The organism is Paenibacillus sp. NPDC101420 (genome assembly GCF_050277435.1).
Classification (GTDB): Bacteria; Bacillota; Bacilli; order Paenibacillales; family Paenibacillaceae; genus Paenibacillus_AQ.
Window position 1 is genome coordinate 980,414 of sequence record NZ_JBNNSE010000001.1, and the last position, 57,671, is coordinate 1,038,084.

The 57,671-nt window shown below is 45.3% G+C and carries 52 protein-coding genes and 1 tRNA gene (2 of these 53 running past the window's edge); 9 read left to right on the forward strand and 44 right to left on the reverse strand.

The features are described from left to right. Positions 1-304 carry the 3' portion of an MBL fold metallo-hydrolase gene (locus ACQKMP_RS04585; RefSeq protein ID WP_042186783.1) on the forward strand. It extends 500 nt beyond the left edge of the window, so only the last 304 of its 804 coding nucleotides appear in the window; its start codon lies off the left edge, out of view; it ends in the stop codon at positions 302-304. A 58-nt stretch (positions 305-362) separates the two neighbouring features. Here ACQKMP_RS04585 and ACQKMP_RS04590 read toward each other — a convergent pair whose 3' ends face one another. The 4 genes from ACQKMP_RS04590 to rpmG form a co-directional block, all read right to left on the reverse strand. Beyond that, positions 363-1,103, reverse strand: coding sequence for a GNAT family N-acetyltransferase (locus tag ACQKMP_RS04590; protein ID WP_427468892.1), 741 nt, complete (start codon positions 1,101-1,103; stop codon positions 363-365). A 15-nt stretch (positions 1,104-1,118) separates the two neighbouring features. Next, the gene (locus tag ACQKMP_RS04595; protein ID WP_081382746.1) at positions 1,119-1,544 is read right to left on the reverse strand and encodes a DUF6157 family protein; all 426 of its coding nucleotides are present in this window, start codon (positions 1,542-1,544) and stop codon (positions 1,119-1,121) included. Positions 1,545-1,664: 120 nt separating this feature from the next. After that, positions 1,665-2,876, reverse strand: coding sequence for a GTP-binding protein (locus ACQKMP_RS04600; RefSeq protein ID WP_427468893.1), 1,212 nt, complete (start codon positions 2,874-2,876; stop codon positions 1,665-1,667). Positions 2,877-2,926: 50 nt separating this feature from the next. Beyond that, complete coding sequence (rpmG, locus tag ACQKMP_RS04605) at positions 2,927-3,076, reverse strand: 50S ribosomal protein L33 (protein ID WP_076283195.1); 150 nt, start codon at positions 3,074-3,076, stop codon at positions 2,927-2,929. Positions 3,077-3,275: 199 nt separating this feature from the next. Between rpmG and ACQKMP_RS04610 the strand changes: the two genes are divergently transcribed. The 3 genes from ACQKMP_RS04610 to ACQKMP_RS04620 all read left to right on the forward strand — a co-directional run bounded on the left by ACQKMP_RS04610 (position 3,276) and on the right by ACQKMP_RS04620 (position 6,214). After that, positions 3,276-4,304, forward strand: a complete 1,029-nt coding sequence (locus ACQKMP_RS04610; RefSeq protein ID WP_042186776.1) for a CobW family GTP-binding protein — start codon at positions 3,276-3,278, stop codon at positions 4,302-4,304. Between the two features lie 74 nt (positions 4,305-4,378). After that, on the forward strand, positions 4,379-5,290 hold the full coding sequence (locus ACQKMP_RS04615; RefSeq protein ID WP_331281428.1) for a permease: 912 nt from the start codon (positions 4,379-4,381) through the stop codon (positions 5,288-5,290). Positions 5,291-5,338: 48 nt separating this feature from the next. After that, positions 5,339-6,214, forward strand: a complete 876-nt coding sequence (locus tag ACQKMP_RS04620) for a TIGR03943 family putative permease subunit (protein ID WP_427468894.1) — start codon at positions 5,339-5,341, stop codon at positions 6,212-6,214. On the opposite strand, the gene ACQKMP_RS04625 is transcribed toward ACQKMP_RS04620, so the two are convergent. From ACQKMP_RS04625 to ACQKMP_RS04645, 5 genes are all read right to left on the reverse strand, one after another. Then, on the reverse strand, positions 6,207-6,602 hold the full coding sequence (locus tag ACQKMP_RS04625; RefSeq protein ID WP_042193599.1) for a NusG domain II-containing protein: 396 nt from the start codon (positions 6,600-6,602) through the stop codon (positions 6,207-6,209). The two genes, ACQKMP_RS04620 and ACQKMP_RS04625, sit on opposite strands and share 8 nt — an antisense overlap. 101 nt (positions 6,603-6,703) lie before the next feature. Then, a complete protein-coding gene (locus tag ACQKMP_RS04630; RefSeq protein ID WP_052404232.1) occupies positions 6,704-9,793 on the reverse strand; it encodes a PAS domain S-box protein in 3,090 nt (1,029 codons plus the stop codon). 221 nt (positions 9,794-10,014) lie between these two features. Continuing rightward, complete coding sequence (locus ACQKMP_RS04635; RefSeq protein WP_042186767.1) at positions 10,015-10,572, reverse strand: DUF2812 domain-containing protein; 558 nt, start codon at positions 10,570-10,572, stop codon at positions 10,015-10,017. Continuing rightward, on the reverse strand, positions 10,569-10,898 hold the full coding sequence (locus tag ACQKMP_RS04640; RefSeq protein ID WP_042186765.1) for a PadR family transcriptional regulator: 330 nt from the start codon (positions 10,896-10,898) through the stop codon (positions 10,569-10,571). Before ACQKMP_RS04640 ends, ACQKMP_RS04635 begins: the two co-directional genes overlap by 4 nt. Before the next feature lie 338 nt (positions 10,899-11,236). Continuing rightward, positions 11,237-11,320: transfer RNA gene (locus ACQKMP_RS04645), tRNA-Leu, on the reverse strand. 271 nt (positions 11,321-11,591) lie between these two features. Between ACQKMP_RS04645 and ACQKMP_RS04650 the strand changes: the two genes are divergently transcribed. Next, on the forward strand, positions 11,592-12,353 hold the full coding sequence (locus ACQKMP_RS04650) for a class I SAM-dependent methyltransferase (protein WP_042186763.1): 762 nt from the start codon (positions 11,592-11,594) through the stop codon (positions 12,351-12,353). Positions 12,354-12,440: 87 nt separating this feature from the next. Here the strand turns inward: ACQKMP_RS04650 and ACQKMP_RS04655 are convergent, their stop codons facing one another. Then, complete coding sequence (locus tag ACQKMP_RS04655; protein ID WP_081951083.1) at positions 12,441-13,664, reverse strand: CynX/NimT family MFS transporter; 1,224 nt, start codon at positions 13,662-13,664, stop codon at positions 12,441-12,443. 268 nt (positions 13,665-13,932) lie between these two features. Here ACQKMP_RS04655 and ACQKMP_RS04660 point away from each other — a divergent pair, with 268 nt between their 5' ends. Then, the gene (locus ACQKMP_RS04660; RefSeq protein ID WP_042186761.1) at positions 13,933-15,648 is read left to right on the forward strand and encodes an ABC transporter ATP-binding protein; all 1,716 of its coding nucleotides are present in this window, start codon (positions 13,933-13,935) and stop codon (positions 15,646-15,648) included. A gap of 461 nt (positions 15,649-16,109) precedes the next feature. Here ACQKMP_RS04660 and ACQKMP_RS04665 read toward each other — a convergent pair whose 3' ends face one another. The 3 genes from ACQKMP_RS04665 to ACQKMP_RS04675 all read right to left on the reverse strand — a co-directional run bounded on the left by ACQKMP_RS04665 (position 16,110) and on the right by ACQKMP_RS04675 (position 18,435). Then, the gene (locus ACQKMP_RS04665; RefSeq protein ID WP_427468895.1) at positions 16,110-16,232 is read right to left on the reverse strand and encodes a hypothetical protein; all 123 of its coding nucleotides are present in this window, start codon (positions 16,230-16,232) and stop codon (positions 16,110-16,112) included. 18 nt (positions 16,233-16,250) lie between these two features. Next, on the reverse strand, positions 16,251-17,696 hold the full coding sequence (locus tag ACQKMP_RS04670; protein ID WP_427468896.1) for a DEAD/DEAH box helicase: 1,446 nt from the start codon (positions 17,694-17,696) through the stop codon (positions 16,251-16,253). Between the two features lie 85 nt (positions 17,697-17,781). Next, on the reverse strand, positions 17,782-18,435 hold the full coding sequence (locus ACQKMP_RS04675; RefSeq protein WP_427468897.1) for an HD domain-containing protein: 654 nt from the start codon (positions 18,433-18,435) through the stop codon (positions 17,782-17,784). Between the two features lie 353 nt (positions 18,436-18,788). On the opposite strand from ACQKMP_RS04675, the gene ACQKMP_RS04680 reads away from it, so the two are divergent. Continuing rightward, a complete protein-coding gene (locus ACQKMP_RS04680; protein ID WP_331281427.1) occupies positions 18,789-20,069 on the forward strand; it encodes a histidine--tRNA ligase in 1,281 nt (426 codons plus the stop codon). A 150-nt stretch (positions 20,070-20,219) separates the two neighbouring features. Here the strand turns inward: ACQKMP_RS04680 and ACQKMP_RS04685 are convergent, their stop codons facing one another. From ACQKMP_RS04685 to ACQKMP_RS04700, 4 genes are all read right to left on the reverse strand, one after another. Next, positions 20,220-22,253, reverse strand: a complete 2,034-nt coding sequence (locus ACQKMP_RS04685; protein ID WP_427468898.1) for a methyl-accepting chemotaxis protein — start codon at positions 22,251-22,253, stop codon at positions 20,220-20,222. A gap of 209 nt (positions 22,254-22,462) precedes the next feature. Then, positions 22,463-23,494 carry a bile acid:sodium symporter family protein gene (locus ACQKMP_RS04690; protein ID WP_427468899.1) on the reverse strand — a complete coding sequence of 344 codons (1,032 nt, stop codon included), beginning with the start codon at positions 23,492-23,494 and terminating at the stop codon, positions 22,463-22,465. A 175-nt stretch (positions 23,495-23,669) separates the two neighbouring features. Then, on the reverse strand, positions 23,670-24,617 hold the full coding sequence (locus tag ACQKMP_RS04695; RefSeq protein WP_341061706.1) for a radical SAM protein: 948 nt from the start codon (positions 24,615-24,617) through the stop codon (positions 23,670-23,672). 164 nt (positions 24,618-24,781) lie between these two features. Continuing rightward, positions 24,782-25,201, reverse strand: coding sequence for a hypothetical protein (locus tag ACQKMP_RS04700; RefSeq protein ID WP_427468900.1), 420 nt, complete (start codon positions 25,199-25,201; stop codon positions 24,782-24,784). Between the two features lie 129 nt (positions 25,202-25,330). On the opposite strand from ACQKMP_RS04700, the gene ACQKMP_RS04705 reads away from it, so the two are divergent. Further along, positions 25,331-25,879, forward strand: coding sequence for a hypothetical protein (locus tag ACQKMP_RS04705; protein WP_379422211.1), 549 nt, complete (start codon positions 25,331-25,333; stop codon positions 25,877-25,879). A 466-nt stretch (positions 25,880-26,345) separates the two neighbouring features. Here the strand turns inward: ACQKMP_RS04705 and ACQKMP_RS04710 are convergent, their stop codons facing one another. The 27 genes from ACQKMP_RS04710 to ACQKMP_RS04840 form a co-directional block, all read right to left on the reverse strand. After that, a complete protein-coding gene (locus ACQKMP_RS04710; protein ID WP_427468901.1) occupies positions 26,346-27,599 on the reverse strand; it encodes a stalk domain-containing protein in 1,254 nt (417 codons plus the stop codon). 158 nt (positions 27,600-27,757) lie between these two features. Beyond that, positions 27,758-28,708, reverse strand: a complete 951-nt coding sequence (locus ACQKMP_RS04715) for a nucleoside hydrolase (protein ID WP_042186741.1) — start codon at positions 28,706-28,708, stop codon at positions 27,758-27,760. 42 nt (positions 28,709-28,750) lie between these two features. Then, on the reverse strand, positions 28,751-29,059 hold the full coding sequence (locus tag ACQKMP_RS04720) for a hypothetical protein (RefSeq protein WP_042186739.1): 309 nt from the start codon (positions 29,057-29,059) through the stop codon (positions 28,751-28,753). A 118-nt stretch (positions 29,060-29,177) separates the two neighbouring features. After that, complete coding sequence (locus ACQKMP_RS04725) at positions 29,178-30,359, reverse strand: MalY/PatB family protein (RefSeq protein ID WP_427468902.1); 1,182 nt, start codon at positions 30,357-30,359, stop codon at positions 29,178-29,180. A gap of 126 nt (positions 30,360-30,485) precedes the next feature. Continuing rightward, a complete protein-coding gene (locus ACQKMP_RS04730) occupies positions 30,486-31,556 on the reverse strand; it encodes a dihydrodipicolinate synthase family protein (RefSeq protein WP_379422217.1) in 1,071 nt (356 codons plus the stop codon). Then, a complete protein-coding gene (locus ACQKMP_RS04735; RefSeq protein ID WP_427469212.1) occupies positions 31,556-32,572 on the reverse strand; it encodes an NAD-dependent epimerase/dehydratase family protein in 1,017 nt (338 codons plus the stop codon). Before ACQKMP_RS04735 ends, ACQKMP_RS04730 begins: the two co-directional genes overlap by 1 nt. Positions 32,573-33,070: 498 nt before the next feature. Beyond that, complete coding sequence (locus tag ACQKMP_RS04740) at positions 33,071-33,199, reverse strand: hypothetical protein (RefSeq protein WP_427468903.1); 129 nt, start codon at positions 33,197-33,199, stop codon at positions 33,071-33,073. A gap of 322 nt (positions 33,200-33,521) precedes the next feature. Further along, entirely contained in the window at positions 33,522-35,291 is a 1,770-nt protein-coding gene (locus tag ACQKMP_RS04745) for an IlvD/Edd family dehydratase (protein ID WP_427468904.1), read from the reverse strand. Between the two features lie 49 nt (positions 35,292-35,340). Next, a complete protein-coding gene (locus ACQKMP_RS04750) occupies positions 35,341-36,180 on the reverse strand; it encodes an amidohydrolase family protein (RefSeq protein WP_427468905.1) in 840 nt (279 codons plus the stop codon). A gap of 12 nt (positions 36,181-36,192) precedes the next feature. Further along, the gene (locus ACQKMP_RS04755) at positions 36,193-37,092 is read right to left on the reverse strand and encodes a fumarylacetoacetate hydrolase family protein (protein ID WP_341061700.1); all 900 of its coding nucleotides are present in this window, start codon (positions 37,090-37,092) and stop codon (positions 36,193-36,195) included. Between the two features lie 20 nt (positions 37,093-37,112). Beyond that, a complete protein-coding gene (locus ACQKMP_RS04760) occupies positions 37,113-37,883 on the reverse strand; it encodes an SDR family NAD(P)-dependent oxidoreductase (protein ID WP_427468906.1) in 771 nt (256 codons plus the stop codon). A 17-nt stretch (positions 37,884-37,900) separates the two neighbouring features. Further along, the gene (locus ACQKMP_RS04765; RefSeq protein ID WP_427468907.1) at positions 37,901-38,791 is read right to left on the reverse strand and encodes an SMP-30/gluconolactonase/LRE family protein; all 891 of its coding nucleotides are present in this window, start codon (positions 38,789-38,791) and stop codon (positions 37,901-37,903) included. 21 nt (positions 38,792-38,812) lie between these two features. Next, positions 38,813-39,574 (reverse strand): SDR family NAD(P)-dependent oxidoreductase, encoded by a 762-nt coding sequence (locus ACQKMP_RS04770; protein ID WP_427468908.1) that lies wholly within the window; start codon positions 39,572-39,574, stop codon positions 38,813-38,815. A 24-nt stretch (positions 39,575-39,598) separates the two neighbouring features. Continuing rightward, positions 39,599-40,255, reverse strand: coding sequence for an RraA family protein (locus tag ACQKMP_RS04775; RefSeq protein WP_052404229.1), 657 nt, complete (start codon positions 40,253-40,255; stop codon positions 39,599-39,601). Between the two features lie 42 nt (positions 40,256-40,297). Further along, on the reverse strand, positions 40,298-41,302 hold the full coding sequence (locus ACQKMP_RS04780) for a Gfo/Idh/MocA family protein (RefSeq protein WP_042186718.1): 1,005 nt from the start codon (positions 41,300-41,302) through the stop codon (positions 40,298-40,300). Beyond that, positions 41,302-42,300: a Gfo/Idh/MocA family protein gene (locus ACQKMP_RS04785; protein WP_231573416.1), complete on the reverse strand. Its 999-nt coding sequence runs from the start codon at positions 42,298-42,300 to the stop codon at positions 41,302-41,304. Before ACQKMP_RS04785 ends, ACQKMP_RS04780 begins: the two co-directional genes overlap by 1 nt. Before the next feature lie 32 nt (positions 42,301-42,332). Beyond that, complete coding sequence (locus ACQKMP_RS04790; RefSeq protein WP_042186716.1) at positions 42,333-43,238, reverse strand: Gfo/Idh/MocA family protein; 906 nt, start codon at positions 43,236-43,238, stop codon at positions 42,333-42,335. Positions 43,239-43,285: 47 nt separating this feature from the next. Continuing rightward, the gene (locus ACQKMP_RS04795) at positions 43,286-44,353 is read right to left on the reverse strand and encodes a glycosyltransferase family 4 protein (protein WP_427468909.1); all 1,068 of its coding nucleotides are present in this window, start codon (positions 44,351-44,353) and stop codon (positions 43,286-43,288) included. 31 nt (positions 44,354-44,384) lie between these two features. Next, a complete protein-coding gene (locus ACQKMP_RS04800; protein ID WP_427468910.1) occupies positions 44,385-46,253 on the reverse strand; it encodes a WD40 repeat domain-containing protein in 1,869 nt (622 codons plus the stop codon). Then, positions 46,250-47,314, reverse strand: coding sequence for a zinc-dependent alcohol dehydrogenase (locus ACQKMP_RS04805; RefSeq protein ID WP_427468911.1), 1,065 nt, complete (start codon positions 47,312-47,314; stop codon positions 46,250-46,252). The genes ACQKMP_RS04800 and ACQKMP_RS04805 overlap by 4 nt, the downstream gene beginning before the upstream one ends. A gap of 64 nt (positions 47,315-47,378) precedes the next feature. Then, positions 47,379-48,257, reverse strand: coding sequence for a carbohydrate ABC transporter permease (locus ACQKMP_RS04810; protein WP_042126182.1), 879 nt, complete (start codon positions 48,255-48,257; stop codon positions 47,379-47,381). Between the two features lie 48 nt (positions 48,258-48,305). Beyond that, positions 48,306-49,271 (reverse strand): ABC transporter permease, encoded by a 966-nt coding sequence (locus tag ACQKMP_RS04815; RefSeq protein ID WP_081951079.1) that lies wholly within the window; start codon positions 49,269-49,271, stop codon positions 48,306-48,308. A 109-nt stretch (positions 49,272-49,380) separates the two neighbouring features. Continuing rightward, positions 49,381-51,039 carry an extracellular solute-binding protein gene (locus tag ACQKMP_RS04820; protein ID WP_379422245.1) on the reverse strand — a complete coding sequence of 553 codons (1,659 nt, stop codon included), beginning with the start codon at positions 51,037-51,039 and terminating at the stop codon, positions 49,381-49,383. Between the two features lie 568 nt (positions 51,040-51,607). Next, positions 51,608-53,017 carry an extracellular solute-binding protein gene (locus ACQKMP_RS04825; protein ID WP_339246772.1) on the reverse strand — a complete coding sequence of 470 codons (1,410 nt, stop codon included), beginning with the start codon at positions 53,015-53,017 and terminating at the stop codon, positions 51,608-51,610. Positions 53,018-53,175: 158 nt separating this feature from the next. Beyond that, positions 53,176-54,477: a collagen-like protein gene (locus ACQKMP_RS04830; protein WP_427468912.1), complete on the reverse strand. Its 1,302-nt coding sequence runs from the start codon at positions 54,475-54,477 to the stop codon at positions 53,176-53,178. Positions 54,478-54,819: 342 nt separating this feature from the next. Next, a complete protein-coding gene (locus ACQKMP_RS04835; protein WP_042186705.1) occupies positions 54,820-55,473 on the reverse strand; it encodes a deoxynucleoside kinase in 654 nt (217 codons plus the stop codon). After that, positions 55,470-56,093: a deoxynucleoside kinase gene (locus ACQKMP_RS04840; RefSeq protein WP_042186703.1), complete on the reverse strand. Its 624-nt coding sequence runs from the start codon at positions 56,091-56,093 to the stop codon at positions 55,470-55,472. Before ACQKMP_RS04840 ends, ACQKMP_RS04835 begins: the two co-directional genes overlap by 4 nt. Before the next feature lie 296 nt (positions 56,094-56,389). Here ACQKMP_RS04840 and ACQKMP_RS04845 point away from each other — a divergent pair, with 296 nt between their 5' ends. After that, positions 56,390-57,671: the 5' portion of a stalk domain-containing protein gene (locus ACQKMP_RS04845; protein WP_427468913.1), read on the forward strand. It continues 242 nt past the right edge of the window; the window shows 1,282 of its 1,524 coding nt (coding positions 1-1,282); it begins with the start codon at positions 56,390-56,392; the stop codon falls past the right edge of the window.

Genomic DNA, 57,671 nt, shown 5'->3' on the forward strand with positions numbered 1-57,671 from the left:
TATTTCACTATTCAGACCAGAAGATAAGGTACTGATTGCTGGTGACACCTTTCTTACAGTCAAACAAGAGTCCGTATTCGCAGTAGCTACCCAGCATCAGGTGGTGCACGGCCCACCCTCTTATTTCACGACGGACTGGGAAGACGCGGAAAAGTCGGTCCGCACACTTGCGTTGCTAGATCCTCATATCGTTCTCTCTGGACATGGGGTGCCTATGGAGGGTGAAAAATTATCTACTCAGCTTGCTCATTTATGCAAGAATTTCAAGGAAATGGCGTTGCCGGGTCAAGGGAAGTTCGTGTGATTTCCTTGCGGGGTCCCATTTTGCTAAAATAGCCAATGCGCCCCCGCATCATTCAAGACTACACTCTATACCAATATTGATATATCTCCTTAAATCCGAGCTTGTCGTACAAAGCTGAAGCTCCAGTATTAGCTTGTACAACCTGCAAAAAAGCGGTTGTTGCACACTGCGTCTTGCCCCAATGTAGTAATGCAAGCAGCAGTTGTTCCGCCATACCTTGTCTACGCTGATCGGAAGCAGTGATAATATCAAAGAGACCTATGTAGCCGTTCTGAATAACACCCAGACCACAAGCGGTAGGAACGCCATTGTTAAACAACAGAATATAGCCCTGCTGCAAAAGACAAGCGGATAACATTCTAGTTAAGGTGCTCCGATTGTCTTTTGAGAGCGCAGAGAGCTTTGTAAATGCATTTAACCACTCTTCAGTTAAGCTCTCCTGAACTTGTATCTCATATCGAAGATCAGGAGTAGCTAATCTCTCCAGTTCTAATAGCCTAACAGATGATGGCTCGACAACTGTGTAACCACGCTCCGCTAGCGCCTCATCCAGGTTCGCAGGCTGGATATACGGCGTTATTTTAAATACTGGCTTTAATCCAGCATCCTTATAGTACTGCTCAGCAAGCTTAATTTGGTTTGTAAGATCCACAAGAGAGCTTTTTTCTCCGTATAACGGATTGACCGAATTAGCTCTTTTCGTATATCCAGCTGCTGTGCGCAGAACCCAGCCATTCAGGAGAACACTCTGCTCCGCTGGCCAAGTATTAAGTGTGATTTCTTCAATTGCTTTATACAAGTTATCTCCTCCTTATTAGCCATGTTCCCGCTTGTTACGCATCGCTGGCAGCAGCTTCACTGCTTCATCAGCATACGAAATATAATAGTCATATTCGGGAGACTCCTTACCATAAATGGCTATTTTCCCCTCATGGTTGTAATGTACACCCCAGCCGAATCGCTTCGGAAGTAGAGAGGCTCGCAGGCATGGATGGTTTCTAGAGAATAGCTCCTTCCATATTTCTTCCCTACGGGTCACACGATCTTCTAGCGGAATTTGTTTATGGCGTACATGAACCTCAAACAGAAGCTCTTCATGATTGTATTTGTAAGGCTCATTAATAAGCAGCTCATATTGAATCACATGCGCAGGCGGGAGTGTACGGCAAGACATCGGCGGTATTCCCGTTTCCTCAGGACAATCCTCTGCTACACGTATGAAAGTGTTTGTATAACTCATGGGCATCACCTCTATTTTTAATTGAAATATATTCCTTCTATGATAATTCATAGTCACTATAATTGCACAGCAAAAATCCGGAACCTCAACCTCCTGGATTCCGGATTTTCATCTGAATTTCTATTCCTCAGCCACTGCCGCAAGGAGTTCTTCAACAGGCCACGGAAGTGGATTATTAAACGTTGTCCAATCCTGCTTCAACTCATCTTTCGTCAACAAACATCGATCCAATCTCGCTTCGATTTGTGCTGAGTCCATACTAACACCGATAAACACGATTTCATTCATTCGATCGCCCCACCGCTCGTCCCACTTGGCTTTCATTTCAGGTTCGCTTTCCAATACCTCCTGCTGCTGATCCTCAGGCATTGTAGCTAGCCAGTAGCCGGCAGGTCCGAACTGAATCGAGGGTCCAGCCTGGCTGATACTTGCTGCAAGATCACCCTCTGCGGCAACCCATACAATCCCTTTCGCTCTGACAACTTCCTCCGGCCAATGACTAAAGAAAAAGCTTAACCTTTCCGGATGAAAGGGTGTTTTCCTGCGATAGACAAAAGAAGATATTCCGTATTCCTCCGTCTCAGGCGTATGTGTCTCCTTGTTAAGCTCCGTAATCCAACCGGAGGACAAGCTTGTTTTTTCAAAATCAAACAATCCAGTATTAAGAATCTCCTTCGGATCTACCACTCCGTTAACCGTACAGATCAGCTTGGCTGTCGGCTGAAGTTTGCGAAGCACAGCTTCAAGCTTGTTAAGCTCTTCTTCTTCTAGCAGATCACACTTATTAAGCAATAACACATCACAAGTCTCGATCTGATCAATGAGCAAATCCACAATATCGCGATAATCGTCTTCACCAGCCGTTTGATTACGATCGATCAGACTATCACCAGAAGAGAAGTCATACCAGAATCGGCCAGCATCCACAACGGTCACCATCGTGTCCAATTGAGCGAGTGAAGTCAAATCAATATCCAGTTCTGGGTTCGCATAAGTAAAAGTCTGTGCCACCGGAACAGGCTCGCTAATGCCAGATGATTCAATGAGGATATAATCAAAACGGCCTTCAGCTGCCAGCTTTTGTACTTCGACAATCAAATCGTCGCGGAGTGTACAGCAGATACATCCGTTAGACATTTCCACTAATTTCTCTTCCGTTCTAGAAAGCACATTACCTGACTTCACCAGGTTGGCGTCCACATTCACTTCACTCATATCGTTAACGATAACAGCAACCTTCAAGCCTTCACGGTTGTGCAAGACATGATTTAGCAGTGTTGTTTTTCCAGAGCCCAAGTAGCCACTTAGCACCGTAACGGGGATTTTTTTCATTCCGATCACTCCTATCATTGATTAGCATTTATGTTTGGCATTTATAGCTCTTACCGGGTTTCGCGGTGTAATGTAACTCTTTTCAGACGTGGACAATATTTCTTCATTTCCATACGTTCTGGGTGATTTCGCTTATTCTTGGTAGTTGTATAGTTACGATCTCCTGTCTCCGTGCATGCCAAAGTAATGATTACTCTCATTGTTCCATCTCCTTTTTTAAATCGTAATAATTACGATTAACATATCGTACACGTTTTATTCACAATCTGTCAACTATGATCTTGTAAAAATCCCAACTCTCTTAATTTTGTGGTCTTTCTTGCGAACAAATCACGTATAGATGGAAATATAAAAATATGATTCTTGTATTTCCAAGAGAATCAGGCAGGAGTGGAGATCATGAAGATACCAGTAATTATTTTGAGCGGGTTTCTGGGGAGCGGGAAGACAACTCTGCTGTTGTCCCTGCTGAAAGAGAGCAAGGTAAGGGGTCTGAACCCTGGCGTAGTTATGAATGAGCTGGGAAAGAGAGATGTAGATGGGTATATTCTGCAGGAGCATACGGGTGCAACCGTGACTAAGCTACTGGACGGATGTGTATGCTGTAGCCGTAAAGAGGATTTGGCAGACAGCCTACTGGTACTGCTAAGAGGACGCCCCGATGCTATTTATATCGAGCTTACTGGCGTCGCGAATCCGGAAGAAATCGCCAAAACATTACAAGAATCCGCTCTTCAAGAAAGGGTCGAATTGCATTTTACGATCACCTTATTGGATGCAGAAAACGCCTTGGAATATAACAGCAGACTCTCCTCTGACAAACAGCTGGTTCGTACGCTTCGCAAGCAGCTGTCCACCGCTGATCTCATTGTCGTTAATAAGAGCGATCTTGTAGAGCCTGAAACCTTATGGCGAATTGAAAAAGGTGTCCGAAAACAAAATACAGAGGCTGAAATCGTATATACCCATTACAGCGAAATCAACCTTTCACCGATATTATCAGGAATCACCCCACGTAAAATCATCGCTCCCGCGCCACAACGAGCACCTCAAACCTTTAAAGGCGCAACTCTTAAACAAATGAATTCAGAACAGGGAGCTACAGCAGTAAAAGAACGGCAAGAAGAGCCCCACGCTTCTTTTTCCCAAGTGACCGCCATCACGTTAACCATTCCGCAAGCAGGGACTATAATGCCTTCCAAAGAACGGCTAGAGGCTTTCTTTCAAGAATGGGGTGACAACCTGCTCCGTGCCAAAGGCCATATCCTTTTGTCCGAACAGGAACCGGTTCAACTTGTCCAATATGCCGGAATGCGTACAAGCTGGGAGGCATCACGTTACCCTGGAATGCCTTATGTGGTATTCATCGGGATAAATTTAGATGAGGAACTGCTGGCAGATCGGTGGTCCACCTTATTCGAACCTTGACTACCCTTTCCCCTTTAAAACTACTGCCGCTGCTTCTGCCGATCTCATTCCTGATTATCATTGGTTTTATATGGGTGCCAAATCACCTGGAGCTACTAGACAACGCGTACATCGACACGTTCAAAACCGGCTTTATCGGGATTTTGCTAGAAGCCTTGCCGTTTGTGTTAGCAGGAGCTTTATTATCCTCGCTGCTTCGGGTCTTTATCCCAGATGAAATGATCTCCCGCTGGATTCCACGGCAGGCGCTTCCGGCCATTTTATTCGCTTGCCTGCTCGGAATTATTTTTCCAGTATGCGAATGTGGAATGATCCCTCTCGTCCGCCGACTAATCCATAAGGGGATGCCTGTCTACGTGGCGATCGTGTTTATTTTATCCGGGCCCATCCTAAATCCAGTCGTCTATGGAGCAACACTGACGGCATTTCGCAACCACTCAGAACTGGCCTATGCCCGGATGGGTCTAGCTTTTGCAGTCGCCTGTATTATAGGCTTGATTATCTATGCAACGGTGAAAAAGTCCCCGATACGCCTTAGCGTTCAGTGGGAAACCGATAACACTCATCATAATAATTCTCGTGGAGGAAAGTTAGCCGCCGTCTTCGTGCATACCTCGGATGAATTTTTTGAGATGGGAAAATACTTAATCATTGGCTGCCTATTGACCGCTGGCATTCAGACGTTTATGGTTCAGGACAGTTTGGCTGCGATCGGAGATAAGCCGCTCGGGTCTTATTTTTTCATGATGGGCCTGGCATTTGTGCTTTCGCTCTGTTCCACCTCAGATGCCTTTGTAGCTTCCACCTTTGTACATTCTTTTCCAGCAGGAGCACTGCTCGCTTTTATGGTATTTGGGCCGATGTTAGATTTCAAAAATTCATTGATGTTACTCTCGCTGTTTAAGACCAAATTCGCTCTTTATTTGTTCTTTCTTATCTTTTCGAGCGTATTTATCGGAGCCGTACTCATGTCCTTATGGCTGTAATCATAGAGGTGGCAAGCAGATGCTTACCCCATTGTTAGGAGGAAGCGCATGAATGACTCTCGAAGCATCCGATTTCACTATTTGTTAAGGGCGGTCATTCTGCTCGCCTTTGCTCTCTATATTGGGCATTTAGTGCAGCAGGACGCTTTGCATTATTATGTAGCGCCTAAGCTAGCACGCTGGGTTCAGTTATGTCCGATTCCTCTGACACTAATGGCGCTCAGCTTGGCCATTCAAGCCTTATTTGGTAAGGGAAATGTGCTATGTGACTGCGAGCATCGCCTCCCACATTCCATATTTAAAAGTACAGCGCTTTATGGATTATTCCTGTTTCCACTGCTGCTTGGATTTGCACTTCCTGATCGTGCCTTGGGAAGTATGGCCGCTAGTAAAAAGGGGATTTCGTTCTCCTCTTTACCATCAGAGACTACCAACGCTGTTAGATTCGAATCGATTGATCCTTATCATGAGGAGCTCACCGAGCTAGCTAAGATCTTATATGGGCAGCCTACTATCCCTGTGTATTCTGATATTTTTTCTGAAACACTAGGCGCTATTGACATGTATAAACAACAATTTGAAGGCAAAGAAATTTCCGTTTCCGGTTTTCTATACCGCGATGACAGTGAAACGCCAGAGAATGCTTTTGCCATTGGCAGATTTCTGGTTCAGTGCTGTACCGCCGATGCTACTCCGTTTGGGATGTTGGTTGATTCCGGCAAATTAAAAAGCTTGCCCACTGATACCTGGATAGAGGTTCGGGGCAAGCTTCAAATTGTGCAATACAAAGGCCGAGAAATGATGCAAATACGCGCAGAAGCAATTACACCTATCGCGCAACCAACAACACCCTACATTTACACGAGTGCTGACTCCATAACCGCATGGAAAGCTTTGACGAATACGGCCAACCCTACTAAATAATTGCGTCCAGCTCATCCTCATCATCCACAGATCCGTTAGGGTTAAATACTTCAACCATAATACGGGCGGGTATACAGATGATTTGCTGCTTTGGCCTAGAAATAAAACCCATTTCCAAAGCGATTCGCAAAGGTGCGTCAGAATATGTCATTTGGATCCCGTAATCAAATACCTTTAAGGTATTGTGACCAAACTTCGATTGAATATCTATAATTTGCTCTTCTTTAGTCAAAGAAACGGTCTTGTATTCCTTACCATCAACCGTAATTACAGCTTTCAAATCGCCTTGTTGATACTGTTCATTATGGGTATCCCACCACTTGATTCCGTAAATCAAACCCGCTGCGAATAGAGCTAAAAAAATGATTACAAAATCACCACGCTTCATCTTTAACAAGGTATGGGTCCTTTCATTGACAATATATTCGTAATAATTACGATTACAAATATATTAATCTTACGCCCTTTTGTCAATGACACTCCTCATCCTTAACGAATCCGAGTAGACCAATCTTTTAAAACCCTGTCAAGCTCCTTTATGGAGATAGGCTTGGAGATGAAATCCTGCATTCCTGCACTCAGACACATGTCTTTATCTTCATTTCTGGCAAAAGCTGTGGCCGCAATAATAATGGGAGACAGCCCGAGCTTCTCACGTATGATTCCTGTTGCTTCTATCCCATCCATAATAGGCATCTGAATATCCATAAAGACGAGATCATAATCCTTGGACAGCACAGCTCGAACTGCTTCCTCGCCATTTGATGCAACGTCAGGGAAGTATCCCCTCTTCTTCATATAAGCCAGCATCAGTTGCTGATTCACAGGATGATCTTCAGCGATGAGAATAGACATCGGTCCATATTCTCCCGTATCAGATGCTCTGGCGTTAGGTTTATTGCTTTTGTCTGTATCCACTGAAGGGTGGAGCGTAACCTTCTGAATCCATTCCTCTTTTGGCAAAGAGACCTCCACGGTGAAAAAGAACTCTGAGCCATGTTCCTCACAGCTCCTCACACCAATCGCTCCTCCGAGCAGCTCCACCAGCTTTTTGCTAATCGCCAGTCCAAGTCCTGTTCCGCCATATTTTCGATTAATGGAAGGATGCAATTGCGAGAACGATTGAAACAATAACCCTTGACTGGCAACCGGGATCCCCAAGCCCGTATCTTTAACCATGAATTTAACGATAATATTTCCTGACTTTTGAGAAGCTTCCAGGCTGGCAGAAATACTAATTTCACCTGTCTCCGTAAATTTCACCGCATTTCCCACTAGGTTTACGAGAATTTGGCGCAATCTTGCCTCATCCGTCACAATGACAAATGGAAGATCAGGTGCAATATTGATAGTTAATAACAACCCTTTTTCTTTGACCTTCGGATAGAATAGCTCACTAACGTTCTGTATCACTTCACGCAAATCCACCATTTGCAGTTCAAGTGTCATCATGCCTGCTTCAATTTTGCTGAAATCCAGCACTTCATTCAAAATATGAAGCAATGCTTCTCCGCTACTTGTAATGATTTGTGTGTAGTAGCTCTGCTCTTCATTTAACTCTGTCCCTGAGAGCAAGTCTGCCATTCCTATAATACCGTTCATAGGCGTACGCAGCTCATGGCTCATGATCGCTAGAAACTCCGATTTCGCCCGATCCGCTTCCTCTGCAGACTCCTTCGCTCGCACAATCTCCTTCTCTTCTGTGATATCTCGGAAAACCACTACAGCCCCGATCCGCTCTTCTCCATCAAAAAGAGGAGTCATGTGATATCTGACCAAAAAGCTGGAACCATCTTGCCTCCAAAACACACCCTCTTTCTCATCAAAAGAGCGATTATTGAAGTGCGAGGGAATCAGCGTCTTCTGAATGCCCAAGAATGGCTCATTATCCAGCCAAGTCTGATGAATCGTATGGAATTTGCTGTTCAACCATTCCGTTGGATCGTATCCTAGCATAGTAATCGCCGCTGGATTGATGAACATCGTATCCCCTTCAAGATTCATACCAAATATGCCTTCAGATACCGAATTCAATATTAGAGCATGCTCGTTACTTAACTTCTCTATTTCTTCAAAATGCCGCGCCCGTTCCGCAATGTCCCGGGTTACACACACAAGCTCCCGTCCTCCAAAGGTCTCCGAGTAAATATAGCGAAGTGTTGTTTCCGTCCAAATGTACGTTCCATCTTTGCATAGAAACCGAAAGGTCACAGGGTCGAGCTTCTTCCCTTCCATACAGTTGCTAAGATAGGACACCACTTTCTCCTTGTCTTCAGGATGTATGTAATCAATACCTCTCGTTTCGTACATTTCTTCCGGTGTATAGCCGAACATCGTCTGGCAAATGGGTGATGCATATAGATAGATGAGGTCTCCGTCCGCTGTATTACGTGAAATGAAATCCATTGAATTTTCCGACAGGAGTCGGTAATTCTGCTCACTATCACGCATCTGTTCCTCCATTTGATGACGTTCAGTCACATCCTGGGCAATCCCGCTGATCTGTAGCACTCTTCCTTCCTCATCTTTAGTCACTTCCCAGTGTGCATCCAGAAACTTCAATTTTCCATCCGCACTTTTAATTCTAACCATAACTTCGCCATTCGTCCCATTCGCTAAAGACTGGTGAACCAGCTTTTGAAGTCTAGTAAAATCATCTGGATCAATACAGGAAAGCACTCGTTTGTAATCAAAATAGGAATGATTGCTGTCGTCCAACGAAAAGCCAAAAATGTTACGCATCTCTCTAGAAACCGTCAACCGCGTTTTCGTCGCATCCCATTCCCACGATCCCATTTTCGCAAGATATTGGGCTTGCGCCAGCATATCCTCATATTTCTTACGCTGCGTAATATCGCGGCCGATCGTTAATATCTGCTTGATTTCCCCCTGATCATCGCGTACCACCTGTGAGCTGCTCTCAATCCACAAATAATGTCCGTCTTTATGCCGGGCCCTGCGTGTATACACATCCGTATCAGAATAGAGCTTTCCGTGTTTTGTCATTTCAAGGGCATCTTCTGCGTGATAATACTCAGGTCTTTTCGTACCGATCATTTCATCTGGAGGATATCCTAGCAACAACTCCACTGAAGGAGAAACGTAGTGCAGTGTACCGTCTGGTCCGCCAAAAGAAATCATATCCGGCGTATTTTGTGTGATCAAATTATATAAATGCTGATCTTCCTGAATCTTATCTTCCGCAAGCTTTCGGTCTGTGATATCCGTAAGTTCTGAGATCAAGACAAGGGGTTCACTAGAGTTCTCCTGAAGAATCAGAAATATATGTTGAGCTACCCAGATTATCTCGCCACCCTTACATAAGAACCGTCTTTCTAACTCTATTGCGGTCCCAGGATCTGCTAAGAGATTGTTCAGGATAACGTAATGATCATCATCAGCTACATCGTCTGGATAAATAAGATCTAGATAGTGCATATTTAAAAGCTCTTCTTCAGAGTAACCAAGCATATGGCAAAGTGCTGGATTGGATTGAATCAAGGTCCCTTCCTTGGGAGAGACTACAGCAACCCCTATAGAAGACCGTAAGTATAGTTGCTTAAAAAGAAATTCAGACACCTGTGCAGCCTCCTCTTTTGGTATGGGGACAAACTTTATTACAATTTCGTAATCTATTCCAGTATACCTTTTTTTCGGTAATTAAGCTTGATAGTTGAGTCCTAAATGATAGGCCGGTGAAAAGCAATGAGATTGCGCGTTATCGTCATAGACAAAAAAATAAACAACAAGTCCCGAGTAATCAGGAAAACTGCTGTTTATACATATCACAAGAATAAGGACTATTCTCTTATTAAATTCTCTTGCTGAAGCTTTTTAATTTTCTTACGGATAGGTGCGCCAGCTCTAAAAAAAACAAGTCCTAAAAGAATTAAAAACCCGCCTAGAATAACATTTACCAAACTAATGCTGTTGGATGAAGTGAAATAATTCGTTAGCCCAATGAGAATGTTGGCTAAACCAACAATGAACTCTAACCACATGACAGAATTCCATAGTGTGTTGATTCGCTTAAAGTGTTTTATTTTGGATTCCAGATCTGTGTAAATATCAAACGCACCTTCGGATGACTTCTTTCTAAGATAAATCCAGCGAACATAGCTGCTAACACACTCTACTCCATTTTCTTCTAGAAACTTGAGGTATGCCATGCTTTCCGGATGAGTAGGCACATTATCTAAAAGCTCAATTCTATACGTATACTCATTCTTAGACGAGTCAGTAAACACATATTTACACCAGGAGTAGCTTGAAAGGGCTAACCCTTTGGCAGACATTTCATTAAGCCACTGTTCTTCCTTCTCAAAATCCCAAAACAGCTTGCGAACCACATGTTTCATTTGGACTCACCTCCAGCTATTCTCTTCCCATTGGCAATCAGTTCTTCCAACCGGATAAGCTCCCCCTGAATCACTGTCTTCCCTAATTCAGTAATTTCGTATTCCTTTCTTCGGGAGCCTTCTTCCCCTTCTATAGCTCTTATCCAGTTTTTCTCAAGCAAGGTGTTGATAGCTCCATATAAAGTGCCCGCTCCAAGTTCCACTCGACCATGACTTAAATCCTTCACATTCTGCATAATCGCGTATCCGTGCATTGCGGTGTATAAAGACAATAAAATGTAAAATACAGCTTCCGTTAAGGCTCCTCTTTCTGAGCTTTCAGGCATGATTCCATCTCCATTCTATTACTGTTAGCGATATATCGGTTACCGTAATAATATTATTACGGAAGCCGATATAATTGTCAATACAAAAATACCTATTTTTAGTAAACGCAACCGATCATAACCACGAAAAAAAGCCTATAGCACATGGATATAGACGGTTCATGATCGCAATTCCCTCAACTTGGATCTACCCCATCTAATTAAATCTATTCCTTCCACTACGCATGGGGTGCATCGGACTTAGAAGCCACTAGAATTGGACCACCATCACTTTCTTCAGACATAAAAAATAGGCTTACACAACTGCCCAAGAGCAATTGTATAAGCCTATTTGATGATGCGGTCGAGAGGACTCGAACCTCCACGATATTGCTACCACACGGACCTGAACCGTGCGCGTCTGCCAATTCCGCCACGACCGCACATTATGTACACCAATGAAATAATCACTGTACATAAGACTATACTCTTTTTTCGGATAAATAGCAACATATTTTTAAATCGATGTACAGATAAATCTAACAACAGCGATATAAGCGAAAAAATATATTCAAATCTCCATAGGCATAACCAATCACAGTTATTCAGTTTATATATTTCACTTATAAGAGGCTGATATGATACAACATAATTAAAAGAATGTGCTGCATCAGAAATATCACTGTAATTCCAAACCAGAAAGGACGAATACGTATGAACCAACAGTGGAATACCGGAACCTATGATACTGATATGGCCTTTGTGTCTCAGTTTGGAGAGTCTTTGATTGAGCTTCTTCGCCCCCAGCCTGGCGAACAAATTGTTGATTGGGGCTGCGGAACTGGTGATTTGGCAGCAGCCATCGCCGCTAGTGGTGCCACTGTAACAGGTATTGATGCTTCAGCCGAAATGATTCAGACTGCCCGTGACAAGCATCCCCAGCTAAACTTCATCTTAGCAGATGGGCAAAACTATGTCGCGGAACAGCCAGTCGATGCCGTGTTCAGCAACGCTGCTCTACACTGGTTGACCGACTCGAACGGAGCAGCTGCTTCTATCACAGCTAGCCTACGAACAGGCGGACGTTTTGTTGCCGAGTTCGGTGGGCTGGGCAATATCGCTTCTATCGTTACTGAGCTTCCAAATGCTTTTACCGCTATAGGGTGTAGTGATAAGCTTCAATTACCTTGGTACTTCCCAAGCATCGGACAATATACAACACTACTAGAACAACATGGACTGACTGTTGACCTCGCCCTTTGTTTCGACCGTCCAACCCCACTAGAGGCTGGAGAGCAAGGGTTCCAGTCCTGGCTGAACACTTTTGCTAATGGAATCTTAAGTGTCCTAACACCATCTGAACGAGAAGAAGTCCTCTCTTATATGGAACAGAAACTTAGACCGACATTATTTCAGGATGGCCGCTGGGTGATGGATTATCGAAGAATCCGGGTCGTCGCTTACAAACGCGTCTAACAATGAAGGGCGTGGCTTCTTCCTATGCAACAAAAAAAAAGAGTGTACTGGCGCGTGTCCGCACCAATACACTCTTTTTATGACCATCTATCTTCTATCTCCCACATATCGATCGCTACCAGCACCAAGTCCGACAACCAGCAGCAATACGCTTGCACCCAGCAATAAAACAAGCGGCATCGTCCAGCTATTCGTTACATCATGAAGCCATCCGAATAATGCCGGGCCCATTGCTGCAAGCACGTAACCTACGGATTGGGCCATTCCCGACAGTTCCGCTGCTTCTTGAGTGCTTCTGGTCCGTAGACTGAAGAACATCATCACAAGTCCGAAGGCAAATCCTCCGGCAATCCCAAAACAGATCGCCCAGACAGCCATTAAAGCACTGCTTCCCAACCAAATGCCACCGATTCCGATGAAATACAAAATAGCCGTGATGATTACTAGAATACGTTGGTTCTTCATCCGACCTGCCCACAACGGCACGAAGAAAGTAAACGGCAGCTGGGCCATTTGCATTAGTGATAGTAACCAACCTGCATGGCTTGATGACATCCCTCGCTCACCAAGGAGAACAGAGAACCAAGCTATGAAGACATAATAGAGCAACGACTGTAAGCCCATAAAAATCGTTACCTTCCAAGCAAGCGAAGAACGCCACATATTTCCACTAGAGATCGACCCCTTGGCCCCAGTCCCTTGATCGAGCTTGCGCATTTGCGGAATCCAGAACAGGGTTGCTAGCGCAGCGATCATAAACCAAATCGCCAAAGTCCCTCTCCAGCCAAATCCAGCTTGACTAGCTAGCGGTACACTAATACCTGAAGCGACGGCAGCGCATAAATTCATTGAGACAGTATAAACACCTGTCATTAATCCAATTTTGTGGGGAAACTTTCCTTTAATCAGACCCGGAAGCAGTACATTACATACCGCAATAGAAAGCCCGAGTATCGCCGTACCTGTGAACAACAGTCCCGTTCCAGATCCCGACCGGATTAGAATCCCCATAGCAAGCATAACCATAGCAATTAATAACACATTAGCCAAGCCGAAACGGCGAGCTAGCTTTGGAGCAAACGGGGACAAAATGGCAAAAGCCAACAATGGTAGAGTAGTAATAGCTCCTGCTAAAGTGTTCGATAAGCCTAGATCATCCTGAATCATTTGTACCAGTGGACCGACGGAAGTGAAAGGCGCTCTAAGTGCCGCTGCGATAAACACAATCCCCAACACTAGCAGCCAGCGATCATATTTGGTATCCGTTAAACCTCTATTCTGAATGTTTCCTTCTCGTTGCGATGCTTTCATCATGTATCCTCCTAAATTGCAACAAGCATAAACGCCTTTGACATTCCTGTAAGGACGGTGAGCGATTACGCCAGAAATATAAAAATGTTTATTACATGGCATTAAGACCTATCATCCACTATTATTATAAAAGTTACAAGCCTTAAGTAATTTTATAACCCTATTATTGACAAAATCGAATGACATCTTTAGTATCCATATAATCAAGACAATTGAGAATCAATTTCATTCGATCTCCTACATATTCCTATAGAAAAGAGTGAACAGAATGCTTCGAAGGTTTTTTTCCTACTATCGTCCGTATAAAAAACTATTTATCTTGGACTTCTCCTGCGCTGTTTTTGCAGGTCTGCTAGAACTAGCTTTTCCGGTAGCTGTCAATAAATTTATTGATGATTTGCTCCCGGGTCAAGATTGGCCGCTAATTCTTATTGCGTGTGTCGCGCTCCTAGCTATTTACGCCTTGAATACAGTTATGCAGTATATCGTTACATACTGGGGGCATATGCTTGGCATCAATATCGAGACCGATATGCGTAAAAAAATGTTCGATCACATCCAGAAACTGTCCTTCCGCTTTTTTGATAATAATAAAACAGGTCACCTCATCGGGCGAATCACCAACGATTTAAATGATATCGGCGAGGTGGCGCATCACGGTCCTGAGGATATATTTATCGCCATCATGACACTTGTCGGTGCTTTCCTCCTTATGGCTGATATTAATCTGAAGCTGGCCATTATTACTTTTATTATCGTTCCAATTATGGCTTGGGTGATCATCTACTTCGGACGCAATATGACTTCCACCTATCGCCAGCTTTTTGGAAATGTAGGTAGTTTCAATGCCCGTATCGAAGATAATGTCGGTGGTATCCGGGTTGTTCAATCTTTTGCCAATGAGCAGCATGAGCAAGAGCTATTCGCAGTAGATAATCAAATGTTCCGTAAAACTAAGCTTCTCGCTTATAAAATCATGGCCAAAAGCTTATCTGTCAGCTATATGATGACCCGCCTCATTACGATCCTTGTGATGATCAGCGGCGCTTGGTTCTTCATCAATGGCGAGTTGCAAATCGGTGAGTTTGTGGCATTTATTCTGTTGTCCAATATCTTTTTCCGTCCGATCGAGAAGATCAATGCCGTTATCGAGAGTTATCCAAAAGGAATTGCCGGCTTTAAACGTTATCTAGAAATTATTGATACGGAGCCAGATATCAGTGATAAGCCGGATGCCGTAGAGGTAAGTACTTTACACGGTGATATTACCTTCCAGAATGTCTTTTTCGGATACGATGAGGACCGTCCGGTTCTACAAAATATCAGCCTAAAAGTTAAGGCTGGCGAAACGATTGCCTTTGTTGGACCTTCTGGTGCAGGCAAAACAACTATTTGCAGCCTGCTCCCTCGTTTCTATGATGTCACAGGCGGGGCTATCACCATAGATGGCATTGATATCCGTGACATGAAGCTGGAGTCGTTACGTAAGCAGATCGGGATCGTACAGCAGGATGTGTTCCTGTTCTCGGGTACGATTCGTGAAAACATCGCCTACGGAAAGCTGGATGCGAAGCTGCCTGAAATCTGGGAAGCTGCTCGGCGTGCCCATCTGGAAGATCTCATTCAGAATCTGCCAGAAGGCATGGATACAGTGATCGGAGAGCGCGGTGTGAAGCTGTCCGGTGGACAGAAGCAACGCCTAGCGATCGCCCGCATGTTCCTGAAGAATCCACCGATCCTGATTCTGGATGAAGCTACTTCAGCACTGGATACAGAAACGGAAGCAGCGATTCAGCAATCACTGGCGGATCTGTCCGTGGGTAGAACCACACTCGTCATCGCCCACCGATTGACGACGATAAAAAATGCCGACCGGATCATGGTCGTGAACGAAGAAGGCATCGCCGAGCAAGGCCGCCATGAAGAGTTAGTCCATGCCGGTGGCATATACAGCCGGCTGCATCAGGCACAGTATAACGCTTAGGGACGTTATATCTAGCTCCCTAGCTAAATGAAGCAAGCCTAGTCGACAATAACGTGGCGACTAGGCTTGCTTTTTAGTGCATCTCGCTGCTTCCAGCGTGAGATGCTAAATTGGTGAGTTAGGGAGTTAGGGAGTTAAGAGTATTGGAGTTAGAGAGTATAAGGAGTTACGGACTTATGGATTCGTGGGAATGAAATTTAGGGAAATCCTCCCCAATTTTATCGATATTACGGTCCTGATTTCAACAATTGGGGAATTTCTCCCTTTAAATTCACCTAATTAGCTCATAACAGCGGATTTCAGGCGATTTATAGGGAGAAATTCCCTAAAAAGCTTAAAATCCAGCGAAAATCAGTAATTTATAGGGAGGTTTTCCCTATAAATCAAACTCAAACACAACTCTGTGCATAATAATAGCTCTCCGCTCCGATAAGGTAACCATGTTCAATTCCCAAAAATTCCTACGGCTTGCTCAGCACGTTGTACGGGATTTTTACCGTTCTTTTCGGCATTTCCAGCTGAATCAGCTTCATGAACGGGATTTCTACCGTTCTTTTCGGCGTTTCCAGCTGAATCAGCTTCATGAACGGGATTTCTACCATTTATTTCTTCGCAATATGCACTTTAAGCTGCTTGCCCTTCACCGTCGTCTCTCTCATCGCTTGCAGTACCATTGCACCTTTACCGTTCAAAATATCCACGTAGGTCACATTGTCCTGAATCGAGATAATACCGATATCTTCTGCAGATATACCCTCAAGCTTCGCGATTGTGCCGACAAAGTCCACGGCTCTTAGCTTCTTTTTCTTGCCGCCGTTGAAGTACAGCTTCATGATCTCTTTGTTCAAGCTTTCGCTTTTGTCCTTCTTGCGGACAGGCTGCTTGTTAATTTTCTGCTCAAACGCTTCCTTCGCGTAAGCAACGGCATCGTCCGAGGGAGCTTTCATGTTCGGGATGCTAAAGCCAATATAGCTTTCAATGTCCTTCACCCACTTTTGCTCATTTGGAGTGACAAAAGTGATCGCTTTGCCTGTCTTACCTGCACGAGCGGTTCTGCCTGTACGGTGCACGTAGCTTTCTTTTTCCAGCGGAATATCGTAATTAATCACGTGAGTGATGTTCTCGATATCAATGCCTCTTGCCGCTACATCGGTAGCGATTAGATAACGGAACTGCCCTCTTTTAAAAGCATTCATGACCTCAAAACGCTCGTTCTGCTCCATTCCCCCGTGGATCTTATCACAGGGATATTCCAAATCAGCCAGCCCTCTAAATACCGCATTCACCTGTTCTTGTGTACGGCAAAAGATAATACAGCTGTCCGGATTCTCCACCGTAATAATATCGCTCAGTAGGGAGAACTTAGCAGCTTGTCTCACTTCGATCAACGCATGTTCAATTGTAGCGGTTGTAATTCCGCTTGCTTGAATCTCAATTTCCGTTGGATCACTCATATATTTCCGGCACAAATTCTTAATCACTTCCGGTAATGTAGCGGAGAAAACACAAGTCACTCGTTCTTTTGGCAGCTGCTTAATGATCTTTTCGATCTGCTCAATGAACCCCATGCTCAGCATTTCGTCTGCTTCATCGATGATCAAATACTTGATCCGATTTAGCGGAAGCGTACCTCTTTCAATATGGTCGAACACACGTCCAGGCGTACCTACGACAACATGTGTTTTTTGAGTAAGTTCAATTTTTTGTGGAGCAAAAGGCTGCTTACCGAAAAGAGCCACGGCCTTAACCCGTTTAAATCGTCCAATGTTGGTGATATCCTCTTTCACTTGCATGGCAAGCTCCCGAGTAGGCGTTAGAATCAAAGCCTGCGGCTTATTCTCCACCCAATCCACCAAATCACAGACCGGGATTCCGTAAGCTGCCGTCTTACCGCTACCCGTTTGCGATTTAACGATCAGATCCTTTTGCTGAAGAGCTACAGGGATCACTTTGCTTTGAACTTCTGTTGGCGTCTCATATTTCAGGACATCCAGCGCTTTTATAATGTCTTCGTTTAACTCATAATCTCTAAATTGCAATTCACTCATCATTCAACCTCTTCTATGCCGATTGTTCTGGTTAAAGCGGAAACTCCGCGATCCTTCATCTTGTGCATACTTATCATTATAACAGCTATTGGCTCCCTTGATTCCATTCCCTATAGAACTGGTCCAGATAATTAATCATAAAATCATGCCGTTCTTCTGCTAACTTGCGTCCATAGGTTGTATTCATCAGGAATTTTAATTTTAATAACTTCTCATAAAAATGATTGATAGCCGTTCCTTTGCTGTAATCCCTGTACTCCTTTTGAAGCGATTCATCTCTTGGAGACACTTCCGGATCATAAGCTGGACGACCTTTCGCCCCTGAGAAAATAAAGGTTCTGGCAATGCCAATTGCACCAAGCGCATCAAGTCGATCGGCATCTTGAACCACTTGGCCTTCAAGCGTCTGCATCGGTTCTCCCCCGCCACCACTAAAGGACATCGTCTCAATAATCATCATAATATGATTATTTTGTTGCTCATCTGTAAGGTTTGAAGAAAGCCAAGTACGTACTTTAAGCAAACCTTCTTCTTTAGACGGATTAAGCTTCTCGTCAGCAACATCATGCAGCAAGGCGGCCATCGTGCAAACAAATACATCAGCGCTCTCGATCTTGGCAATTTCAGCGGCGGTGTTGCGCACTCTATCGGAATGCCACCAGTCATGCCCCGTAGTATCTTGTCCAAGTTGTTCTTTAACAAAATCTTCGGTCCGAGCTATAATTAAAGATTCATTCATCGTAGAAAAACTCCCTTTCCTTAAGGAATATCGAAGCCCTATTATAGCTGATAACTTGTCCATTCGCCCACAAGAAATCGAACCAAATATAAATTCTTGCTTGCACGACTCCAAATGATCCGCTATAATCGGCAGTAATCAAAATTTCGAAGGGAATTGGTTCTGATGAATACAAATACAATCATGCTGAATCAACTTCATTATTATCACAAACAGCGTTAGCACTCCTGAATTTTTTCAGGGAGGCTAACGCTACTCGCGTTGGCCTCCCTGCGGCATAGATCACGCGCAGGACCAAGAGGTCCTGCGCGTTTTTTTATTTTCTAAACTATGCCAATTCAAAGGAGCTACTAATGATGCAAAACATTAAAGGAACTTATGATTACTTCGGTCAAGAGCAAGCGCTCAGAAAGAACATTCAAAATACGCTGCAGGACTTGTTCGAGCTCTATGATTTTGAATCGATGGATACGACATTATTAAATGAATTGGAGTTATTAACCTCAAAATATGCAGGCGGGGACGAAATCCTCAAGGAAATGTACCAACTCACGGATCAGGGCAACCGCAAATTGGGGTTGCGTTATGATCTGACGATTCCTTTTGCCAAAGTGATCGCTTTAAATCCAGGGATAGAGTTCCCCTTCAAGCGGTATGAGATCGGAAAAGTGTTCCGAGATGGACCCGTAAAACGTGGGCGTCTGCGTGAATTCCTGCAATGTGATGTCGATGTGGTCGGCATTTCCGGCCCTGAGGCTGAAGCTGAGCTAATGCAGCTGGCTACCGAAGCGTTCCGCAAGCTGGACATTCCTATCATCCTAAAATGGAACAATCGACGTTTTCTCGGTGAGATTCTAGAGTCCATCGGCGTACCTGCGGAAGAGCAACTATCCGTTATGCTTACCCTTGATAAACTTGAGAAAATCAGCATTAGCGGAGTGGAGAACGAGTTGATTGGCAAGGGGCTAGAACCTGCAACCATCACAGCGATTCTAGCGCTTATCGAAATGGACAATCCAAGCTTTGAGCAGTTATGCGACAAATACAATCTCACAACACAACCGGGTGCGTCAGAGGTTCTCGTCCTACAAAATCTAATCCAAGACATTGGACTACAGGAGACTTGCCGCTTCGATCCTTTCTTATCCCGAGGTCTTTCATTCTACACAGGAACAGTTTACGAGATCTTTGATGCATCTGGTTCCTTTGCCTCAAGCTTGGGTGGCGGAGGCAGATATGACGCGATTATCGGACAGCTAGTGGGCAGAGAGGATATTCAATATCCTACGGTGGGGTTGTCATTTGGTATGGAGTCAATCATGGCGCTCCTAACAGAACGACCTATCCAAGAAAATAGAGCAGCAAATGTTATGGTCATTCCCATTGGTGAGACACTACCACAAGCTTTAATTGCAGCAGCCGAGCTGCGTGCCTGTTCTATAAGAACCACTCTCGTATCCGGTAAAAGAAAATTAAAAAAGCAGCTCGCCACAGCTTCATCCAAAAACATCCGTTACGTTATACTGATCGGCGAAAGCGAATCAAGTATTGATAAGGTACGTTTGAAAGATATGGTGGAACAAACAGAGGTTATCGTTCCGCTGGATGAAGCTATTTACCTCATCACTGGCTAAGCTGGTGTTCGCTTATAAAGATTCACATAAAAAAAGACCCCGCCAACGGCCGGCGGGGCAAAGTTTATATTTAAGGGAGGTTATATATGTACTATAACCTTGCAAGCTTAATATTTTATGAATGACGGATAAAGATTCCCTTAATCCTACTTAGATCTTAAACCGGTCTACCAGCCCCTGTAGCTCCTTGGCACTTTGGGTATTCTCGTCAGCCACCGTAACTTCATGGAATGTCTTCTCAACGATATCAGCCGTCTTCACCGCAATATCCTGAATCCCAATAGCCCCCTCATTTACTGTAGCAGCCACTTCATTGACCGCTATAGAAATACTAGATACAGCCATACTTAGATGATCGGCCGCAGTCTCAAATTGATTCATCAGCAAATTCACTGTAGTAGCATCTCTGTTATATTGCTGACTTACCTCCGTTAACCGCTCATAGTCTCCAAGAACATTCTGGTCAATAAAAGCTAGTAACGCCTCTGAATTTTCCTTCATTAGTTCAACAGAAGCATAAACACCTGTAACGACCCCTTGAATCCCAGCCGCAGTCTCTGACGATTTCTCAGCCAACTTGCGGATTTCACCAGCTACAACAGCAAATCCTCTACCTGCCTCACCTGCTCTAGCCGCTTCGATCGCTGCATTCAAAGCAAGCAGATTGGTCTGACTAGTAATCGATAGAATCGTATCCGCCAGTACATTAATCTCTGAGATCGCATTCGACTGTTCAATTGCTTTTTCCATATCGATACGAACAGATTCATACACTCGCTTCGCATTATCCGTAGACTCTATCGCCTCATCTTGTAACACCATCGCCCGTTCACTGATCTGCTTGGAAACTTCAGCGCCTTCCTTCACATTACTGGAGATCTCGGACACATTAATATCAATTTCAGTTATCGCTGCCGTCATCTCTTGTGTTGAAGCTGCTGTCTCCTCCATCCCTGCCGAAAGCTGCTGTGTAGTTGCCGAATTATCATGAGCATTCTCCCGTACATCTATAGACAGCTTTTCAAGAGTCTCCGCATTATCAAGCACCTTGGTGGAGATCGTGATTAGACTACCCGCCATATCACGAAGAATAACCCGTGTTCGGAGCATCGCTATGGCTATCGTACCTGTTTCGTCTTTGTTTTTCGTCAGATACTCGTACTGGGAGTCATACGTCAAATTCAGCTCTGCCGTTCTATTTATCAACTCTGTCAGTTTAGCAATCGGTGAAGAGATTTTTTGAGCAAAATATAAAGCAATCAACAATGCAATAATCAAACTTCCTGCACCCAGAAACAGATTAAAGCTTCTCATCTCATTCACAGGTTTTACAATTTCATCTAAATTTGCGGTTATCCCAAGCAACCAGTGGGTCTCAGGCATAACGGTATAGGCTGATTTTTTATCCACATCATTATATGTATAGCTAAGCAGGCTATCTTCTACTTTTTCACCAGATTTCACACGCTTCACCACAGCCATGATCTGATCATTGGCAACAGGTTGTCCTACTTGCTTCTTATCCGGATGGTACAGTGTATTCCCATTCTCATCGAGAAGATAAGCATACGAAGTCGTTGTATTTACTACTTTTGCATCTGCTAAATACTTAATCATACTATCTGCGGAAACCGCTGAAGCTACATATCCAATCATCTTCCCGTTACTCTTAACCGGATGTACAAATCCTACCACATAAGCCCCAGTAGATTTCGATTTCAGTGTTTCGCTAATTACCGGCGCCGCAGTCTCCATTACTTTCTTCGTATAATTTCTATCACTGAAATCCGTACCTATAAGTTTAATATCACTGTCAGCCACAGCGATGCCATTCATATCACTGACAAAAGCATGTTCGAGGTTCCCAGCATCCTTCACAATTCCCTGAAGGCTGATATTTACCTCATTCTGTAGCTTACTCCCCTTGGCGACGCCACCATTCCCTGCTTGGAGTAATAATTCGACAATTTCCGACCTTCCCGCAATAAGTTCAATACTTCTTTGCTCCTTCGAAATCATAGCCGATATGGTCTGAGCTTTATTCGTATTGACCTGCTTCATAGAATTCTCAGTAAGGCTCACAATGGCCTGAGTTGACCTTAAATATGTAAAAACCCCCATTACTGCAATACATAATAGGGTCACACCTATCATCATAAGTGATAGTTTAAGACGAATCTTCATTTTTCCTCATCCTTCCGACTACTGTTCATTAGAGAACAATGCAATTGTAAATAATACAACTACTATCGGATATGATGATAAATTAGTGAATATTGATGAAGCGAAAATACGGAAAATATCAAAAAATGTCGAATTTTTGCATATAAATGCAGAAAAAACTAGTTCTACTAGTTCGGTGATCTTCTTTACACTAGTTATTAAGACCTGTTTTATTTCTGAGATGAAATAGGCGGTTCTGACTGGGATGCTGGGGAAACTTGCGTAATTGCACCCTCTGTTAAAGGGTGTTTAGTTCTGCTACGTAAAAACAGACCAGACATTGCAGCGAGAATTTGCTGGAATAACATTCCTGAAATCACAGGGAGTGCAACAGCCGGAGGAAAATATTTTACTGCGAGCACAGCTCCTGCGCTTAAATTACGCATGCCGGAATTAAATTGTACGGCCACAGAATCTTCGTAGCTAAAGCGGAAACGGCGCGATACCAATGCTCCGATTACATATCCGAGAACTACGGTTACGAAGGTTACGCCAATAATAATCGCTAATTTACTATCCGGGTGTTTCAGATAACGAGCAATGCTAGCACCATTAATAGAGACGACCATGAACAACCCAACCTTTACAAATGGGGAAAGCGGAGGTCCACATACCGTATTCACCTTGCCTTTTGTCCATTGATTCAGAAGCATCCCGACTACCGAAGGAATGACAACCATCCATAGGAGCCCTTTCATCATTTCCCCAAGCTGAATCTCCACACTCGCTCCCATGAGCAAATACAAGGTACCCGGAACGACAATCGGTGACAAGAGCGTATCGATTAGAATAAGTGCCAAAGTTAGTGCAATGTTCCCGCCGTATATGGATACCCACACCACGCTAACGACACCCGTTGGGATCGCAAACAACAGTACAAATCCTGTCACTGTGTAAGGATCTCCCGGAAAAACAGCACTTGCAACGAGCCAGCCAATGAGCGGCATCACGATATGAAGAATAAGCATCAACACGATCAACTTCTGTGGTTTCAGCAGTACGCCCAGCAGATCCTTGAGATTAGATTTCAAGCTCCCGATCAATGTCATAAAGGCGAATATCCATGGGACGAGACCTGTGAATGGTAGCAGTCTGCTTTCATTAAGCACACCAACCACGATGGCAGTAGGTGTTAATAATGGCATTATTTTTTCGAGAACAATATTGGATTTGATGAGTCCATTTCTTATATTCGTAAGCATGTGTCGCATACCTTATGTATGGATGTCATACATTCCTTATCCGCAAATTTAAGTTATAGCAGTCTCTATAAGCTTACAGAAATCATACAGGACTTTCCATTAATCTACTACACAAAAAAGGAACCAATTCATTAAATTGGCTCCATGTCGTAATTTTATAGCAATGCTTAACGATTTAAACCCCTTGCGGAAACAATGCGTCCAGTGCTGGGCATGGCAGTTTATCCAGGAACTGAGCCAAAGGCGCTGGCATGTTACTGTATAAGTCCTTCAATGAGGTGCCCTGATAAATGTTGCCAATAATAACGGGATGACATAATTCAGAGATCAGAATGTCTCCATTGCCATGTAGATGAAGCTGTTTCTTGCCCTCTATGCAGTGTGGAAAATAAACGCCCGGTTGCTCCTCGAACCCAAGCGCATCCATAAACCGGTCCATGCAAGTGAAATACAGGGTCGTATCCTCTTTCTTCATAGCGATCAGTTCACTCACAGCATTCTTTAATTGTTCACGGGCAGCTATAGACTTCCAACCCGTATGATCCATGATAATACTGTTCTGAATCTCATGTGTTCTAACACCCATCGCATATACGTGATCACTAATTTCCTTCATATTATCCTGAGTTTCGCTGAACAATAGCGTTTCCAGCACCGTATCTACACTAGTTGCCGCGAACATAGTAATGTTCTCTCTAATTTTCTCATAGATGCTTGGATGAATATTATAATAACGAGAGAATGCGTCCGCTGTAGTAAAATTGAAGGAAATATGTATCGTCGTTAATCCTGCCGCGACCAATTGATCAATCCGTTCAGCATTTAAAAGACTGCCGTTCGAATTGAGCTGTGTCTGAATCCCTCTGGATGAGCAGTAGTTTACAATCTCCACACAGTCATCGAACTTTAATGTGACCTCGCCACCTGACAAGCGTACTCTTTTCAGACCAGGAAGCTCTTCAAGAATTCGGATAACCTCTTTAGCCTTGATGCTTTGTCCATCATTTCTATTATACGCACAACAATAATCGCAGCGAAAATTACAGTTCGAGGTAACTCCTATTTCTAAGCCTTCCAGCTCATAAGTAAGCGGTTTGTCTAGTTCCAATGCTTTATATCTCATTCTCTAAAGTCCTCCTGAAAAATAATGATTTGATTCAAGGGTTCAATCTTAGAGATTATAAAGGTTTACGGCTTAGGTTAATGTGAGGTATATAACAGTCGAAGTGTGTTTGAGAAATCCAGGTCAGCAGCTTCAGTCGTAACTACGTCACTACTCAGCTGATCTCATTTTTCGTAATGCTTTCCTTCTTCGAAAGAGTTGCCACCTAATGGTATCCACACACTCTGGTGAATTTTCTTCTCATTTACGACTGAATAAACATAAATCCAACCTTCTTCGTTTTTAAATCTAACTTGTAAATGATAAGGATTATATTGTCTACCTGCTTGTCGACTAATTTCCCATTCTTGATTAGGGTATTTCTCCTCCAAATAGTGATTGAGTTGTTCTGTTTTTCGGGATACTTGATAATCAATCCAGTAGGGGCGAATAGCGAAGGATAAAAGCAAAAGTACAGTTATTGAAGATACTATAATTAAACCAGACCTCCTAATCTTACGGGGTAAAAACAAGGCTACTCCAAATATAATGAGGACAAAAACAACCAAAAATATGATTTCTATTGCTGTAATTGGATGCAACATAACCCTCCTCTGAATCAGGCTTCTTTCGAATTCCATGACCCATTTACTGGTCTGAACCATTAATTTCCAGTATAATGCTTTATTGTAAGCAAACACAACTCATGCAGAACGCTTGAAAGGAGCCAAAAGATGAGGAAAATCATCCTAAATTCACTCATTATACTAATATTCATATTTGTTACAGGCTGTACATCTAATGCCGATACGGTTGATACACCGCTGTACTCAGGGAAAAGCTTATTTATAGGTGTTGTTGGCGAGGTCCCTAAAATAAGAGAAGAACATGTGTACTTCACAAGTATTTCTTTTGAGGAGTTAGAAGATTATTCAAAGCTCTCCTCCCAATATGATGCTGTAGTTATTACGAAAGAGCATCTGAAAGAAGCGGACGACAACAAGTATGTTAAAGTATACACAAATGCAGGTGTTCCTTTCTTCTTTATTGGAGCTACGAAATCATTTATGCCGTTTGTTCTTGAAGACGTATCGTATGAGCACTATTCTTTAACAAATTTTAATAGTGATATGTATGTTACTTGCTATCTTCAAACTGGTGAAACATATAAAACTTGGGGATACGGGCTTTACAACGGCAAAGTAAATGAACCCAACATTAAAGATGTATACTCACGGATGTTCACTACCATCGAGTCCATCAAGAATGGTACGTATGAATAGGCTTATCCCCCTCCGTAAGAGAAAGATCATTTATGCCGTAAAACCTATAAATTCCGATCCATTTTAGATTTCATATCCCAAACTCCTCTATCTCCTGCACCCAGCCAATGAAATTGTGATGGGAGATGGCAAAGGAGATATATAGGGAAAAACTCCCTATATTCAGGATGATTTCTTCACAATTACCCAGTTATGCCGAATTTCTCCCTCTAATACGGGGAATTTTCTAAAAAACGATGATATCCGCTGAAATATAGGGATAAATTCCCTATACTCCACCTGTACAACCCTAAAATACAGAATTTATAGGGAGGATTTCCCTATACTTTAATAGATCTATTCCATACTAGCTTTATGTGAGAAAGATAAGGATAATTTATTGCGCAGCATATATTTTTTTCTTTTTAAGAAAAAAAAGGCTGCCAAATGGCAGCCCTTTTCTTTTGATAACGTATCATAATTCCGCCTACAACTCCACCGACTTGCCCATCTCATTCCAGACAGGCTGTCCAATCAAGCCCACACGCCAGATTGCAATCCCTTTAAGACCATAACGTTTAGCAAGTCCAACCTTGGAATATACTGATGTTTCATTCTCACTGTATACGGAAATACCGAGAATCAGCTTATCCTTACTCACTTGCTGAAGTGCAAGCCGGATGCCTTCATCAACTAAACTCATCGGCTCTGGAATTTTTTTCTCTTGCAAATAATCATAAGCCATAATGACCAAATCGTCTGCGAGGCTTCCCAGCGTCTTGTAATCATAACCTTTATAAGAGCTGTTTAATGGATGAAGAATAACCGTGAGCTTAAGACCTGCTGCATGTGCTTTTTGAGACAAATTCTTCACAAAAGCATTATAATCGGCTTGCACCTTTGCTTTATCTCCCGTTAGACCCAGTCCTTCGAGATCCAGCGTGATGCCTTGGAATCCCTTTTGTGTAGCCAGATCAACGATTCCTGTAATCGTCTGCTCTTGAAGCGTTTTATCTTCCAGATTCTTCGTGAGCTCCGCTGCAGTATCACCAGAAAAGACCATCAGATAAGGCGCTGTACCACCTGCTGCTGCATTCGAGACAATAGACTCTGGGGTTACATCCCCAGCTGCTTGAGGCCATCTAAAGTCAGTGCCTGTCGTGGTGAATTGTCCACTTTTATCAATCCCGCTCCACCCAAAAGCTACAGCATCAAAGCTAGGAAGTAACGAAATTTCACTGTATGAGCTAAGCGCATAAAAGCCCAGCTTATACATATCCGTCTTTGGTGAAGTGATCGATACCGTTTTGGTTGCTTGATCCCATGCTACGCCCGCACCAAACTGCTGGCCGAAGAAGCTAAGTGGAATCATCGTGTTATTACGGATCGTTTGCGGGGCAACCCCTAGCTTCACAACTTCGCCGTTTACGCCTGCATTTTTACTACCAAGGGTCAACGTTACCACTTTAGTACCCGCTGTATCCGTCTTGGTCGCGGTAATTTTCTTAAGTGCTTGATTCCACTCTACGTTGATCCCCAGCGCTTCTGATATCGCCCGGAATGGAACCATCGTTGTTCCGTTCATCACAACAGGCTCTACTGGAAACGGTAGTGCATAACCATCCAGCACAATACTAACTCCACCTGCGGGTGCTGCTTGTGTAGTGTTTTGGAATAATGCCGTGGTGCCGCCTAGCGAAATCGCCAGGCATAAAACCAATTTGCCAATCCGTTTGTTCATGACTGTTAAGTCTCCCATCTTCCATAATATGAAGTGTAATCTCTTAAACTCTTTATATGTCTTCTACCATTTTACCAAAGATTATCCAATTGTAAAATTAATAGATTGTCATCTATGAGCTTCGAAATTATTTTTCATATTAGTAGAGGTCGACAAAATTACATAAACACGCTCAAAAAGGTTCCCACTGCTCGTTCAACATCTACATCCACAGCAACTTGTATGGGTTTACCCACTTTTGGCTGAGCCCGCAAATCCGCTACGACCATTCCCGATGTAAACTCACCTTTGTGCTCCACACGAACATTCATTTCTTTATAGGTTACTAGATCTGGTTGCAGCGCAACCATAAGCGCGAGCGGATCATGCAGCGGTGCACTGTTAATCAAAAAGTTCGCTTCACGATAGAAATTAAAATAATGAGTGAGCGATTGTTCCATAAACGAAATGATCGCTTTATTCTCTTCACGTCCAAAACGGTTTAACAAATCGATATGCTCTTGGGTAATCCGCGTCTTAAGCGTAACGTCTAAACCCACCATCATAACGGGAAGTCCAGATGTAAATACATGATCTGCAGCTTCAGGGTCTCCAGCAATATTCGCTTCTGCAACCGGTGTTCTATTGCCGGGATTGAAGATCGTACCGCCCATCACTACTACTTTTTTCAAAGTATTCTTAATACCAGGATCCATATCAAGCGCCATCGAAAGGTTGGTTAGATGTGCCAGTGTAACTAATACAATTTCTCCGGGATTCTCATTAGCCATCCGAACAATAAACTCAGATGCAGTTTCGCTAATGGGACGCTGGCTGGATGGAGCAATTTCCACATTACCAATACCGTTCTCACCATGCACATGAGTGGCGTAGCCTGAGTGCTCACGAACAAGTGCCTTGGATGCTCCAATAGCTACAGGAATCTCATAACCAGGCTTAGCAAGCTCAATCAGTCGCAGTGAATTGTCCGCCGCCTTGTCGACATCAATATTCCCAAAAACGGTTGTAATTCCTTCTACAATTACGTTTGGAGCGCGTAAGGCATATAGAATTGCCAGTGCGTCATCAATTCCTGTGTCTGCATCAATAATAATTCGTGTTTTGCTCATTTATGTTCTCTCCCACCCTGCAATGTCGTATGGATTATCATATCACGGCCTACCCGTACGCTCAATTTTATTCATTTGCTGTTCTTTAAAAGTATCAATAAAGCTTTCAGGATCACACTCTACCAAATAAGTATATACACCCTTACTCGTGTACAGATAGAACATCCCCTCTGAACCTCCCATTGAGCGATAGGACATATCTAAAATATCTTTTATTGGAAATTCACGATGACGAGTCACGACTCTATCTTTGTACAAATACATTAAGCGATTGCATGTAATACTTCGTTGTTCTCCATCCTTAATTTCTCGCTGTATCTTATAATACGGAAGCTGAGCTACCCATTTCATTTGAAGTCCTCCTGCTTGACGTAATGGACTCCATTTTATTATTCTTTTTACCTTTTTGCAAAATAAAGAAGCTCGACGATCCCCTTAGAAGGAATCATCAAGCTTCAGTAATTACCTTTTATTTCGCAGTATAAGCTAGAGCTGCTCGGCAAAAGCGATCTAACGCTTCAACTAGAATAGATCTAGGACAAGCCAGATTGATCCGCAGATGACCTTGTCCCTCAATTCCAAAGACAGAGCCTTCATTAAAAGCAACTTTAGCCTCTTTGTACATCAGCTGTTTAAGTCCATCTATATCCAGATTCAGACCGCGACAGTCAACCCATAGCAGGTATGTGCCTTGCGGATGCATCACTTGGACCTGCGGCAAATGCTCCGACAGATAGCTAATCGCATAGTCCACATTACCGGACACGTACTCTAAAAGCTCATCCAACCATTCTTCTCCATCATTATAGGCAGCTTCTACTGCACCTTGGGCGAAGTAGCTAGCCATATGTAAACTCAAGGCTTTCATTTTTCGATCAAATTTAAGCTTCAATTCCGGATTGGAAGAAACGATAAAAGAAGATTGTAACCCCGGTAGATTGAAGGTTTTGGTCGCGGCAAGTGTGGTTAGTGTAATATTCGCAATTTCCTCAGATAAGGATGCAAAAGGGATATGCTCATAACCTGGAAGCGCCAAATCACAATGAATCTCATCAGAGATTACGGTCACTCCATAACGCAGACAGAGCTCACCAAGCTTCAGCAGCTCTTCTCTTTCCCATACTCTACCACCCGGATTATGCGGACTACATAAAAGCAGCAGCTTGGCTCCACCTTGCATCAGCCCTTCCAATTGCTCATAATCCATCTCGAAGCGTCCATTACGAATAACAAGCGGATTCTTGGCGACCTTGCGATCATTCATTTGGATGACGTCATAGAAGGGATAATAGACTGGCGACTGCAAAATAACCTCGTCCCCCGGCTCGGTAAACAGCTCTACAGCAAAACTTAAGGAGGTTACGATTCCGGGAGAATCCGAAATCCATTCCGGTTTAATTTCCCAATCATGCCGTCTTCTAAACCACGACGTGATAGCTTCTTTATAAGAGTCACTAGGTACACTGTATCCGTAAACCCCTTGTTCTGCGCGGCGCAGAATCGCTTCCTTCACTGCAGGAGGACTTTCAAAATCCATGTCTGCCACCCAAAGTGGCATAATATCCTTCTCACCAAACAACTTTTCGGACTGGTCCCACTTGTAAGAACGTGTATTACGGCGGTCAATTACGCGATCGAAATCATACTTCAATTAAAGTCACCTCATCCTTATAAACTTGTCCCTTATTGTATCATGAGGCGGAGGATATCGCACTCTGGATAAGAAAGAACGCACTTGTCGAAAGTGCGCCCTCCTTAACTCTTATACAACTACGTGTTATTGCAGCCAATCTTCCAAATGCGATGCCACAAATCCATCATCCACTAGATGGGGATAGTCTCTGCGCACTCTGTTGATTTCCTCCACTTGCCCCGGGGATAATCGTTCCTCCTGATTTAGACACCATAAGCCTTCAAGCAATCCTTGATGGCGAAGCACTTCATGAATACCCGGGATACAGCCATGAAAATGATGCGCGGGATCAAATATCGCCGCATTGCTATCCGTCACTTCAGCCCCAAGCGTCAACCAATCGGATGCCAACGAGGGTTCACTTCTGACCTTTTTAATCTCATTAAGCAGCTGTACTGCTTTGCTCGTCCAGACTGCCCAGTGACCGAGTAGGCCGCCGACTATTTTTTTCTCAACGGGCTTGCCGTTCACCATAAATCGGAAGGTCGTGAGCAGATCGCTGACAATATTATCGTCATTTCCGGTGTACAGAGCAATTTCTTCGCTACGGCTGGATTCAAGCACTGCTCTGACTACATCCAGCGTCTGATAACGATTGAACGGTGCCATTTTGATGGCGATTACGCCTTCTATTTCAGCAAATGCCTTCCAAAAATCAAAACTTAAAATCCGTCCTCCCACCGACGGCTGAAGGTAGAAACCAAATACCGGAATCACATCCGCCACTCTGCGTGTTCGTTCCAGCAGTTCTTCCTCGCTTAAGTCTTGCAAGCCTCCCATACTGAGCAGTCCTGATTCATAACCAAAGCTTGCAGCAAGGCGCGCTTCAAGAACAGCCTGCTCCGTCCCACCGCAAATACCCGCTACTTTCATGAATGGCCGATTTAGCTGGGCAAGCTCCACCTCTTCCGCAGCTAGACGTAACACAGGTTCCAGCAGCCCTACTTCTGGATCCCTGATCTCGAATTGAGTAGAATGCACGGCAACCGCGACTCCACCCGCCCCGGAAGCAACATAATATCGGGTAAGTGCCCGTTGACGTCGCTCATCCAGCTTGCGCTCTTTAGTTAAGGCGAGAGGATGTGCGGGAATAGCCAACCCATCATGAAGCGCGGCATGTAATTCCGAAGTCAAAGGTACTCTTGTCAGTGTCATTAATATTTGCCCTCCCGCTCCTGAAAATGCGTGGGTTTATTCCAGGTTTCTCCGCCTTGCCCTACCCAATCGCCAATCCAGTCGATCATTTCGGCCAGCGATACCCGCGGATAGCCAAAGGTGGCAGCTGCTTTCGCTGCATTACTTAGCAGTGCAGTAGGTGCTTCTGCACCTGTAAAAATCGGCTCAACGCCTAACTTTCGGCCGAATTCATTCGCAGCCCAGCGCAGGGACAATGTCTCAGGCCCAGTAATGTTCATGACATTAGGCGGCGAACTGCAACGCAGCAGTGCTCGCAATGCGATTTCATTCGCATCCCCTTGCCAGATCACATTGGCATGACCCATTGTGATATCAATGGGAAGTCCCTCCCTGACCGATCGAGCAAGCTCCAATAACACACCATACCGCAGATCAATGGCGTAATTCAGCCGATAAATGAACATCGGCGTTCCATTTTTATGAGAGAAATGTTCAAATATACGCTCACGGCCCAGACAGGATTGCCCATACTCCCCGTTCGCGTTCGGAGAAGTTCTTTCCGTTGCGCCTCCTTGGCTGACCGGAGTAAAAGGGTAAACGTTGCCTGTCGAGAATACAACCATTCGTGAATTACGGAACCGTTCCGCAACGCGGCCCGGTAGATAGGCATTCATCATCCAAGTGAAATGTTCATTCCCGGTCGTGCCGAATTTATTCCCGGCCATATAGAGAATATTTTGGGTTTCAGGGAGTGCCTGCAGCGCCTTATCGTCAGACAAATCGGCGGAGATAATCTCGACCCCGGCCTCTTCAAGCTCTCGTCTCAGCTCCTTATTCGAGAAGCGGGAAACGCCGATAACTTTCTTGTCTAGCCCCGCTTGGCGAATTGCATTCACCGCTAGCCTTGCGAGACTGGGTCCCATCTTGCCCCCCACGCCTAGTAGCATAATATCTCCATCGAGCTGGCTAAGTTCCTCAATCAGGGCTGCCGATGGACTTGCCAAGCGCTCCTCCAACTCTTGAACGGTTCGCATCATTGAACTCTCCTCTCCATTGACTCAAGTTTGTTGCTTTTACCACAAAAGACCTCATAGCTTGGTATAATCGGACACGTTGCTAGCTGTAATTGAAAGCCAGGCTAGCTGAGATTAGAAACTAGCTTGTTGTGATCGGAAACCAAGCTAACTACAATCGAAAACTAACTAGCTACATTCACAAACCAGCTTGCTACAATCGAAAACTAACTCCCTGGTTGCAGAATGTGCAATAGAATTTCCAAATTCATCGCTAAAAAATGAATCTATTGCACTTCATACATCAGATTCCTGCTATAAGCTCGTTTAGTGGTGATTATCTGAAATTTCATTGCACAAAGTGCAATAGAATCAAAATCCATCCACTCTAGAGCGGAATCTATTGCATAAAATGCAATCACTCAAAGCAAAGCAATCATCTCTTTCAAATCAATCAAAGCAATAGACCAAGCTCAGTCCAGCCTATCCAGTTCAGTCAGACAATCTAGTAAACTCATACTAACTTTTGTCGTTGTGTAGCTTAGGCGCTTGCCTTGTAATCCGCCGCTTGGCCTCATTCTCTTCCAACACCTTCAGCCCTAAGCGCCTCGCGGAAATATCCAGCTCAATTTCGTCGCCATCCTGCACAAGGTCGCAATTCCTCCGATAGCCGCTTCCGAAGCCGCAGATACGTACAATTCGTGCGATATTTGCGACATGCGCGACACGTACGATTCGTGCGATATAAGTGTATTTCGTACACTTATATCAACTCCTGTTCCCGTAGATGGCAATTTAGTTGTACTATCTGCAATTAATAATCCAAAATGAGGCTAAAAACAGCGATTTGATAAGATTTAACTGTATGAAGTGCAATTAAAGTCCAAATGAGACGATTACGATATACTGTAGTTGTATAAAGTGCAGCTATTTTATCTTCACAAGCATTGGATTATTTCAGTCTCGGCTTTTATTTCGAGTGCACCGATTCCCTCTCGCTCAGCAACTCTTCTCTAAGCTCAACAGGGAGAAGAAAGTCAAAGTCACAACCGAGATTCGCTTGAAGCACACGCTCATGAAACAGCAAGCCATACCCTCTGTCGTAGTGCGGCTTCGGCGCTTGCCATGAGACCCTACGTCGTGCCAATTCTTCATCCGACACCTTCAGCTCCAAGCGCCTCGCGGAAATATCCAGCTCAATTTCGTCGCCATCCTGCACAAGCGCCAGCGTACCACCAACAGCAGCTTCCGGCGCCGCATGTACAATCAATGCGCCATAGGAAGTACCGCTAATCCGCGCGTCTGAGATGCGTACCATGTCGCGTATGCCCTGCTTCAGCAGCTTTTGTGGAATCGGGATTTGCCCGATCTCCGGCATCGCTGGAGCACCCTTGGGACCTGCGTTTTTAAGCACTAGCACACTGTTCTCATCCACGACCAGATCAGGATCATCGATCCGCTTATTTAGATCGGCCGGGCTCTCGAACACTACTGCGCGTCCGATATGCTTTTTGAGATGAGCGGATACAGCGGTTTGCTTGATCAGCGCCCCATCCGGCGCCAGATTCCCGCGCAACACAGCAATTCCACCTTGGCTGTCGAGTGGCTCCTCCAAGGTACGAATCACATCTCCGTCAAGTGTTGCCGCCTGAACCAGATTTTCTGCAACCGTTCTGCCTGTTACAGTCAAACAATCCCCATGCAGCAGCAGCTCCAGCTCCTTCATCAGCGCGGGTACACCACCTGCCTCGAAATACTCCTCCATCTGATATTTGCCCGAAGGACGCAGGTTCAAAATAAACGGGGTCTGACTACTGATCCGGTCAAATGTCTCTAAAGGCAGCTTCATCCCCAGCCGCTGGGAGATCGCTATAAGATGGATGATAGCGTTCGTCGATCCGCCGCTCGCCATCGTAACTGTGATCGCATTCTCTATCGCCGCTGCAGTCATGATGTCGCGGGGACGAATGCTCTGGCGAACCAGCTCTACGATCTGCTTGCCCGTTCGCTCGGACATATGCCTGCGTCTGCTGTCCGGCGCCGGAATAGCCGCACAGCCCGGTAACGCCATGCCGATCGCTTCGGCGATCGAGGCCATCGTGCTTGCTGTACCCATCACCATGCAGTGACCGTCACTACGGCAAATTGCATTCTCTGCAACAGCCAGCTCTTCGTCACTTATATTTCCGGCTTTATGCTCCAGCGTAAAGCCATAACAATCCGTGCACGCTCCAAGGCTACGCCCGCCCAATCGGCCATTTAGCATAGGGCCACCTGTCAATACAATGGCTGGAATATTGGCGCTAGCGGCTGCCATCAGCTGAGCGGGTACCGTTTTATCGCAACCCCCAAGAAGCACTACCCCGTCAATGGGATGCCCCTTCATCATTTCTTCCGTATCCATTGCCATCAAATTACGCAGCAGCATCGTTGTAGGCTTCACATAAGGCTCACCAATCGAAATCGTCGGGAATTCCATCGGCACTCCCCCTGCCTGCCAAACACCACGCTTCACGTAATCCACCAATTCATTAAAATGGGAATGGCATTTATTCAGCTCACTAAACGTGTTGCAAATGCCGATCACTGGCTTGCGGAGATCTTCTTCGGTGTATCCCATAGACTTCGTGAAGGAACGATGGATAAATCCCCATAGATCTTTTTCCTGAAAATAAGCCTCGCTCTTCAACTTACCGCCTGATTCAGCCACACTCTCCTCGCTGTCCCTGCACTCCGCCATGACCCCATCTCCTTTTAACAACCTCGCTTATAGACCAAGCATAAATGTTTTAGATAAAACCAATAATTTCCGGTGTTAGACGATGTATTATGTCCTCAATATATTTTTGCGGTATTTGTGGCAGCTTCGTTCCCTCCACTAGATCATTGATATGGTACAGAGCATCTAGCATCTTCTGTGTCCCAAAGAACGGATAATCCGACCCAAACAATATTTTATCTTGAACTCCATATTCCATCGCAGACACCAGTGCATTGTAAAATTGCCAAGGTCTACTTCCTAAAGCAGAAACATCCATATACAGATTAGGATGCTTGCGCACCAATGAAATACATTCATCAATCCATGGATGACCCATATGTGCCACAATCATCTTCAGCTTCGGAAAAGCACGGGCAATCGGGTCCAGCATCGCCGGCCTTGATGCATCCAGATAACCCTCCGGTACAAAAGAGGTTCCTTGATGCCAAAGAATAGGTACATCTAGCTGTTCTGCTTTGGCATAGAGGGCATAATGCCTGGGATCATCAGGATAAAAGTTCTGATAGATAGGCGCAAGCTTCAGCCCTTTTAATCCCATCTCACGGATCGCAGTCTCAAATTCAGTAACACAATCCAGATGATTGGGATCTACACTCGCAAAACCGAATAATCGATCCGGATCCGTGCGACAGTAATCTGCGACATAAGCATTCGGCACAACCAGTCCCGTTGCATGCGCTGCCATGGCCAATACGATTGCACCAGAGAATCCTTCCAAATTACTACGATGTTGCTCGGGGGTTGCTTCGATATTCATATCCGGTCCCCAAGCCCGTTTGATCGCCTCATCCGTAGGTCCCGAAACCATTCCCGGTCCAAACAAATGGGTATGACAATCGAAGATCATCCCTACTCCCTCCTATTCGCTAACCATCGTATTTGTAATGGCACCAAGCTTCTCAATCTGCACCGTGACCACATCACCAGCTTGCAAATAGACCTGATCCTCTGGAGGGTAACCCATCACTACGCCTTCTGGTGTTCCAGTCAGGATAATATCCCCCGGCGAAAGCGTCATACACTGGGATACATAGCTGACAATCTGTTTGCAATTAAAAATCATGTCCGAAGTGTTGGAGTTCTGACGCAGTTCACCATTCACCGTACACTGAATATCGAGCTGATTGGGATCGCCTACTTCATCCGCAGTGACTAAGTAAGGCCCAATGGGTGAAAATTTATCGCAAGACTTTCCCGCTAGCCATTGACTCGTCCGCATCTGTAAATCTCGCGCCGACAAATCATTAGCCGTACAATACCCGAAGACATAATCCAGTGCATCTTCCTCCGTCACATATTTCGCGGTTCGTCCGATGACGATGCCAAGCTCTGCCTCGTAGTCCACCTTCTGGCTGTTCCTCGGAAGCGGAACTTCTGAGCCATGTCCAGTTAGTGTATTGTTAAATTTATTGAACAAGATGGGATATTCCGGAATGGCCATCCCAGTCTCTTCCGCATGCCGGCGATAATTAAGGCCAATACAGATGATTTTTCCAGGATCAGTAACACAGGGACCGAATGCTAATTCATCTTCCTGCTTCAGCCAGGATGGATTCACTTCTCCTTCAGGCAGCTCATTCACAAAAATCCTCAGTTGGTTAAGTGCATCCTCCCCACCATCAAGCAATTGCTTAACCGTTACTGGAACCTCCGTCCGAGTGGATAATGCAGTCTGTGCCGCCTCAATATCCACCACACCATGGTCGGTTAGAACGCCCATATGATCATCTTCTTTTTGCAAAAAGGTAACTAGCCTCATCTATAAAACTCTCCTTCACTTTATGCATTTTTTCCGAAGACAAGGCCACCATCCACATATAGCGGCGAACCCATTACAAACCCGGACTCATCGGAAGCTAGAAATAGTGCAGCTCGTGCCACATCCTCAGGTTTGCCAAGCTCACCGCTAAGCTGTCTACGCTTAATGGCCGCAACCGAAGCCTCTGGATCCAGAGAAGTCTTCAAATAACCTTCTACAAACGGAGTCATAATCGTACCTGGTAGCAGCGCATTTACACGAATGCCGTAAGGTGCATAATCAACCTGCATTGCTTTAGTTAAAGATAGAACAGCTCCCTTAGAAGCACTGTAGGAAGCTCGCTCTGCGACTCCGATTTCGGCGATGCCAGAGGACATATTAATGATAGAACCCTTCTTGGTCTTCATCATATAAGGGAGGACAGCCTTGCAGGTTAAGAACACACCCGTCACATTAACCCGCATGACCCTCTCCCATACTTCCTCGGAAACCTCATGTACCGCACCCACGCCACTGATTCCTGCATTATTAAAGAGCACATCGATACATCCAAAAGTATTAAAGACTTGATCAGCCATCACGGTAGTACTGCTAGCATCGGTTACATCACAGGGTATGAACATCGCATTTCCACCCGTCGCCTCTATTTCAGTGACAGCGGCTTTTCCTGAATCCTCTTGGACATCGGCAATGATTACTGTCGCTCCTTCTGAAGCGAATAAAGCAGCCGTGCTTTTTCCAATTCCCGAGCCAGCTCCGGTTATTATGATGATCTTATCTTTGAGTCGCATCGCTTTGCCTCCTCTTCCTACTCCTTAGCCTGAAAGTTTCCCGGCAACAAGCCAGTCATCCCGGGCTTAGCCATAAACAAACCGCCTGCAAACGGATAATCACGTAACTCTTTCTCGTGCATCCCTATCCTTGCAGTTGTAATGTAGAGTTCCGTTAGATCACTGCCTCCAAAAGTACACGAGGTCACCAGTGGTGCTGGAACTCGAATGAGTCCAAGCTGCTCACCCGTCTCCGGGTTCCATCGTGATACACAGCCGCCGCCCCAGTGGGCGACCCAAAGCATGCCTTCACTATCTATTGTCATTCCGTCCGGATAGCCAGTTGTTGTAGGAATTCGGAATGCTAATCTTCGGTTACTTATCCTTCCAGACTTTTCCTCGTAATCAAATACATCCACTTGCCTAGTCGGCGTATCAATGTAATACATCTTGCTGTGCGAATAATCCCAAGCCATACCATTCGAACAGCCGATGCCAGATAACACTTGGCGAGCGAAGCCGCCAGACTCCACGACATAGAAGCCTCCGTCTTTCGGCTCATCATCCATACTCATCGTCCCCACCCACAGTCGGCCTTGTCGATCGCATTTGGCATCATTTGCTCTGTTGCGTGGAAGATCCGCTTCTATTGAAGTCAGCAGCACCGGAGATCCTTCAGTTTGAGAAAGGTAGACCCCATCCTCCATAGCCAATAGAAGTCCTCCTGTTGTCGTAGGAATAACTGCACTGACCATTTGGTCGAAAGAGCGAACTACTTCACCACCAGTGATCGGGTCGTATATTCTAAGCTTCTTACCCGTTATATCGACCCAATACAACTGTTTGGATTCGGCATCCCAATGCGGCCCTTCACCAAGCTCAGCCTGAGCATCAATCATCAATTCTGCCTGAACTTCTGTAATTTCCAATACGTTCACTCCTTCTTCTATTTACAGCTCACTACCATTAGCCAAATGTCCACCATCCACACGAATGGTTTCTCCCGTTACATAGGAGGCTTCATCAGAAGCCAGAAAAAGAAATACATTGGCAGCTTCCCTTATCGTTGCCGCCCGCTTCATCGGTGTATGCTCCGAATAAGCCGGGAGCTTCGAAGCTTCGCGCAGCTTGCGGTCGAGGGGTGTATCCACAAATCCCGGTGCTACTGCGTTTACCCGGATACCATAAGCCGCCAGCTCCACTGCCATCGATTCCGTTAGCAGTATAACAGCAGCCTTAGAAGCATTGTAATGCGCGAGCTCCGAGCTTGCTGATAGACCATTTTTGGAACTCGTATTTATAATGGCGCCTCCGCCACCCTGAGAAATCATTTGTCTCGCTGCAAGCTGACCTATTAAATAAACCGCCCTTACGTTGATATCAAATACTGCATTCCAATGCTCAACCGAGATGTCGAGAAAGTGTTCACGAAAGGCGATTCCGGCATTGTTCACTACAATATCTATCCCACCGAACCTTTCAAAGGCTTGGGCAACAGATTGTTCTAACTGTGAGACATCGCGAAGATCACATATCTCTACTGCAGCTTTTTCACCATAATCCTTCAAGGTTTCAAGTGCAATAAGAAGCTCCCCCTCACTTCGGTCCAGCAACACCACCTGAGCGCCTTCTTCCAGAAATCGATGGGCGATCCCCAGTCCAATTCCTCTTGCTGCACCTGTGACCAATGCTCTTTTGCCAGCCAGCCTCATGTACATCACTCCCTCGGATCTTGTTCAGAGCACACCATATTTATCGTAGACCTGCCGCAAGGTATATCCTTCGAGCAGTTCATCCCGTGTATGATTCTCGCGAGTCACCTTATCCATAGCTAATTGGAACACTTCATCGATGATGGCGCCCGGAATCACAACGATACCATCACGATCACCAAAGATTACATCTCCGGGATGGACCATTACGCCACCGCATAGCACCGGAATGTCATAGTCGATAACAATTCCACGACCTTGAGAATCAACAGGTTTGGTCCCGGTAGCAAAGACAGGAAAACCAAGCTCCAGAATTTTAGCAGTATCACGGATTAGTCCATCTACAATGGCTCCGCGGCCACCTCTCATTTTGGAAGCCGTAGACAATAGCTCTCCCCACAGTCCGTTCTGCCGCGATTCATTCGTACAGCCGATGACAATCTCACCGGGCTTAACGCTGTCCACCGCCTCAATCTCCTTCGTGTACGGATCTTCCGGCAAATGATGAATATCCACAGACAGAATGGTCTTTGCTCTTCCGGCAACGATCCAGGTAGGATCTATCGGGTTGATATTTTCCCGCATCACCTGATTACGATAGCCCAATTGATCCAACGTGTCAGAGATTACCGCAGAGTAGAGCTTTTCACACATGCTATCGAACAATTCCTGATCCTTCATAGGCGGTTCCATCCTCCTCAAAGTTTTGTACTTACAGCATCCTCATTTAATTAAACGCACGGGTTGGCCTGCATGAGCAGATTGATAAGCAGTAAGTGCAACCTCTGTGGATCGGAGTCCATCTATTCCTGAAATCGGTACCTCCACCCCTTCTAGAAGCGCCTGTACAAAAGCCTTTAGCATCAGTTCATTCATGTCATCTCCCCAGAAGGACCAGTTCCCTTTGCCAGATGCTCTTCCGTATACATTGTTTTTTTGGTTAAAAGCATCTATGGAGATGACACCTTTAGTTCCAATGATTTCTAGGGTCACATCCCCCCATATGGGGAAGCCGGGATTGCGTGACCAGCTAGGATCCAGCACTCCGAACACACCATTCTCAAAAGTTACATGCACCATTCCAGCATCATCGATCGTCCGCTTGCGCTCTGCATCAAATAAGGTATCCGCATAGGCATACACCTGTTCTACAGAAGAACCGGAGAACCAGTTCATCAGATCCATCACATGCACAGTGTGATCTAGAACAGCACCGCCTCCCGATAGGGCTTCATCAGAGAACCATCTAGGTCCCGGAAAAGAACCTCTGTTAGTTCCTTTAAAAGCAATAATTTCACCAATATCGCCGCGATCTAGTGATTCCTTAGCCCGAACAACCGGAGTGAGGAAGCGGCAAGGAAAGGCTGTCATAAGCTGTACTCCCTCTTCAGAGCAGACCGAAATCATGCGTTGCATTTCTTCCACTGACAGACCTAGCGGCTTCTCGCACAGTACATGCTTGCCCGCTCGGGCTGAAGCGATGGTTAGCTCAGCATGATAGACATTTTCCGAGCAAATAATTACGGCATCTATATTCGCATCTTCCAGAAGTTCCTTGTAGTTAGCATAATAGGGAATCGAATGACGTTCTGCGAGCGCCTGTGTGCGCTCTGGCACCTCATCAGCAATTCCACTGACCGTCACTTCAGACATGTGCAGTAAACTTGCCAAATAGTCAAAAGCATGCGCATGCGCGAAACTGATCATGCCAATATTCAAACGGCTCATTAAATATCCCCCTTCACTTCAAGCTTCACCGGTTGATGGGTCATTGCCGATTGCTGAGCGGCTTCAGCCCAGCGTACAGCTTCCAGCGCATCCTGTGCAGTGACTATCGGCTCTTCCCCACTTGTTAGACAGCTTAGAAAATGCTCCAGTTCCAAATAATACGGGTCCTTCAGCAGCACACTCGAAGGTGTCTCCACAAATCCCGATGTAGAGCCCGTCGTTATCGACTTGCGAATATGTAGACTTTCGCCATCCCCGGTCCCGCCTGAGATGATTCCTTCCGCATCCGCATATTCAAAAGAGGAGTGGAACGACCCTGGATACCCCCAAAATGCTTCAAGCTGTGCAATGGTTCCATTCTTGAACCGGAAAGTGGCTGAAGCATAATTTATGTCTTCCGACTGGTGCTGGAACGCATATACTTCACGGGCTTCACCAAAAGCCCCACGAATGTAGTCAATGTCGTGAATCATTAAATCCATAATGACGCCACCGCTAAGAAATGGATCCCGAAACCACGCTTGCACGTTTCCGGGATGTGAACCCGCCCGTTTAGCATGGTATATTCCGCCTTGAACACTGCCAAGCTGCGTTATTCCCTCCGCAAGCTGTCTGTAAGAAGGAAAGAAACGAACGACATGGCCCACAAACAAATGTACACCGCGCTCGTTGCAGTAACGAATTGCTTCTTCCGCTTCCTGCGAAGTGAGTGCGAGCGGCTTCTCACAGATCACATGCGCACCATGGTAAGCCGCAATCCGTACCAGTTCTACATGCAAATAGGTCGGCACAGCAACACTGACCACCGCTGGCTTTACCTGCTCGAGCATTTCTTGTACAGATGTAAAATAGCTAACGCCCACTAAAGTTCCTAGCACCTCAGCGGCTTTTTCAACGATGTCACATACGGCGACAAGCTCAGCTTCGGGCATGGACTTGTAACGATCCGCATGAACAGTTCCCATGCCACCGCATCCAATCACTGCTGTCCTAATCAATACACTACACTCCTTTCAGATTGTGCTTTCCTTTACAGACGAACATCAGCACCGCTTACCCGACTTTCGTTGGCCGCTTCGATGAAGCGAATCAACTCTAGTGTTAGGGAAGATCGTACCGGTGGAGAGTCCCCTCGCGCCATAGCTATAAATTTCTTCAGTAATTGCTGGTGTCCTGCGTTGTAATTTGCTCCGAGCGCGTTAATTCCGTTACTCCCTCGTTCACGATGCAATACGATATAGAAATCAGAGCCGCCTGTACGGTTTCCGCGGATCGTCCCGATTCGCCCGTCCTTCCACTGGCCGACTACCCATTCTTGCGTATCGTTACTGACGGCACGTACGCAATGGCAACCTTCTCCAAGGGCGGCATATAACATCTCAGCAGCGTGTATGCCATACCAGAATAACCCCGGTTGTGTCGGCTGTAGATCGAGTGGTCCAGTACAATCCGCACCTAGAATAGCACCTGCACTTTCATCCTCTAAGAGGGCTACCAGTGGTCCACCGAAACGTAGCATAGAGCTGGAGAAAAATGGCGTTCCATACCTCTCCGCCAATTCCACAATCATCTTCGCATCTTCAGAAGAAACCGCTAACGGCTTGTCAATGAATACCGGCTTTCCGTAAGGAGCCAGCACCGCAAATTGTTCCTTGTGCACTCTCCCATCTACAGAAGTCAATAGAATCGCATGGGATCTCTCCGCAACTTCTTCTATAGAATCGAGCAATTCAACCCCATAGCGCTCCTGCAATTCACTGCTAATCGGTCTCACACGTGAATAGCTTAGCTCGAAATCAAGAGAACCCCCCGGATAACCGCAGTGTAACCTGCCACCCGGAATATAAAGCGGATGAGATTCATCATTTAGCAGCGCCGCGAAAATCCTGCTATGCGAAGTGTCCATTCCTACCATACCGATCTGCAGCTCTTCCATTTCAACAACACCTCTTATTCGGTTGACAGCCCCATGGAGTGATCTACTTATTTAAGAATTAAACGTTCTTCTCTGAATCGCTCAAGTAGTTCCATGTATTCTTTTCCCACTTGTTCGATGCTGTAAGTAGTTCTAGCTTTCTGTTCTCCCAATGACTTCAAGCCTTCCCTCAGACTATTCTGCTCCAGCAGTGCGCTCAATCTGTCCACACACTCCTCTTCATTGCCTGATTCGTATAGGGAAACACTTAACGGACCATCCAATAATTCCGGCAACGCCCCTACACGCGGAACCACTACCGGACACCTGCAGGCCATCGCCTCCAGTACGGTCATCCCAAAAGATTCATTGGTCGTGGTACTAATATATAACCCACCATTCTGCGCAACCGATGAATAATAGCGATGCATCTCATCGTAGTCCACTTTGGGAATCCACTTGAAATGCTTAACCCCCTGCTGTTCTACCTTTACCATCAGCTGTTTCTTGATCTCATCGGGAGCAGTATAACCTCCAACAAGCATAAATTGCAGCTCTGGCATCTTGGCATTCAGCATTCCAGCAATGTTCAAATAGGACGACCAGTTCTTGTGATCATCCAGTTTACCCACCCACAAAATAGTGGCAGGCTCCTGCTCAATACCCGCTTCATATCGGAACAAATCGGTATCCAGGCAATTATTAATATGATAAGCACCCGCTATGCCGATACCGTCCAAATAATCCTTCATGTAAGCGGAGGGAGTGATCACATAGTGAAAAGGCAAACTATCTTTCGTTGCTGCCAACTTCTGTAAGGGTTCGGAATAGGTGGTATGTACCTCATGAATAATAACCTTTCCCTCTTGTACAGGCCCAAGTGCTTCATACAGCTCGTAAGTATCAATAGTAATAATGACATCGAAATCATAGACTTCCATGTAGCTCTTAATTTCTTCAACTGTCCCCAGAATTCGGACATGCTCGTATCCATCAAAAGCGCTTGCCCCGCCGTAATCTTCCAAAAAAGCAAAATGTACTTCCGAGTGGTGCCGCAAAAATTTGAATCTATGTGCAAGTTGAGTGGTAACCCCACCTAGAATACAGAATTTATAAAAATATAAGATTCTCATCATCCCTCACCCTTCGCCAAGGATAGTGCAGACCTTACTTGTACATCCGATACAATGCTGTAGTTCTTGCAAAAAATAAATCACCCTCACGGTCGATTGCCAGTAGCCGCGCATCGTCATCCAACACCTCAAGCTCCTCATTCCGCATATTAAACTTGAACAAGCGATTCATCGACACGCCGTACAACATGCCTTCCTTATAAAGCAGTTCATTACCACTGCGCCAAAAATGAGTCACTACATTCCAGTCCATGGGGAACAATGAGTAAGTCTTTATAGTTTGCTTAAGCTGTGGATCGAACCGAAATAACAGTCCCCCCGTCAAACCCCAAAGATGCCCTGCATCATCTAGAACCAAAGCAGAAATTGCCCTTTCCCCTTGTACCGGTACACCTTCCCATACTTTGCAGCGCTTCTCTAGATCCCAAATCATTAGAGAGGCATACGCACGCTGAGGAGCAATCCCAAGTCCACCCCAGACGGACCCTCCAGCAAACAACAGCTGATCACTACTGACAAGGGACACTACACTCTGCTGCGGCAAAAGATTTCTAAACACCTCACGCACACCGCTCGCAGGATTGTACAGTGTCAACGCTCCTCCATGCCGACCATAGGAAGGAACCGTTCCAATTGCCAGCTCTTCTCCTGCCCAAGCCCAAGCAAAAGGGCGGTCCTGCTCCTCTTCCTGTAAGGAAAATAGCAGCTCTGGATTCTCTCCCGGCTTCCAATCTTCATTCGGGTCATATTTGAAAATATTCGCTCGCGGATATACACCTAGATAAAGACAATCGCTCCCAGCAAGCATACCTTCCGTCTGACCAATGCCCCGATATGAAATGATCTCGTCGGCTGCCTTATCGAATCTGGACAGCCCACCTGCGAAATACCCTCCGATGTAGAGAGCATCATCAGGTCCATAGGTCATAGACTGCAAATGGACCGATTGACCTTGCAGACCGAAGTCCTTGACCGTATACCGATCCGTCGCCGGATCGTAAATCCAGCAACTCCCGTCCCTGTATACACCCGTTAAGCAGCACTCTTTCCGATTTAGAGTATGGTTATTCAGCCAGCCATAATCACCTGCCGGCTCCGGCATAGCTAGAGAAGTAACGAACAGGCTTCCAGTCCGGACATCATAACGCTGCAAATAGTCATCTTTAATGAAATACACATTTCCCAGCTCATCCGGCGGCGAAACACTAAGTCCACTCACATGATCCACAGTGTCTCCCCACTCCTGCAGTTCCAGATCATAAATGCACAACCGTGCAGACGGTGTAATTCGAGCAAAAAGCTTGCCCTGAACGATGTTCAAGTCATACACCAGTTGCTCGCTTTTACATTCATCTGGCAGCCTGATTTCCGAGCGTTCTCCCGTCTCCGTATCCAGTACAACAATATGCGGGGCTTGTGTACCAACTCCCACATAGAGCTTACCGTTCCATGCTTCCATAGAACGCGCATACTGTTCTCCAGCTACCATAGCACCATAATCCCTAAACACTCCTGTCGCTGGGTCATACTGGAACACTTTCCCCCCAGGATAACATCCCCCATAGATCCTGCCTTGCGTATCTGCTACCAACCGCCACGTATAGAATTCACCGGGAATCATCTCACCCAGGTTCTCCACACCATTCTCATGAGTGTACCTGTACAAAATGCCGCTTCCCCCGATATACACTCCGCTGGTTGTTAAGACTACACCCCAGCAATGATCCGAGCCTTCCAGCGCATACCGTTCCACCGCTTGTTCACCGCTCGGGTCTAGAACAAATAAGATGCAAGGACTCCCGGAAGAAACAGCGTAGATCCGGTCTGCCCCTTGCCATGTTCCATAAGCTGAGGCCCAAACCGCCAGACCGTTCAGTGGCTCACCGATCCGCAGCGCCTTCATCTGCTTCCGCCTTCTTTCGTCAGCTGTTCCTTAACCTTCGCATCTCCCCCTGAAACTGCCGCAGGATAAGCTAATACTGCTCCCAACAGATCCACTGGATCCTCTGCATAACGCCGAAAGGCTTCTTCACAGCGTTCAACCGGGAATATCGCGCTAATCAACGGCTTCACCTGAATGTCCCCTTCAGAAATTAACCGAATATATTCAGCCATATTACGCCCTTCCGTCCACCGCACGTAGCCGTAAGGATAATCAATCCCCTTCCGCTCATAGATAGGATCATATCGTCCGGGACCTCCGGCTCTAGAAATCAGCACTTGGGCTTCCTTACCGAACATCAGATCACGAGAGAAATCCGGCTTAACATCTCCAACCAACAGTACCTTGCCGCGATCCCGTACCCACTCTAGCGCTTGATCAATAAGGTCTCCGGTTTTACCGCCTGCGCATACGATGACTGCATCCGCTCCCATGCCCTCCGTCAGGTTAGCAAGATGTTCCTTAACCTTCTCTGGGCTAGTAGCGATATGTCTAATTCCAAGGCGCTCAGCCATCTCACAGCGCTCTGCAAGCAAATCATAGACGATCACCCGGCATCCTGCCGCCTTAGCAATTTGAGCAATCAACTGCCCAAGAATTCCGGCACCGATCAGGACAAGTGTCTCCCCAAACTGCGGTGCAACCTGCCTTACCGCATGTACTGCAATGGCTCCAAGTCCTACTGTTGATGCTTCCTCCGAACTAACATGGTCAGGAATGGGCACCATCAGATGCTGAGGCATTAGCAGCCATTCCGCATGCTTTGCATAAGGTCCGCCGTAACAAGCTACCCGAAGACCCTCAGGCCAGTGTTCCATTCCTTTCCCACGTGTTCGGATTACACCCGCTGCACTGTATCCAAGTACAATTTGTTGTGTACGGTGCAGGCCATTCATCATCATTTCCGTTCCGGGGCTAATCGCCGAATATTCAGTCTGGACTAGTACAAATCCATCTTCAATGACTGGTGTCAGAACATCCGACATGCGAATCTGTCCTTCCTGAGATATTACCGCCTTCATATGTCTTCTCCTCCCGACTGCTTCAGAAACAATTCCGTCACATGCAGCATCTTCTCTATCGCTGTTACTCCTTCAACGCACCGATCATTACGCCTTTTACAAAATATTTCTGCAAAAATGGATAGATCATTAGAATGGGAACGGTAGCAATGATAATCGTAGCGAATTTAATAGATTCACTAATACGAAACACCTCATCTTGGGTAACGCCGGCCAGCATATTTTGCGCAGAGGATTGAATCAGGATTTCCCTCAATATCAATTGAAGCGGGAACAAATTCCGATCCTGTAAATAAATCATGGCCGAGAACCAACTGTTCCAGTGGCCTACCGCATAGAAGAGGGTCATCACCGCCAGAACCGGCATGGAGAGCGGAAGCACGATCCGCAGTAAAATTCTGAAATCGTGAGCGCCGTCTATCTTGGCAGACTCTATCAAACTATCAGGGATAGACTGAAAAAAGGTCCGCATCACTATCAAATTGAAGGCACTAACCGCACCAGGCAACAGCAGCGCCCACCGCGTATCATACAAGCCAAGCTCACGGACATTCAGATACGCAGGAATTAGACCACCACTGAAAAACATCGTGAACACAATGAAAGCCATAATGACATTTCTCCCCTCCAGATTCTTTCTGGACAGAGGATAAGCCCCAAGTGTAGTTAGTACCAGATTAATTAACGTACCGACAATGACATAAAAGAAAGTATTTCCGTAAGCCGTCCATACCCGCGTATCCTCAAATACCAGCTTGTAAGCATCCAGATTAAAGCCGATTGGAAAGAAGCTTACCTTCCCCGCAGCAATAGCATGAGCATCGCTGAATGAGGAGACCAGCACGTACCACATCGGGTACAGGAACAGGAAAGAACACAAGATCAGAAACAGCACATTGCAGCTGTCGAAAATGATTTCACCCATACTGCGTTTCACAACCATTGTCTACCCTCCTAAAAATCGTACAAAACTCTCATCGGAAGCTTATGCTCACCATAAGCTGCTCTCAGTTGTTTTCCGGCTGATACGGTTGGCTAGAACGAGTAATGTGAAGTTGATTATGGAATTGAATAATCCTACCGCGGCAGAAAAACTGTAATTCGCTTCCATCACACCTCGTCTATAAACAAATGTTGAAATAACATCCGCAGTGACGTACGTTCCAGGATTGTAAAGCAATATAATTTTGTCCCAGCCCACATTCAGCAGGGTACCCACATTCAGAATCAAGAGGATTAACACCGTAGGCAAAATCCCAGGCAGCGTTATATTCGTTAGCTGCTTCCATCGTCCTGCACCATCTACAACTGCAGCCTCGTACAGGCTCGGATTGATGCCAGATAACGCCGCTAAGTAGATAATTGAGTTCCAGCCCAGGCTCTGCCACATACCAGAACCTACATAGATCGTTCGAAACCATTCCGGCAGAATCAGGAACTGAATAGGCTCCGAGATTAGTCCGATGCCAAGCAACAGGCTGTTAATAATGCCTCCGGGCTTGGTGAAATCAATAATCATCCCGCAGATGACGATCAGCGAAATAAAATGCGGCAAATAAGACACGGTCTGCAGAAAGGACTTCAGCTTCTTGAGCCGCAGCTCATTGAGCAGCAGCGCAAAAGCAAGTGAAGCAGGAAAAATGAAGATGAGTGAGTAGAAACTCATTAAGAAGGTATTTTTAAGCAGTCTGAGAAAATAATAGCTTTCGAAAAACTTCTCGAAATTCTTGAAGCCCACCCAAGGACTATCCGTGATCCCTAAGTAGGGGTTGAAATTCTTAAAGGCAATGATCGCCCCATACATCGGCTTGTATTCAAAAATCAGAAAATACAAAACCGTAGGAAGGAGCATGAGATAAAGATAGCGATTGGAGGCTATCCGCTTCCAGGGAATCGGACTCCTCTTGACCGGAAGCTTCCTGCTTTCAACTTTAGCGACTTTTACAGGTACAGCCATATAGTTCTCCTCTCCCGGACACTGGCGTTAGTCATAGCTGTCATGTGGCGAGCGGTCACAAAGTACTCTCTGAACCGCTCGGCCCACAACAACCTCCTCACAAGCTGAATCATTTCCCTTTAAATCGCTCGTATGCAACCTGATACTCTTTTAACACATCGTTAATTCCCATCTTCTCAAGTTGCTTCATTACTTTGTCATAGTCCTCAATCTTTTGGCGCCCCATGATCATGGCATTGATTGTTTCGGCTACATAGGTCTGAATATCGGCCATCAAAGGAACAACTACATCGTTTTCCTCTGTTGTGAATTGGACTGGAGGCAACTTGCTATCAAAATCGATATAGTCACTATATAACTCGAGCGGATTCTCCGTTTGCCCGTTAGCTTCTCGGATTTGTTCAGCATATCTGGTATCCGCTACCGTAGCCCAGCTTCCGCCCCCGATCGTATGGTTCAGCAGCTCTTGCGTATTTGTGAGGCCATTGGTCGGATGAGTTACTTCTTTCTTATAAATCGGTTCTCCGTTTACCAGATCATATGACTTGCCTTCAACCCCAAAGTTGTTCAGCAGAATGCCTTCTTCTGAGTATTGATAATCCAGCCATTTCATCACTTCCTCAGGATGTTCCGTCCGCGAGGAAACCGCTAATCCGTGTGCTGCTGCTTGCCAGCGGAAGGAGACATGACGTTGATCACCGTTCGGTCCTTTAGGTGGAATGGCTGGTGCAATTTTGAAGGTTGGATGTTTGCCCTCCATTAGGGTAGTAAAGTTCCCCATGTAGGAGCCAGACCAGCCAAACCATGCCCCTGCCACATCGGTAGTCACCTTCTCAGTCAGCGTCTGGAATGTGGTATCTACCAGATAGTTCGGGTCAAGCAATTGTTCATCGTAAAGACGGTGCAGATAGGTTACGACATCCTTGAATTTAGGATCATTCGGGCCATATTTTACTTGGCCATTATCCACGAAGAATCCGTAATCGACGCCAAAGGCAGGCGCGAATAACATCATGATATTTTCCAAGTTGACTGTGACTAGTGGAATTTCATCCTTCTTGCCGTTTCCGTTGGCATCCTGCTCCCTAAAAGCCTTGAGCATGTTATACCAATCTTCGGTAGTTTCCGGCATAGACAGACCCAGCTTATCGATCCAGTCTTTCCGTACTTGCGGGAACATTTGAGTGAGATCCTGTGAATCAAGAACGAGATTAGGCAGGTAAAAAATGTGGCCTTCAGGCGAAGTAATTTGTCCCCGGATATCCGGGTTGTCGTCGAGGATTTTCTTGAAGTTTGGCGCGTTTTTCTCAATTAAATCTTCCAGGGGAAGCAGCGCGCCTTGTGTGCCATATTTTCCGGAATCCGTGCCCCATAGATCATTGTAGATAATGTCCGGCAGCTTACCAGATGACATCAATAGGCTAAAGGCTTCCGCACTGGCTTCCGTACTATGCTGAAAGTCAATATGAATGTTAGTGTTCTCTTCCATTTGCTGAAAGGATAATTTCTCATTAAAATTAGTTCCTCTGAAATTGCCGCCGCTGGGTGACCAAAGTGACAGTTCAAGCTTATCTGAAACAATCGGGAGCTGCAGACCACCTACTGTTTTACCTTCCTTAGCGGGAGCTTGCGTAGCCTTCTGAACTTCCGCAGTAGGAGCTGCGGTATTGCCAGTCTTAGTATTCGAACCGCCGCAAGCAGATACGAGTGTAACTAATGACAACAGGACAGGCAGCAGCAGAACTAACTTCCTTTTAGCAACATTCATAATTCAACCCCCTATTAATAACTAAAAAATAAGATAATCATTATGATATATTCACTAACATCAATCAGAAGGAATCAACGATACATTAATAAATTTTTAAATGAGTAATCACTCTGAAAATTACCTTTTATAGGGAATATCCTCCTTTCAACTGCCTTTTTTCTACTTTAATTAGAGGAAAACATCTGTTCTGACTTCTTTTTGATTTACATTTCAGAGTATCAGATCTCTTATTTCGCTAATCTGATATATATCTGATGTATTTCATTATATTTTCCAGCCTACATGATGTCAATATAATAATAAGAAATATCTCTAATTAGTGTAATCTTATATAACATGTACCTGTCGCAAAATGTTGAAATCCCTCAAATTTAATAGAAAACGCTTACAAAATCACTCGTATTTAACCACTTTAAATAAACCATCTCTCATCTCATACAGATTAGGCACAATATACAACTTCTGCTTGCTTTTATTTAAAAAAATGCGTAATAATGGCCCACCAGCACCATTATCACGCTTTACTGATATTCTAAAGAGAACAGCCTTCGCAGAAAAACACCTTTTAAACCTTCTGATCGGCAGCATCCTGTTCCGAGATTAAGAGACTCAATTCCTCATGAAGCGTTTCCTCATCAATCATCTTTGACCAATAAGCGTTCAACAATTTACGAAAGCTTTTTAGAACGGCTATAGAAAGTCCTAAATCTTTAAGGTAGGAGAAAGTTGGAAATAGCTCTCTGTACATCAGATATCTCGAAGGACGATTCAAATGATCCGCCGTACTCATCTCAGCGATCCGCTTTCGAGCTGGAATACTTACTGTGCGTTCCCGAATAATTTTCTGCGCTTCTACGGAAGCAAGGAAGTTAACGAATTGACGAGCCGCTTCCTTTTGTCGTGAATTCCCGACCACAGCCGCTCCGATCGTGACCAGTAATGTCTTCTGCGGATCTTTTGTTTTCAGCCTAGGTAACGGAGCAAGATCATAGTCCAGCGTTAACGCCTTGAATTCATTTAAATTAAAAAAGGTCGTCAGAATCATAGAAACTTGTTCTTGGACAAACAAAGAAATCGTCTCATCTTCATGATTGCCAGCAAGATATTTAGGGAAAATCTGATGGTTGTTCACGAGCCTACTATACACACTAAGACTATTTGCCGTCTCCGGACTAAGTGTACGGTGCTCGGTCCCGTCTACCACGGTTTGAATCCCGCTCTGCAGCAGGAATACAGAATAACGGTTCTCGGAAGCAGGCACAAAATAAATGGCATGTCGTCCACGTTTCTCTGCCAACTGACGAGCCGCCTCAATTAAGTCATCCCAGGTCCAATAGCTATCCGGCTCAGGAAGATCTGCTTCCCGAAAATGGGCCTTGTTGTAGCACAGCACCACGGGGGAGAAGGAAATCGGATAAGCATACAACTGTTCTTCATGATAGAAAGCTTCTGTCGCAATTGGATATAATTCAGGATCAGGATCAAGCGATTCCAGCAGCTCAGCCGAGCCATTTTCAGCCATTTCCTGAAATTGCGTGCTATTCAGCGATACGGCATCAAGCATCCCATTATTGATCATCTCTACGGCAGAATTCACATGGTCAAAATCATTTAGCGCCAGCGGAAGAATATGAATACCGGGATGCAGTCGATGAAATTCACCAATTAGATCATCCAGCAGAAAGTCCTTGGACAGCGAGGCACTGCAGCCAAAATGAATACGAATTCTCTCCTGCACGGACTCCATAACCTTGCTTCCGACACGGTCGATTTTGACGATAAGGCCTTCTTGGACTAACACATCCAGCCCTCTTCTGACCGATTTATTGCTTAACTCAAACTGCTTGGCTAGCATACTCTCTGCTGGCAGATAAGCACCTGGCTGTAGCACTCCACTTAGGATATCCGTACGAATCTTACCCACCATATGATCCAGTCGCTCTCGGAAGGAATGACGACCTGATTTATTATTCATGTACAATTCTCCCCGAAAAATTCAAATTTACATCATCTCCCTCTTATTTTGCGTCAACTCTGAATTGAAGTCAAATGGAAATTCCAGCAAATGCCATAAGAAAAGCCACCTGATTAGAGGTGGCAAACTTCCAAATTATCTATACGTAGGAGATTTCGCTATGCTAATTGTGTAATAACGAGATGAGCTGAAACAGATCTTGTTCCTCCAGCAAGAGGAGTAATAGTAAGTGCAGTGGAATTGCCAGCAGGATTCCGAACTGTCAGTATGGTGTTAATGACCGTTGTTTGCACTATAGCCATTTCTACGATTTCTGATGTACCTGTCGCACGTCCAACTACCGTATAGGCCAGATCTGCGCCATTAAGAGTCAAGATGAGTTGGCCTGCTTCGGTTACACTAACCTGAAACAACACCTGATAAGTCCCTATTGCCGCTAAATTAAAAGAACTAGGGCCCGTTCGTGCAATCGTCGTCCCGCTGGTAGGGCCATTTTGAGGAAAACTCACGTCTGTGCCCGGTGCTACAGTTGCTGCATTATCAGGGGGCATCAGGGCAAAAAAATCAGCAAAACCTAATACTCCTCCTGCTGCTCCGGTCGCTCCGGTTGCTCCTGCGACTCCTGTCGCACCGGTTGCTCCGGCCGCTCCTGGTGCCCCGGTTGCTCCTGCTGCCCCTGCTGCTCCTGGTGCTCCGGTTGCTCCTGCTGCTCCTGGTGCCCCGGTTGCTCCTGCTGCTCCGGCCGCTCCTGGTGCCCCGGTTGCTCCGGTTGCTCCCGCGGCTCCCGGCGCTCCTGCCGCTCCAGTTGCTCCCGCGGCTCCCGGCGCTCCTGCTGCTCCGGTTGCTCCCGCTACCCCTGGCGCTCCTGCCGCTCCAGTTGCCCCTGTCGCTCCCGCGGCTCCCGGTGCTCCTGCTGCTCCTGCTGCTCCTGCCGCTCCGGTTGCTCCCACTGCCCCCGGTGCTCCAGCCGCTCCAGTCGATCCGGTTGCTCCCACAAAACCTTGTGGTCCTATTGCTCCTGCAGGACCAGGTAAACCTTGCGGTCCCTGAGGACCTACGGCACCTTGTGCACCCGGCACTCCTTGCGCACCCTGAGGACCAACGGGTCCCGCTACACCCTGTGGACCTATTGCTCCCGCTGGTCCAGGTTGACCTTGCGGTCCTTGGGGTCCTGGGGGCCCACCGGCGGGACCTTGAGGTCCTTCTGCTCCTTGGATTCCTCGTGCTCCTTGGGGTCCTGGTACTCCTTGGGCCCCTTGTACTCCTTGGATTCCTTGTGCTCCTTGAGGTCCTGTAGCACCAACGACTGTTGGAGTGGTAACATTTACTTCGGGCGGAGGACATGTGACTTGTACAATCTTCTTAATAACTTTTCGACGATGTTCTTTTCTTTTTCTTTTCGAAGGATATACAGTGGCGATTTTTTTCTTATGACATTTTTTATCGTCTGGACAACTCAATACGTACACCTCCCTATAAAGATAGTTCAGTGTACGCATCTTATTAATTTTAGTCATGGACCAATAACTAGTTTTCGCTAGACTGGAATCTATATCCAGAAAAAAGGGCTATAATTATAGGGTGCCGCCCTTGAGCATACTACAATGTCCACACCAATTTGGATTGCTTTTCGTATTTTATTACTAGGACAACTGACACTTCCCTATTAGACCCATATCTATGATTTGGGTCTTTTTTTATTTTTACAAATCATCCCTCAAACTCAGTTTATATCGCTTAATCCGCTTTCTGATTTCATAAAAAACAGCCCCCAAATCCTGGGGGCTCCTAACCATTAATTATTATATTTTATCAGCAGGCTTACGAATCGCATTGCCCACCTTCACAAGAATATCAGACATCGAAGTCTCATCATTTACATCATAATCATCAATGTTCAAACGAAGCACTGGGCAAGCTGTAAACTCATTGATCCATTTCGAATATCTGCCATGCATATGCTCCCAGTAGGAAACATCCGTTTGAATTTCCATCTCACGGCCACGTTCATTAATTCGGGTCAGGATGGAAGGCAGGCTGCCTTCAATATAAATCAACACATCAGGGTGCGGGAAGTAAGGCGTCATAACCATAGCTTCATACAAGCTGGTGTAGGTTTCATAATCCGTTTTGGACATTGTACCTTGATCTGCATGCATTTTCGCAAAAATACCGGTGTCTTCATAGATGGAACGGTCCTGAACAAAACCACCGCCGAGTTCGAACATCTTCTTCTGCTCTTTGAAACGTTCGGCAAGAAAATAGATTTGCAAGTGAAAGCTCCATCTCTCAAAATCATGATAGAACTTTTCGAGATAAGGATTGTGATCGACCTGCTCTAGCGAGGTTTGAAAATTAAGTCTTTTGGCCAAGGCGCCTGTTAAAGTGGATTTCCCCACCCCGACAGTTCCAGCCACGGTAATTATGGCATTTTCCGGGATATGATATGAATTCATTTCATTAGCTCCTTTATATAAGAGACAATTTCAGTGAAGTGTTCTGGATTCTCCACGAAATCGACTGCATTTCCATCAATGGTAATAATAACGGTCGAAGGCTCCTGAATGGCAAGAGCGGCCATCGCGTCATCATAATCTTTAATTAATTGCTCCAAATACGCAGTATCCATCCCCTCTTCAAAGGGCCGCCCACGTTTTTCAATTCTGGTTAATAACGTATCTAAATTGGCCTTAATATAGAGGATAATATTTGGCTTTGGCAGGTCATCCGTAAGCACATGATAAATTTGCCGATACTTTTCACGTTTCGTTCCATTCAGCGTTCGTTCTCCAAAGATCAGGTTCTTATAAATATGGTAATCCGAAATGACCGGGATCCCTTTATCTATGTATTGTGTAACGGTATCTTCAAGCTGTTTATACCGATTACAGAGAAAAAACATCTCCAGTTGAAAGCTCCAATCGTCCATGTTCTCATAAAATTTAGCTAGAAACGGATTCTCATCGACAATCTCTTTAATGATCGGTAAATTTAACTCCTCTGCTAGCATAGACGCTAATGTTGTTTTTCCAGCCCCGATTGGGCCTTCCACTGCAATAAACGGTGCATGTCTCATTGACGCTGACTTCCTCCTCAGATACGAACCTTTCAATAGCTAATCAAGCATAAACGCCCTCGGCGTCTTTATAAGGACGGTAAGTGTGTATGCGAGAAATATAAGGATAAAGTATAGTGTGAAACTTATACTTTCTTTATTTAAAACAGACTAAATTATTGTATCACATGAGACCTTTCTTGTGAGCGGGTAAATATGAAGAAACTTTTCCAGTAGTTCTAGCGTCTAAATGTAAGATAATGGATTATATCGTGAACATATCAAACTTATCTAATAAGAAAAAGAGAGGTATTCCTATGAAAAAAAAATGGATCAGCATGGTTAGTGCTCTTCTAGTATTAAGCCTCGCCTGTAACGTAAGCGCAGCTGCAGCTGCAGAGAACACAACCACGACTACCAACCTCACTTCGTATGGCGCGGATTATCTGACCAAAACAGATGGTTCCTTCTGGGTATGGGGAGGTAACCGCTCCGTCCCTACGCAAATCCATGACCTGAATGAGGTACAAGCATACTTTGGTTCCCAATATGTAATGAAGAAAGACCTTTCGGTCTGGCAATGGAGAACATCGGCATACTCTGAAGCTGTTAAAGTGACCCCCGTTCAAGAGCTAGACAATCTGGTCGATATGTTCATGACGGGAAATAGAACGATAGCCCTTAAAGGAGACGGGACGATTCTAAGCGCCCCCCTTTCATCCGATGGACTTACTACCTCCGCGTTCACACCGGTTTCCGGCGTCGATAACGTGGCTGCTGTGGGCGGTTACTATGAGTCTGATCTTCATAAGAGCTGGACACGTTACGTGTTCTTAAAGAAAGATGGAACTGTTTCTACTACACGCGATGACTTCGAAAGCTTCGAAACTATCCAGAATTTAACGGATATTATTCAAATCAAAAACAATCTTGCACTTAAGAAGGACGGCTCCATATGGAGTTGGCCAGTCCAAGATTATTACAAGAACCAGGGAGCTCCAATAGATCTATCTGCGACTCCTCTCAAGGGAATCAGTAATATTAAAAGTTTAAAAGGAAATCAGAACAGCCTATTAGCCATTGATGGGTCCTCTCAATTATGGTTCTGGGGCGCTACTATTACAGGTTCCTCAGACGGAACAACCTATCATGAACAACCACCGATTCTTCTAAAAGGGATCAAGAATGTAGTTGATGCTTACATCGTAGAACGCTCTATTGTTGCGTTAACCGGGGAAGGAAACGTCTATCAAACTTCTATTGAAAACGAAATGATGCCCGCAGATTCAAAATTCACACTTCTCGAAAAAGAAGTAAGCAGCCTAAAGAAAGGCGGACGACATCTCATCATGCAAAAGAAAGACGGCTCACTCTGGGGCTGGGGGGTCAATAAGGACGCACAGCTAGGCTATGGCGACTATGAATTCAGCCATAACGGGCCCGTTCCAGTGCAAAAGCCTATTTCGATCTCCTTAAACGGAGAATCTATACCACTCTCAAATGGAGTTATTACTAGAAACGGACAAAATTTCGTCCCGCTTCGATCGCTGTTCGAAAAATTAGGTGCCACAATTACCTATAAAGAGAACATTACAGCTG

Bases quoted from the DNA above. Each gene is read 5' to 3' on its own strand.
- ACQKMP_RS04595 (WP_081382746.1), bottom strand. From the start codon at position 1,544: ATGAGTTATACAAACACTTTCATACGTGTAGCAGAGGATTGTCCTGAG.
- ACQKMP_RS04600 (WP_427468893.1), bottom strand. From the start codon at position 2,876: ATGAAAAAAATCCCCGTTACGGTGCTAAGTGGCTACTTGGGCTCTGGA.
- rpmG (WP_076283195.1), bottom strand. From the start codon at position 3,076: ATGAGAGTAATCATTACTTTGGCATGCACGGAGACAGGAGATCGTAAC.
- ACQKMP_RS04610 (WP_042186776.1), top strand. From the start codon at position 3,276: ATGAAGATACCAGTAATTATTTTGAGCGGGTTTCTGGGGAGCGGGAAG.
- ACQKMP_RS04620 (WP_427468894.1), top strand. From the start codon at position 5,339: ATGAATGACTCTCGAAGCATCCGATTTCACTATTTGTTAAGGGCGGTC.
- ACQKMP_RS04625 (WP_042193599.1), bottom strand. From the start codon at position 6,602: ATGAAGCGTGGTGATTTTGTAATCATTTTTTTAGCTCTATTCGCAGCG.
- ACQKMP_RS04635 (WP_042186767.1), bottom strand. From the start codon at position 10,572: ATGAAACATGTGGTTCGCAAGCTGTTTTGGGATTTTGAGAAGGAAGAA.
- ACQKMP_RS04640 (WP_042186765.1), bottom strand. From the start codon at position 10,898: ATGCCTGAAAGCTCAGAAAGAGGAGCCTTAACGGAAGCTGTATTTTAC.
- ACQKMP_RS04650 (WP_042186763.1), top strand. From the start codon at position 11,592: ATGAACCAACAGTGGAATACCGGAACCTATGATACTGATATGGCCTTT.
- ACQKMP_RS04655 (WP_081951083.1), bottom strand. From the start codon at position 13,664: ATGAAAGCATCGCAACGAGAAGGAAACATTCAGAATAGAGGTTTAACG.
- ACQKMP_RS04660 (WP_042186761.1), top strand. From the start codon at position 13,933: ATGCTTCGAAGGTTTTTTTCCTACTATCGTCCGTATAAAAAACTATTT.
- ACQKMP_RS04665 (WP_427468895.1), bottom strand. From the start codon at position 16,232: ATGAAGCTGATTCAGCTGGAAACGCCGAAAAGAACGGTAGAAATCCCG.
- ACQKMP_RS04670 (WP_427468896.1), bottom strand. From the start codon at position 17,696: ATGAGTGAATTGCAATTTAGAGATTATGAGTTAAACGAAGACATTATA.
- ACQKMP_RS04675 (WP_427468897.1), bottom strand. From the start codon at position 18,435: ATGAATGAATCTTTAATTATAGCTCGGACCGAAGATTTTGTTAAAGAA.
- ACQKMP_RS04680 (WP_331281427.1), top strand. From the start codon at position 18,789: ATGATGCAAAACATTAAAGGAACTTATGATTACTTCGGTCAAGAGCAA.
- ACQKMP_RS04685 (WP_427468898.1), bottom strand. From the start codon at position 22,253: ATGAAGATTCGTCTTAAACTATCACTTATGATGATAGGTGTGACCCTA.
- ACQKMP_RS04690 (WP_427468899.1), bottom strand. From the start codon at position 23,494: ATGCTTACGAATATAAGAAATGGACTCATCAAATCCAATATTGTTCTC.
- ACQKMP_RS04695 (WP_341061706.1), bottom strand. From the start codon at position 24,617: ATGAGATATAAAGCATTGGAACTAGACAAACCGCTTACTTATGAGCTG.
- ACQKMP_RS04700 (WP_427468900.1), bottom strand. From the start codon at position 25,201: ATGTTGCATCCAATTACAGCAATAGAAATCATATTTTTGGTTGTTTTT.
- ACQKMP_RS04705 (WP_379422211.1), top strand. From the start codon at position 25,331: ATGAGGAAAATCATCCTAAATTCACTCATTATACTAATATTCATATTT.
- ACQKMP_RS04710 (WP_427468901.1), bottom strand. From the start codon at position 27,599: ATGAACAAACGGATTGGCAAATTGGTTTTATGCCTGGCGATTTCGCTA.
- ACQKMP_RS04715 (WP_042186741.1), bottom strand. From the start codon at position 28,708: ATGAGCAAAACACGAATTATTATTGATGCAGACACAGGAATTGATGAC.
- ACQKMP_RS04720 (WP_042186739.1), bottom strand. From the start codon at position 29,059: ATGAAATGGGTAGCTCAGCTTCCGTATTATAAGATACAGCGAGAAATT.
- ACQKMP_RS04730 (WP_379422217.1), bottom strand. From the start codon at position 31,556: ATGACACTGACAAGAGTACCTTTGACTTCGGAATTACATGCCGCGCTT.
- ACQKMP_RS04735 (WP_427469212.1), bottom strand. From the start codon at position 32,572: ATGCGAACCGTTCAAGAGTTGGAGGAGCGCTTGGCAAGTCCATCGGCA.
- ACQKMP_RS04745 (WP_427468904.1), bottom strand. From the start codon at position 35,291: ATGGCGGAGTGCAGGGACAGCGAGGAGAGTGTGGCTGAATCAGGCGGT.
- ACQKMP_RS04750 (WP_427468905.1), bottom strand. From the start codon at position 36,180: ATGATCTTCGATTGTCATACCCATTTGTTTGGACCGGGAATGGTTTCG.
- ACQKMP_RS04755 (WP_341061700.1), bottom strand. From the start codon at position 37,092: ATGAGGCTAGTTACCTTTTTGCAAAAAGAAGATGATCATATGGGCGTT.
- ACQKMP_RS04760 (WP_427468906.1), bottom strand. From the start codon at position 37,883: ATGCGACTCAAAGATAAGATCATCATAATAACCGGAGCTGGCTCGGGA.
- ACQKMP_RS04770 (WP_427468908.1), bottom strand. From the start codon at position 39,574: ATGAGGCTGGCTGGCAAAAGAGCATTGGTCACAGGTGCAGCAAGAGGA.
- ACQKMP_RS04775 (WP_052404229.1), bottom strand. From the start codon at position 40,255: ATGAAGGATCAGGAATTGTTCGATAGCATGTGTGAAAAGCTCTACTCT.
- ACQKMP_RS04780 (WP_042186718.1), bottom strand. From the start codon at position 41,302: ATGAGCCGTTTGAATATTGGCATGATCAGTTTCGCGCATGCGCATGCT.
- ACQKMP_RS04790 (WP_042186716.1), bottom strand. From the start codon at position 43,238: ATGGAAGAGCTGCAGATCGGTATGGTAGGAATGGACACTTCGCATAGC.
- ACQKMP_RS04795 (WP_427468909.1), bottom strand. From the start codon at position 44,353: ATGATGAGAATCTTATATTTTTATAAATTCTGTATTCTAGGTGGGGTT.
- ACQKMP_RS04800 (WP_427468910.1), bottom strand. From the start codon at position 46,253: ATGAAGGCGCTGCGGATCGGTGAGCCACTGAACGGTCTGGCGGTTTGG.
- ACQKMP_RS04805 (WP_427468911.1), bottom strand. From the start codon at position 47,314: ATGAAGGCGGTAATATCTCAGGAAGGACAGATTCGCATGTCGGATGTT.
- ACQKMP_RS04810 (WP_042126182.1), bottom strand. From the start codon at position 48,257: ATGGTTGTGAAACGCAGTATGGGTGAAATCATTTTCGACAGCTGCAAT.
- ACQKMP_RS04815 (WP_081951079.1), bottom strand. From the start codon at position 49,271: ATGGCTGTACCTGTAAAAGTCGCTAAAGTTGAAAGCAGGAAGCTTCCG.
- ACQKMP_RS04820 (WP_379422245.1), bottom strand. From the start codon at position 51,039: ATGAATGTTGCTAAAAGGAAGTTAGTTCTGCTGCTGCCTGTCCTGTTG.
- ACQKMP_RS04825 (WP_339246772.1), bottom strand. From the start codon at position 53,017: ATGAATAATAAATCAGGTCGTCATTCCTTCCGAGAGCGACTGGATCAT.
- ACQKMP_RS04835 (WP_042186705.1), bottom strand. From the start codon at position 55,473: ATGAATTCATATCATATCCCGGAAAATGCCATAATTACCGTGGCTGGA.
- ACQKMP_RS04840 (WP_042186703.1), bottom strand. From the start codon at position 56,093: ATGAGACATGCACCGTTTATTGCAGTGGAAGGCCCAATCGGGGCTGGA.